The organism is Acinetobacter sp. 802_lipA (assembly GCF_058242885.1).
The window spans coordinates 57,672-115,342 of the sequence record NZ_JBZAYP010000001.1; the positions used below are offsets into that span (position 1 = coordinate 57,672).

At 40.5% G+C, this 57,671-nt stretch carries 57 protein-coding genes and 1 pseudogene (2 of these 58 cut by a window edge); 27 read left to right on the forward strand and 31 right to left on the reverse strand.

Annotated elements, in window-relative coordinates; translation table 11 throughout:
- The 5 genes from AC4CU3_RS00290 to AC4CU3_RS00310 form a co-directional block, all read right to left on the reverse strand.
- Positions 1–259: the 5' portion of a YcgL domain-containing protein gene (locus AC4CU3_RS00290; RefSeq protein ID WP_336000662.1), read on the reverse strand. The gene continues 50 nt to the left of window position 1, outside the view; the window shows 259 of its 309 coding nt (coding positions 1–259); the start codon lies at positions 257–259; the stop codon falls past the left edge of the window.
- 129 nt (positions 260–388) lie between these two features.
- Positions 389–1,531 carry a ribonuclease D gene (locus AC4CU3_RS00295; protein WP_336956973.1) on the reverse strand — a complete coding sequence of 381 codons (1,143 nt, stop codon included), beginning with the start codon at positions 1,529–1,531 and terminating at the stop codon, positions 389–391.
- Between the two features lie 207 nt (positions 1,532–1,738).
- Entirely contained in the window at positions 1,739–2,335 is a 597-nt protein-coding gene (gene recR / locus AC4CU3_RS00300; protein ID WP_005401228.1) for a recombination mediator RecR, read from the reverse strand.
- Between the two features lie 16 nt (positions 2,336–2,351).
- Positions 2,352–2,681 carry a YbaB/EbfC family nucleoid-associated protein gene (locus tag AC4CU3_RS00305; protein ID WP_004984648.1) on the reverse strand — a complete coding sequence of 110 codons (330 nt, stop codon included), beginning with the start codon at positions 2,679–2,681 and terminating at the stop codon, positions 2,352–2,354.
- A gap of 28 nt (positions 2,682–2,709) precedes the next feature.
- Positions 2,710–3,897, reverse strand: a complete 1,188-nt coding sequence (locus AC4CU3_RS00310) for an O-succinylhomoserine sulfhydrylase (RefSeq protein ID WP_004697048.1) — start codon at positions 3,895–3,897, stop codon at positions 2,710–2,712.
- A gap of 142 nt (positions 3,898–4,039) precedes the next feature.
- On the opposite strand from AC4CU3_RS00310, the gene AC4CU3_RS00315 reads away from it, so the two are divergent.
- Together AC4CU3_RS00315 and AC4CU3_RS00320 are read left to right on the forward strand one after the other, a co-directional pair.
- Positions 4,040–5,131: an alpha/beta fold hydrolase gene (locus AC4CU3_RS00315; RefSeq protein ID WP_490737889.1), complete on the forward strand. Its 1,092-nt coding sequence runs from the start codon at positions 4,040–4,042 to the stop codon at positions 5,129–5,131.
- Positions 5,132–5,146: 15 nt separating this feature from the next.
- On the forward strand, positions 5,147–6,019 hold the full coding sequence (locus AC4CU3_RS00320) for an NAD(P)-dependent oxidoreductase (protein WP_490737890.1): 873 nt from the start codon (positions 5,147–5,149) through the stop codon (positions 6,017–6,019).
- Positions 6,020–6,084: 65 nt separating this feature from the next.
- Here AC4CU3_RS00320 and AC4CU3_RS00325 read toward each other — a convergent pair whose 3' ends face one another.
- Positions 6,085–6,798, reverse strand: coding sequence for a transglutaminase-like domain-containing protein (locus tag AC4CU3_RS00325; protein WP_490737891.1), 714 nt, complete (start codon positions 6,796–6,798; stop codon positions 6,085–6,087).
- 378 nt (positions 6,799–7,176) lie between these two features.
- On the opposite strand from AC4CU3_RS00325, the gene AC4CU3_RS00330 reads away from it, so the two are divergent.
- From AC4CU3_RS00330 to AC4CU3_RS00340, 3 genes are all read left to right on the forward strand, one after another.
- Positions 7,177–7,446, forward strand: coding sequence for a YARHG domain-containing protein (locus AC4CU3_RS00330; RefSeq protein WP_004697032.1), 270 nt, complete (start codon positions 7,177–7,179; stop codon positions 7,444–7,446).
- Positions 7,447–7,476: 30 nt separating this feature from the next.
- Positions 7,477–7,890, forward strand: coding sequence for an HIT family protein (locus AC4CU3_RS00335; RefSeq protein ID WP_348960036.1), 414 nt, complete (start codon positions 7,477–7,479; stop codon positions 7,888–7,890).
- Positions 7,891–8,261: 371 nt separating this feature from the next.
- On the forward strand, positions 8,262–9,353 hold the full coding sequence (locus tag AC4CU3_RS00340; protein ID WP_490737892.1) for a porin: 1,092 nt from the start codon (positions 8,262–8,264) through the stop codon (positions 9,351–9,353).
- 60 nt (positions 9,354–9,413) lie between these two features.
- Here AC4CU3_RS00340 and AC4CU3_RS00345 read toward each other — a convergent pair whose 3' ends face one another.
- Complete coding sequence (locus AC4CU3_RS00345; protein WP_279043759.1) at positions 9,414–10,034, reverse strand: YidB family protein; 621 nt, start codon at positions 10,032–10,034, stop codon at positions 9,414–9,416.
- 107 nt (positions 10,035–10,141) lie between these two features.
- Entirely contained in the window at positions 10,142–10,609 is a 468-nt protein-coding gene (locus AC4CU3_RS00350) for a DUF6231 family protein (protein ID WP_279043760.1), read from the reverse strand.
- A gap of 34 nt (positions 10,610–10,643) precedes the next feature.
- On the opposite strand from AC4CU3_RS00350, the gene AC4CU3_RS00355 reads away from it, so the two are divergent.
- Entirely contained in the window at positions 10,644–11,513 is an 870-nt protein-coding gene (locus AC4CU3_RS00355) for a DUF2797 domain-containing protein (protein ID WP_062032770.1), read from the forward strand.
- Between the two features lie 82 nt (positions 11,514–11,595).
- Here the strand turns inward: AC4CU3_RS00355 and AC4CU3_RS00360 are convergent, their stop codons facing one another.
- From AC4CU3_RS00360 to AC4CU3_RS00370, 3 genes are all read right to left on the reverse strand, one after another.
- Positions 11,596–13,461, reverse strand: a complete 1,866-nt coding sequence (locus AC4CU3_RS00360; RefSeq protein ID WP_490737893.1) for a SurA N-terminal domain-containing protein — start codon at positions 13,459–13,461, stop codon at positions 11,596–11,598.
- A gap of 131 nt (positions 13,462–13,592) precedes the next feature.
- Positions 13,593–13,865, reverse strand: a complete 273-nt coding sequence (locus AC4CU3_RS00365) for an HU family DNA-binding protein (RefSeq protein WP_004697018.1) — start codon at positions 13,863–13,865, stop codon at positions 13,593–13,595.
- A gap of 168 nt (positions 13,866–14,033) precedes the next feature.
- A complete protein-coding gene (locus AC4CU3_RS00370) occupies positions 14,034–14,501 on the reverse strand; it encodes a phasin family protein (protein ID WP_004984677.1) in 468 nt (155 codons plus the stop codon).
- A 193-nt stretch (positions 14,502–14,694) separates the two neighbouring features.
- On the opposite strand from AC4CU3_RS00370, the gene AC4CU3_RS00375 reads away from it, so the two are divergent.
- The 8 genes from AC4CU3_RS00375 to fdx all read left to right on the forward strand — a co-directional run bounded on the left by AC4CU3_RS00375 (position 14,695) and on the right by fdx (position 20,883).
- Positions 14,695–15,342: a hypothetical protein gene (locus AC4CU3_RS00375; RefSeq protein WP_005401216.1), complete on the forward strand. Its 648-nt coding sequence runs from the start codon at positions 14,695–14,697 to the stop codon at positions 15,340–15,342.
- Positions 15,343–15,455: 113 nt separating this feature from the next.
- On the forward strand, positions 15,456–15,929 hold the full coding sequence (locus AC4CU3_RS00380; RefSeq protein WP_004697011.1) for an Rrf2 family transcriptional regulator: 474 nt from the start codon (positions 15,456–15,458) through the stop codon (positions 15,927–15,929).
- A 1-nt stretch (position 15,930) separates the two neighbouring features.
- A complete protein-coding gene (locus AC4CU3_RS00385; protein ID WP_087013624.1) occupies positions 15,931–17,148 on the forward strand; it encodes an IscS subfamily cysteine desulfurase in 1,218 nt (405 codons plus the stop codon).
- A 104-nt stretch (positions 17,149–17,252) separates the two neighbouring features.
- Complete coding sequence (iscU, locus tag AC4CU3_RS00390; RefSeq protein ID WP_004697007.1) at positions 17,253–17,639, forward strand: Fe-S cluster assembly scaffold IscU; 387 nt, start codon at positions 17,253–17,255, stop codon at positions 17,637–17,639.
- A gap of 36 nt (positions 17,640–17,675) precedes the next feature.
- Entirely contained in the window at positions 17,676–17,996 is a 321-nt protein-coding gene (gene iscA, locus AC4CU3_RS00395; RefSeq protein ID WP_004697006.1) for an iron-sulfur cluster assembly protein IscA, read from the forward strand.
- Between the two features lie 119 nt (positions 17,997–18,115).
- The gene (hscB, locus tag AC4CU3_RS00400; protein ID WP_004697004.1) at positions 18,116–18,631 is read left to right on the forward strand and encodes a Fe-S protein assembly co-chaperone HscB; all 516 of its coding nucleotides are present in this window, start codon (positions 18,116–18,118) and stop codon (positions 18,629–18,631) included.
- Positions 18,632–18,668: 37 nt separating this feature from the next.
- Positions 18,669–20,528 carry a Fe-S protein assembly chaperone HscA gene (gene hscA / locus AC4CU3_RS00405; RefSeq protein ID WP_490737894.1) on the forward strand — a complete coding sequence of 620 codons (1,860 nt, stop codon included), beginning with the start codon at positions 18,669–18,671 and terminating at the stop codon, positions 20,526–20,528.
- A gap of 16 nt (positions 20,529–20,544) precedes the next feature.
- A complete protein-coding gene (gene fdx / locus AC4CU3_RS00410) occupies positions 20,545–20,883 on the forward strand; it encodes an ISC system 2Fe-2S type ferredoxin (protein ID WP_086209211.1) in 339 nt (112 codons plus the stop codon).
- Positions 20,884–20,959: 76 nt separating this feature from the next.
- On the opposite strand, the gene AC4CU3_RS00415 is transcribed toward fdx, so the two are convergent.
- The 5 genes and pseudogenes from AC4CU3_RS00415 to aspA form a co-directional block, all read right to left on the reverse strand.
- Positions 20,960–22,423 carry an adenylate/guanylate cyclase domain-containing protein gene (locus AC4CU3_RS00415; protein WP_234304991.1) on the reverse strand — a complete coding sequence of 488 codons (1,464 nt, stop codon included), beginning with the start codon at positions 22,421–22,423 and terminating at the stop codon, positions 20,960–20,962.
- A gap of 58 nt (positions 22,424–22,481) precedes the next feature.
- The gene (locus AC4CU3_RS00420; protein WP_004696995.1) at positions 22,482–22,916 is read right to left on the reverse strand and encodes an HIT domain-containing protein; all 435 of its coding nucleotides are present in this window, start codon (positions 22,914–22,916) and stop codon (positions 22,482–22,484) included.
- A gap of 231 nt (positions 22,917–23,147) precedes the next feature.
- Positions 23,148–26,606, reverse strand: coding sequence for a transcription-repair coupling factor (gene mfd / locus AC4CU3_RS00425; protein WP_490738452.1), 3,459 nt, complete (start codon positions 26,604–26,606; stop codon positions 23,148–23,150).
- A 140-nt stretch (positions 26,607–26,746) separates the two neighbouring features.
- Entirely contained in the window at positions 26,747–27,112 is a 366-nt protein-coding gene (locus tag AC4CU3_RS00430; RefSeq protein ID WP_078426553.1) for a hypothetical protein, read from the reverse strand.
- A 212-nt stretch (positions 27,113–27,324) separates the two neighbouring features.
- Positions 27,325–27,529, reverse strand: a pseudogene (aspA, locus tag AC4CU3_RS00435) (aspartate ammonia-lyase); the annotation flags it as partial.
- An 816-nt stretch (positions 27,530–28,345) separates the two neighbouring features.
- Here aspA and putP point away from each other — a divergent pair.
- Positions 28,346–29,869 (forward strand): sodium/proline symporter PutP, encoded by a 1,524-nt coding sequence (putP, locus tag AC4CU3_RS00440; protein ID WP_490737895.1) that lies wholly within the window; start codon positions 28,346–28,348, stop codon positions 29,867–29,869.
- 62 nt (positions 29,870–29,931) lie between these two features.
- Here putP and AC4CU3_RS00445 read toward each other — a convergent pair whose 3' ends face one another.
- Complete coding sequence (locus tag AC4CU3_RS00445) at positions 29,932–30,426, reverse strand: Lrp/AsnC ligand binding domain-containing protein (RefSeq protein ID WP_004696989.1); 495 nt, start codon at positions 30,424–30,426, stop codon at positions 29,932–29,934.
- Between the two features lie 117 nt (positions 30,427–30,543).
- On the opposite strand from AC4CU3_RS00445, the gene putA reads away from it, so the two are divergent.
- From putA to AC4CU3_RS00470, 5 genes are all read left to right on the forward strand, one after another.
- Positions 30,544–34,299: a trifunctional transcriptional regulator/proline dehydrogenase/L-glutamate gamma-semialdehyde dehydrogenase gene (gene putA / locus AC4CU3_RS00450; RefSeq protein WP_490737896.1), complete on the forward strand. Its 3,756-nt coding sequence runs from the start codon at positions 30,544–30,546 to the stop codon at positions 34,297–34,299.
- 267 nt (positions 34,300–34,566) lie between these two features.
- Positions 34,567–35,649 carry a tRNA (uridine(54)-C5)-methyltransferase TrmA gene (trmA, locus tag AC4CU3_RS00455; RefSeq protein ID WP_078426556.1) on the forward strand — a complete coding sequence of 361 codons (1,083 nt, stop codon included), beginning with the start codon at positions 34,567–34,569 and terminating at the stop codon, positions 35,647–35,649.
- 242 nt (positions 35,650–35,891) lie between these two features.
- Positions 35,892–36,116 (forward strand): hypothetical protein, encoded by a 225-nt coding sequence (locus AC4CU3_RS00460; RefSeq protein WP_004984703.1) that lies wholly within the window; start codon positions 35,892–35,894, stop codon positions 36,114–36,116.
- A gap of 207 nt (positions 36,117–36,323) precedes the next feature.
- Positions 36,324–36,572: a hypothetical protein gene (locus AC4CU3_RS00465; protein ID WP_004696981.1), complete on the forward strand. Its 249-nt coding sequence runs from the start codon at positions 36,324–36,326 to the stop codon at positions 36,570–36,572.
- A gap of 201 nt (positions 36,573–36,773) precedes the next feature.
- A complete protein-coding gene (locus AC4CU3_RS00470) occupies positions 36,774–37,313 on the forward strand; it encodes a lecithin retinol acyltransferase family protein (protein ID WP_005401206.1) in 540 nt (179 codons plus the stop codon).
- Here the strand turns inward: AC4CU3_RS00470 and AC4CU3_RS00475 are convergent.
- From AC4CU3_RS00475 to AC4CU3_RS00485, 3 genes are all read right to left on the reverse strand, one after another.
- Positions 37,307–37,768 carry an SRPBCC domain-containing protein gene (locus AC4CU3_RS00475; RefSeq protein ID WP_004696977.1) on the reverse strand — a complete coding sequence of 154 codons (462 nt, stop codon included), beginning with the start codon at positions 37,766–37,768 and terminating at the stop codon, positions 37,307–37,309. The two genes, AC4CU3_RS00470 and AC4CU3_RS00475, sit on opposite strands and share 7 nt — an antisense overlap.
- Positions 37,769–37,887: 119 nt before the next feature.
- Positions 37,888–38,799: a bestrophin family protein gene (locus tag AC4CU3_RS00480; protein WP_005401205.1), complete on the reverse strand. Its 912-nt coding sequence runs from the start codon at positions 38,797–38,799 to the stop codon at positions 37,888–37,890.
- An 80-nt stretch (positions 38,800–38,879) separates the two neighbouring features.
- Positions 38,880–40,598 (reverse strand): glutamine--tRNA ligase/YqeY domain fusion protein, encoded by a 1,719-nt coding sequence (locus AC4CU3_RS00485; RefSeq protein ID WP_490737897.1) that lies wholly within the window; start codon positions 40,596–40,598, stop codon positions 38,880–38,882.
- Positions 40,599–40,833: 235 nt separating this feature from the next.
- On the opposite strand from AC4CU3_RS00485, the gene AC4CU3_RS00490 reads away from it, so the two are divergent.
- Positions 40,834–41,343, forward strand: coding sequence for a peptidylprolyl isomerase (locus AC4CU3_RS00490; RefSeq protein ID WP_004696971.1), 510 nt, complete (start codon positions 40,834–40,836; stop codon positions 41,341–41,343).
- Between the two features lie 118 nt (positions 41,344–41,461).
- Positions 41,462–42,181: a UDP-2,3-diacylglucosamine diphosphatase gene (locus tag AC4CU3_RS00495; RefSeq protein ID WP_490737898.1), complete on the forward strand. Its 720-nt coding sequence runs from the start codon at positions 41,462–41,464 to the stop codon at positions 42,179–42,181.
- A 62-nt stretch (positions 42,182–42,243) separates the two neighbouring features.
- Here the strand turns inward: AC4CU3_RS00495 and AC4CU3_RS00500 are convergent, their stop codons facing one another.
- Positions 42,244–42,471 carry a hypothetical protein gene (locus tag AC4CU3_RS00500; RefSeq protein ID WP_004696967.1) on the reverse strand — a complete coding sequence of 76 codons (228 nt, stop codon included), beginning with the start codon at positions 42,469–42,471 and terminating at the stop codon, positions 42,244–42,246.
- A 605-nt stretch (positions 42,472–43,076) separates the two neighbouring features.
- Here AC4CU3_RS00500 and nfsB point away from each other — a divergent pair.
- The gene (nfsB, locus tag AC4CU3_RS00505; protein ID WP_005401202.1) at positions 43,077–43,730 is read left to right on the forward strand and encodes an oxygen-insensitive NAD(P)H nitroreductase; all 654 of its coding nucleotides are present in this window, start codon (positions 43,077–43,079) and stop codon (positions 43,728–43,730) included.
- Positions 43,731–44,023: 293 nt separating this feature from the next.
- On the opposite strand, the gene AC4CU3_RS00510 is transcribed toward nfsB, so the two are convergent.
- The 4 genes from AC4CU3_RS00510 to AC4CU3_RS00525 form a co-directional block, all read right to left on the reverse strand.
- Positions 44,024–44,881, reverse strand: coding sequence for a DMT family transporter (locus AC4CU3_RS00510; protein WP_005401200.1), 858 nt, complete (start codon positions 44,879–44,881; stop codon positions 44,024–44,026).
- Positions 44,882–44,974: 93 nt separating this feature from the next.
- The gene (fba, locus tag AC4CU3_RS00515) at positions 44,975–46,012 is read right to left on the reverse strand and encodes a class II fructose-bisphosphate aldolase (protein ID WP_004696956.1); all 1,038 of its coding nucleotides are present in this window, start codon (positions 46,010–46,012) and stop codon (positions 44,975–44,977) included.
- Between the two features lie 121 nt (positions 46,013–46,133).
- Positions 46,134–46,409 (reverse strand): hypothetical protein, encoded by a 276-nt coding sequence (locus tag AC4CU3_RS00520; RefSeq protein WP_004696954.1) that lies wholly within the window; start codon positions 46,407–46,409, stop codon positions 46,134–46,136.
- Between the two features lie 149 nt (positions 46,410–46,558).
- A complete protein-coding gene (locus AC4CU3_RS00525) occupies positions 46,559–47,749 on the reverse strand; it encodes a phosphoglycerate kinase (RefSeq protein WP_058869696.1) in 1,191 nt (396 codons plus the stop codon).
- 139 nt (positions 47,750–47,888) lie between these two features.
- On the opposite strand from AC4CU3_RS00525, the gene AC4CU3_RS00530 reads away from it, so the two are divergent.
- Together AC4CU3_RS00530 and AC4CU3_RS00535 are read left to right on the forward strand one after the other, a co-directional pair.
- Positions 47,889–48,275, forward strand: a complete 387-nt coding sequence (locus AC4CU3_RS00530; RefSeq protein ID WP_004984725.1) for a DUF2237 family protein — start codon at positions 47,889–47,891, stop codon at positions 48,273–48,275.
- Positions 48,272–48,865: a Maf family protein gene (locus tag AC4CU3_RS00535; protein WP_490737899.1), complete on the forward strand. Its 594-nt coding sequence runs from the start codon at positions 48,272–48,274 to the stop codon at positions 48,863–48,865. The genes AC4CU3_RS00530 and AC4CU3_RS00535 overlap by 4 nt, the downstream gene beginning before the upstream one ends.
- Before the next feature lie 116 nt (positions 48,866–48,981).
- On the opposite strand, the gene AC4CU3_RS00540 is transcribed toward AC4CU3_RS00535, so the two are convergent.
- Positions 48,982–49,404 (reverse strand): hypothetical protein, encoded by a 423-nt coding sequence (locus AC4CU3_RS00540; RefSeq protein ID WP_114837417.1) that lies wholly within the window; start codon positions 49,402–49,404, stop codon positions 48,982–48,984.
- 193 nt (positions 49,405–49,597) lie between these two features.
- Here AC4CU3_RS00540 and AC4CU3_RS00545 point away from each other — a divergent pair, with 193 nt between their 5' ends.
- The gene (locus AC4CU3_RS00545; RefSeq protein ID WP_490737900.1) at positions 49,598–50,764 is read left to right on the forward strand and encodes a ribosomal protein uL16 3-hydroxylase; all 1,167 of its coding nucleotides are present in this window, start codon (positions 49,598–49,600) and stop codon (positions 50,762–50,764) included.
- 26 nt (positions 50,765–50,790) lie between these two features.
- On the opposite strand, the gene AC4CU3_RS00550 is transcribed toward AC4CU3_RS00545, so the two are convergent.
- A complete protein-coding gene (locus AC4CU3_RS00550) occupies positions 50,791–52,689 on the reverse strand; it encodes a sensor histidine kinase (RefSeq protein ID WP_279691966.1) in 1,899 nt (632 codons plus the stop codon).
- Positions 52,686–53,372, reverse strand: coding sequence for a LuxR C-terminal-related transcriptional regulator (locus AC4CU3_RS00555; RefSeq protein WP_078388851.1), 687 nt, complete (start codon positions 53,370–53,372; stop codon positions 52,686–52,688). The genes AC4CU3_RS00550 and AC4CU3_RS00555 overlap by 4 nt, the downstream gene beginning before the upstream one ends.
- A gap of 298 nt (positions 53,373–53,670) precedes the next feature.
- On the opposite strand from AC4CU3_RS00555, the gene AC4CU3_RS00560 reads away from it, so the two are divergent.
- On the forward strand, positions 53,671–55,341 hold the full coding sequence (locus AC4CU3_RS00560) for an FMN-binding glutamate synthase family protein (protein ID WP_490737901.1): 1,671 nt from the start codon (positions 53,671–53,673) through the stop codon (positions 55,339–55,341).
- A gap of 58 nt (positions 55,342–55,399) precedes the next feature.
- Here the strand turns inward: AC4CU3_RS00560 and AC4CU3_RS00565 are convergent, their stop codons facing one another.
- The 3 genes in view from AC4CU3_RS00565 to murB are tightly spaced (at most 4 nt apart) and all read right to left on the reverse strand, a layout consistent with a single transcriptional unit that may run on beyond the window.
- Positions 55,400–56,431, reverse strand: a complete 1,032-nt coding sequence (locus tag AC4CU3_RS00565; RefSeq protein WP_078425053.1) for an alpha/beta hydrolase — start codon at positions 56,429–56,431, stop codon at positions 55,400–55,402.
- Positions 56,431–57,543, reverse strand: coding sequence for a YdcF family protein (locus AC4CU3_RS00570; RefSeq protein ID WP_490737902.1), 1,113 nt, complete (start codon positions 57,541–57,543; stop codon positions 56,431–56,433). The genes AC4CU3_RS00565 and AC4CU3_RS00570 overlap by 1 nt, the downstream gene beginning before the upstream one ends.
- A gap of 4 nt (positions 57,544–57,547) precedes the next feature.
- A protein-coding gene (gene murB, locus AC4CU3_RS00575; RefSeq protein WP_490737903.1) for a UDP-N-acetylmuramate dehydrogenase crosses the window boundary here: on the reverse strand, positions 57,548–57,671 show its 3' portion. It continues 914 nt past the right edge of the window; only the last 124 of its 1,038 coding nucleotides appear in the window; its start codon lies beyond the right edge, outside the window; the stop codon is at positions 57,548–57,550.

Below are 57,671 nucleotides of genomic sequence, written 5' to 3' on the forward strand. Positions count from 1 at the left end.
CTTCTGGCGGCATTTGTAGGAAGAAGCCCTGAGTTTGAATCGAATCAATGACATGCAATACATTTACACGGGCCAATTTACGCGCTTCACTCAGCTCTAATGACATCACAAAAGTCGCTCGACCAAATGCAACACGAACAGCTTCAGGTAAAACATTCAATGGGCTAAAATCTTCAGCGGCTTGATCAGCTTCAGTTGGGCAAGCAATATAAAGATACATTTCATCTTTTTTGCTTGATTTATAAATAGAACATTGCATATCTAAAACAGCACTCAAATAACTCAAGCCACAGGATACATCAAATAAAAGCAGCTGACATTAGTCATGATTAACGCATCAGTCGTGATTTTGTATAAATATTCAAACTTCAGACCAATTGACTAATTATTAATCCATCACTTTCATTTGCGTCGAAAGATAGCTTTCATCACGGCGTAGGAGTTGAATTAAAGGTTGGGTTAACAAATCATAGCGCCAACCTAATAAATAATCAGGCAAGTCTTGCTCATCATTATGAAAAACCACATGTTGATGCAGTGCGTTCATCCACTTTTTGCGCATCAACACTTCTTTAGGAATACTGGTTTCATTGACCACATTTTGAATTAAGTGATCAATCTTCTCCCCCACATCTTTTGAAGAATGACGGATGGGACGTGCCATACGTAGCGGCCAATCTGCTTGCTCAGGCAAGAACTTCACCAAATCTAAAATGGTTTTGCCGTGCTCGCGGACAACGTTTTGACGTATGTCTTTTACACCCGATAACTGAAAAGCATTTTTTGGATTTTTCTCAACCAAATCAATCATGCTTGAGTTTTTCAAAATGAAACTACGTGGTGTATTTAGAGCTTTCACCATGTGTTCACGCCATACAGCCAACTGCTGCAACTGCATTAACTGACGACGTGAATGTCGATAGTTACCAATATCTTGATAGAGTAAATGCAAAGGCGTTTCTGTCGCGATTTCTTGCGTCAGATGCTGACAGTCCTCAAGTGCAAAATGTAAGAGTGACTTTGAATCTAGTTCTTGTTTAACTTTTTCAGACAGATTCATCAAGTACAGCACATCGTTTGCCGCATAGCTGAGTTGTGCAGGGCTTAATGGACGCGCCAACCAGTTTGAGCGGGTTTCCCCTTTGTCGATATCGACATCCAACATTTGTTTCAGTGCATTTTGATAGCTGACTTGTAGACCATGTCCTAAAAAAGACATGCCCACTTGGGTATCAAATACATTGTTTAAGGTTTTATGCTGTGCATAGTGATAAATCAGGTCGATATCTTCACTACAAGCATGAAAGACATTTTGTTGTGCGCGAAAAAGTTTATTCCAAAATTCAGATAAATCGAGTGTCGTACCATCGAGTAAATAGACATTGTTTTCGACATTGATTTGAAATACGCCTAACTTCGGCCATAAGGTATCGACTTTGATGAATTCTGTATCGAGTCCATAGACTTCGTTACGATCCATTTTTTCTAAGACTGGTGTTAAGTCTTGTTGCTGCTGAATAAACTGAAACATATCCTACTGCGTCTAATGCTAGATGCTCTTTGGGCTATCTTACCTGAATAAGATCATTTAGCTATCAAGATTTCTAAGGGTTTTTTAATTATTTGCCGTTTTTTGTGATTTTTTTATACAACTAGATTCAAATTAATATTTTTTTTTATCTTACTCAAGATTTCAATCTTGTAGCTCAACTAAAAAATGAAACAAGTATCGAAATACTTATTTCATTCGCATTCTATTATGTACAGCTTGGCTTAAGGTATGGCTATCGACATATTCAAGTTCACCACCCTGTGGTACGCCTTGTGCAATACGCGTCATTTGGATCGGTAAATGTTTCGTTGCCTCAACCAAATAATGCGCTGTGGCCTGACCTTCTACCGTTGCATTGGTCGCCAAAATCACTTCTGTTACTTTACCATCGCCTAAACGCTGGATTAGATAAGGAATGCCGATCTCTTCAGGCCCAACACCATCAAGTGGGGATAAATGCCCACCCAATACATGATACTTACCACGGAAACTGCCACTTTGCTCAATCGCCATCACATCTGCTGGAGACTCAACCACACAAAGGAGTTGATCGTCACGTTCATGCGAGATGCAAATATCACAAACTTCGTTTTCAGTCAGTGAGTGACACAAACTGCATTCGTGAATATAGCTGGTGGCTTCGTTCAAAGCATGTGCAAGACCCACAGCCCCTTCACGATTTTTCATAATCAGATGAAGCGCCATGCGCTGAGCCGATTTTGGCCCAACACTTGGCAAAATACGTAAAGCTTGTACCAATTGATCAAAACGATCGCTAAACACTATACGTATTCCTTAATTAGAATAAACCAGCTAGACCTGGTGGTAAGCCTGCACCTGAGTTCGCAGCTTTCATGCGTTCTTCAGTGATTGCTTCTGCTTGACGTGCAGCATCATTCATTGCCGCAGCAATTAAGTCTTCAATCATATCTGCATCATCTTGCAATAATTCAGGATTGATTTCGATACGTTTTACCACATTGCGGCAAGTCATCGTCACTTTAACCAAACCACCACCAGCTTCAGCATGCACTTCAGTTTGCGCAAGCTCTTCTTTAGCTTTTTTAATGTTGCTTTCCATGTCTTTTTGCATGCGTTGAGCTTGCTGCATTAACATATTAATGTTCATTAAAATCTCCGAACATAAAATTAAAAAATTAGATTAAGTCTAAACCACGTGTGATATCGCGAATAATATCATCAATATCTTCTAAACCAACAGAAACACGAATTAAACCTTCACGAATTCCTGCGGCTTGTTTCGCTTCTGGTGAAAGTTTGCCATGGGTAGTCGTTGCAGGATGGGTAATGGTCGATTTGGCATCGCCCAAGTTGCCTGTAATTGAAATAAACTGAGTATTGTCAATAACAGTCCATGCCCCTTCGCGCTCGCCTTTCACTTCAAAAGAAACGATCCCACCAAAGCCTGTTTGTTGCTTCGCTGCAAGCTCATGCCCAATATGCTCTGGTAAACCTGCGTAATACACTTTTTCGACTTTCGGGTGTGTATTTAAGAATTCTGCCAGTTTCTGCGCACTTGCTGAATGCTCGCGCATACGTAAACGTAAAGTCTCTAAGCCTTTTAAGAATACCCATGCATTGAAAGGACTCATTGAAGGCCCTGTGGTACGTACATAACCAAACACTTCTTCGAGTAGTTTATGACTACCCACTACTGCTCCACCGAGAGCACGACCTTGACCATCCAAATACTTCGTCGCTGAATAAATCACCAAGTCCGCACCAAACTCAATTGGGCGCTGTAATACTGGCGTACAGAAACTATTATCAATTGCTAAAAGTGCGCCATTGGCATGTGCGATATCAGCAAGTGCTTGAACGTCTGCCACTTCAGCCAAAGGATTCGACGGAGACTCAACAAAGAGCAATTTAGTTTCAGGCTTAACGGCATTTTTCCATGCATCTAAATCTGTTAAATCGACAAAGTCGACAGTTACACCAAACTTAGCCACATATTTTTCAAACAAAGATACGGTCGAACCAAATACCGCACGTGAACAAATCACATGATCGCCCAGTTTTAAAAATGACATTGCCACGGCCATAATTGCGGCCATACCTGAACTGGTTGCCACTGCCCGCTCTGCACCTTCTAAAGCTGCAAGGCGTTTTTCAAACATTGCAACAGTTGGGTTGGTAAAACGCGAGTAGATGTTCCCTGGCTCTTGACCTGAAAATTTTGCTGCGGCCTCTGCTGCATTTTCATAGACAAATGATGAAGTTAGAAAGATAGGTTCGCCATGTTCTCCCTCGAAACTACGCGTATGCCCAGTACGAATGGCTAAGGTATCTAATTGGTATTCAAATTCGTCTTGTAGGCTCATGGCTCTGGTTCAGTCGACAGACTGCCTTTGTAAAGAATTGCCAACATTTTGAGCGTCTAGGCTATTTAAGGTCAAGGTAAAATACGCGAATATTGATTAAACTTCGATCAAACTTTCTGCTTATTTGAGATCTAAGACCTATATGCACGCTTTAAAAACTAAAATTTCAACGCATCAAAATAAATTAAAGAATCTTTCTACGCGCATTTTTAATGGAAAGTCACTCATTTTGTCACAAAGCACACCTTATGAAGTGATTGAAACATTTGATCTGACCCAAATTCGCTATTACGCACCTGAAGTGCGTAAGTATAAAGAACCCTTGGTTTTTGTGGTCCCGCTAGCCATCAATATGTCTATTTACGACCTTTACCCTTATCGCTCACTGGTGAAGTACTTCCAACAGCAAGGCTTTGCCGTATATGTGATTGATTGGGGGAAATTAAATATTCATAACCGTCATTTTAACTTTCTGACGTTTATTGATCATTATATTCCACTCTGTATACAAAGCATTTTAAAACATAGTGATAGCGAGCAAATTTCTCTGCATGGTTGGAGTATGGCTGGCATTTTCGTGACCTTGTATACCGCCCTGCATCAACCCAATTTTGTGAAAAATTTAATGGTTTTAGGGAGCCCAATTGACAGTTATAAATCTGGGCGAAATGGCCAGTTCTTTGCATATCTCAATCGAATCATTTCAAAAAGCAAAACATTACAACAGCAAATTTATCAGGGCAAAATACCGAAGCGTCTACTTCACACCCCAGGTGTTTTAAATACGATTGGTTTTAAAATGGTTGACCCTATAGGCTGGTTTCAAAGCCACAAAAACTTGTTACTCAATTTGGACGACAACGAAGCTTTATATGAACACGCCACCATTGGTAGTTTTCTTAACCGTATGATTGATTATCCCGGTGGCATCAACCAAGACATGTTGTTTAATGTTTGGCTACGTAATCCACTCAAAACAGGAGTAATCACATTAAATAAGAAAAGCATAGCTTTAAAAAATATACAGTGCTCATTGCTTGTTGCCGCAGGCACAACAGACCAATTAGTTACTACAGAAGCCGCTAAACCACTCACCCAATTGACAAGTAGCACCGATGTCACGTTTACTCTTATCCCAGGAGGACATTTAGGACTGATGTCGAGTAAGCGTAGTGCCGATGAATTTTGGCCACAACTGGCTCAGTGGTTAAGTGAACGTTCAAGTAAAATTTAAATACTAAGGTTTGACATGATTCAGACAGTTGCATTTATCGGTCTAGGCGCCATGGGTTATCGCATGGCATCACACTTACCGAAACACTTTGAACACGTGTGGGTATGGAATCGTAATTTTGATAAAGCAAAACAACATGCAGAAGCCTATGGCACACAGGCGGTGGAACTTGCGCAAGCCGTTCAGGCCGATGTGGTCTTCTCTTGCCTTCCAACCAGTCAAGATATTGAAGACTTACTTGCACAAGTTGAGCTTAAAGCAGGCAGTATTTGGGTCGATTGCACCAGCGGTGTACCGTCCTCTGCAAAAAAAGTAGCTGAACTGCTTAAACAGCAAGGTGTCGACTTTTTAGATGCACCTGTGAGTGGTCAAACCATTGGCGCTGATAATGCAACCCTTACGGTTATGATCGGTGGTGATGCCGCAGCTTTTGAACGCGCACTACCAGCTATTCAAGCGTTTGGTAAACTGATTAAACATGTAGGGGAATCAGGTGCTGGTTTTGCAGTTAAAGCCGTAAATAATATGCTTTTGGCGGTGAACCTCTGTGCTGTTGCCGAAGGTTTTACCACACTAAAGGCTCATGGCGTAAACTTAAACGAAGCATTAGATTGCATTAATGCATCGAGTGGTAAAAGTGGCGTAACTGAAACTGTTTTGCCTCAGCGCATCCTCAACCGCAGCTTCCCGCTTACGTTTGCACTCCCTCTATTGGCAAAAGATACGGGCATTGCCGTTGATTTAGTCCGCGAAGCAAAACTGTCTGCACCTGTGATTGGACTGGCTCAAAGTTTAATTCAAACTGCCAGTGACTTATCTGAAGTAGACAGCGATTTTTCTTCTGCGGTTAAACTGTATGAGTCATGGAGCAAAATTACTTTAGAGTAATGCTTATCATAGTCAGTCATACTTTAATCATAAGTTAAGCTATTCCGATGGCCGAACAAAAAGCCTCATAAAGAGGCTTTTTGTATATTTCTAATTTTATTGACGTTTTGATTCATTAAGTGTCTGACTACATATTTAAAAGCCATACGCTGTATCGGACTAAGTTCTTGTTGATACATATTATAAAAATCATCTGGGCTATCAAATAAACCGAAATCTTGATTAATCCCCTTGTCTTGAATAAAAGTATCATTCAAATTCCAATCAATAGCTGGATTTTCAAAATTCTCGGTAAATACCCCAAAACCACAAAAGGTTGTTGTTTGATGCTTATTTATACTTTGTAATTTTTCTAGATAGAGTCGATCAAGAATTACACCCTCCAAAATATACCATTGTCCATTCACATGAACTTCGACCCAACTATGTAAAATATTCTTGGGCGATAACTGATACCAAATGCCTTTGATTGCGCCTTTTTGTAGGGCTTTATCGATGGTAAACCCGTGTATCCGAGTGGCTACCCCCACCGCTCGAAGTAACGCCATCAATAACGTTGCTTTGGTATTACACTGACCATAACCGTCGCTTAAGACTTGAGATGCCTGTATCATATCTCCCGTGTTATAGCCAAATTGAACCTCATCACGAACGAAGTTATAAATATTCCTCACCTTATTAACTTCATCAAGATCTCTCCATTTGCGTTGTTCAATCAAATTTTGAATCGATGGATGGTGATAATCTAAAATCGGTGTCTGTTCTAATAGCCTTTGCATACTCAGCTCTCCAATAATGAATAACTTAAAAAATTCATTGCTAATCGTATAAAAATGCCTGAAATAGCATTTGAAATGAGGCGAACATTAAAGGTTAAAAATGCTGACGTACCGAAGCACTGTGACCCTCTCAATGAAATTTAAAAGTGTTAGAGCCTAAAAAAGTTGTAGAAATAGGCTAAATTACATAAAAAACTGAAATATCCATTTCTATCTGGTATTTAAAAAGCTATTGATATATATAAATTTTATGTATTATATGCAGCAATTATGAAGTAAAATTACAATTGAGTAAGAACTCACCATTGAATAAACAGAACAAACCCCTATAAAGTAATAGCGTGACTACATACAATGTTACAAACTGAGGAAATTCTCATGAAAAAGTTGACTGTAGCTGTTTTTGCCAGTCTTGCAACATTAATCGGGGCGCAAAGTTTTGCGGCATCACCTGAGCAAGAGTGTCAAAAATTAAAAGATGATCATGATGTCATTTATGCATCTAAAGGTTTCTGTTTTAAGGACCCTGAAGCGAAAGCAAAATTTGGCAATGATAATTGCTACACCACTAAACCGAAATTCTCTGAAAAAGAGCAACAACGTCTTGACGCGATTAAAGAACGTCAAAAAGAATTAAACTGTAAGTAAATCAGTTTAAGCGAAACTTAAGGAATAGACATGGCTTACGATGAGCAAAACATTTTTGCACGGATTTTACGTGGTGAACTTCCAGCCATAAAAGTATATGAAGATGACCAAGTTCTTGCATTCATGGATATTATGCCTCAAGCAGACGGTCATACTTTAGTCATACCCAAAACACCTGCGGTAACTTTACTCGATCTCCCTGCCGATGCTGCTGCCTACACCATTCAAGTGGTACAAAAAGTAGCAAAAGCCATTGAAGTCGGTTTGGATGCCAAAGGGATTGTTCTCATGCAACTGTCTGGAGCGGCTGCTGGGCAAACCGTTCCCCATGTACATTTCCATTTAATTCCAACCTCGGTTCATCAACTTGGGAAACATGCTGCACAAATGGGCGATCAAGAAAAAATTAAAGCCCAAGCGGAAAAAATTAAAGCAGCACTTTAAATATTTCAAAAGTGTCATACAAAATGAATGGAGCAGCTGCTCCATTTTTTATTTAAATAAAATTCAAATACTTAAAAATAAATCACAATTATTAGACCTCTTGCGAAAATATAGTTTTATCTAATTTTTGAATTGACTAAAACCTCATAAAATATAGCTTTCGGGTGATTAAAATGTCACTAACGCAAGAAGTCTATTTATTACATTTTATTACCTGTCATCAAATTGTAATTTTTTCTTCACTTCAATGTCACAAAGTTTACAGATACTGCTTAGCAAGTTGGTGAGCTTGTGTAACTTTTTGTACACAAGCTAACTAAATAAGAAAGCAAGGCGAATGCCATTTTTAAAAGTGTTCTGGAGAAATCTCAATGAAAAAATTGCTTCTTGCTGCTACTGTAGCAACTTTAGCCATGAATGCAGCGCAAGCAGCACCAACATTGTATGGTAAGCTCAGTGTGACTTTGGACAATATTGACAACAACGGCTTTAAAGATGAAAGCGTAACAAAAGTAAATTCAAATGCTTCACGTATTGGTGTTAAGGGCGAAGAAAAATTAACTGACAATTTATCAGCAGTTTATTTAGCCGAATGGGAAATTTGGGCAGATGGCGATGATGTTTTTAAAAACCGTAACCGTTTTGTCGGTATTAAATCTAACGGCGTTGCAACTTTAAAAGTTGGTCAATACGATTCTTACTTCAAAACTGCAGCTGGTAATAACCAAGATATTTTTAACGATCACAATGAACTTGACATGACTAAAGTTCTTGTTGGTGAAGATCGCTTAACTAACGTAATTGGTTTTGAGACTGATAAAAAATTACTGGGTGGCTTAGCATTTAACATCATGTTCCAACAAGGTGAAGAATCAGAAGCTGCAGACAGCACTGCTAAAGGTAAAGAAGGCAGCCGTGATGGTTTCGGTGATGGTGTTTCAGCATCTCTTACGTATGAAAACAAAGATATGGGCTTAGCTGCTGCAGTTGCTGCAAACCGTGCGATCGCTTCAAAATTCAATGCTTACTCAGATTTAACTGGTATTTATACCGATGCTGTGCGTGTAACAGGTTCTTTAGACTTGGGCGCAATGGGTGCTAGTGGTTTAGTATTGGGTGCTTTATGGCAAACTGCCCAACCAACTGATGATACTGTTACTGTAACGAAAGGTACTCCTGCTGTTGTAACTTCTTATAAAGGCTTACAAGAAGATGCGTTTGGTGTAACAGCGGCATACAAAATTGGTGCTACCCCTGTGAAGTTAAAAGCACAATATATTTCTGCAACAACTGAATCAGACGGTCGTGATGATCGTAAACAAGATCTTTACGGTGTAGGTGCTGACTACCAAATCAACAAACAAGCTCGTTTCTACGGTATTGTTGCTCAGCAAAAACGTGACTGGTTAACTAAAGATGATAAGAAAACCAATATTGGTTTAGGTATGGAATATAACTTCTAATTTGAAGTTCAGTTCTAAATAATAAACAAAAGGGCGATATGCCCTTTTGTTTTATCCATTTTATTTCTTTAAGAAACCACTGAGCAAGTTTAAAACCTGTTGAATATCATTATTGGCTTCCTGTGGATTAGTGTTTCCACCTTGTGGAGTTAAGGAATCAATCACTTGGGGCAAGACTGAAGCAATTGCGCCATAAATTGCTGACTTTGGTGTTTGGGTTTGCTGGGCAACCTGTTCTACATCGGCATCATCAAATAAGCTTTGTACTTGATCAGGCTGAACTTGCGCATTTTCACCCGGGCCTGTAGACACCCAATCATCCACCTGACTGGTTAAGCCCTGTCCTTTAAGTTTATCCAAAGCGCCTTGTAAACCGCCTTGCTTTTGAATCCATGCCAACACCAAAGGCAAAACTGCAATCAATAAACTTTTTCCACCGCCTGCGAATCCTGAGTTCTGCGAGTTTGGCGCCTGCTGCGACTGCCCACCAGTCAAACCACCCAACACCGAGCCTAAAATATCACCCAGACCACCCTGTTGTGTTTGGCCCGTACTACCCGCTCCGAGTTGCCCAAGCACCGAACCCAAAATCCCACCCAAACCACTTTGCTGATTTGACTGTTGCTGACCGCCCATGGCCTGCTTTGCCAAAATTTCTATAATATTATTAAGGTTCGTCATCACTTTATCCTTTCTAGGTTTTTAAACAGCATACGGTGTTTAAAAAAACCCTATAGAGATAAATTGTTAATTTTTGCTATGAATGGAAAAATACAGTCGCAGTCGAATCACCAACGGAATTTATTCCAGTTTTCAGGATTCGCCCAAAACTTTGAATTAAACCAGTCAGGCACATGCTTATAGGTCAAAATATTAAATTGCCATAAAGCAAAGTCTTTACCATGCGTCGTTTTATCGATTAGTTGAGTAAAACCTAAAGCACGAAGTAGTTGTTCATCCTGCAATTGACTCACCACCACAATACGCTTTGCCATCAAATCTCTTAAACGCACCAATAGTTGTGATTTTTGTTGTGAGCTTATATTTTGCATTTCTGCCGTGTCAAAAAGCACAAAACCTAAATCATAGCGCTGGGTAAAAGGCAGACTTAAAAAGTCAGATACGCTAAAATATTGCCATTGAATAGATTGATGATGATTTGGGCTGAGATCCTGCCCAATGCACAATGCAGTTGAAATAGGCTGTTCTTTAGATAAATCGTCTAGCATAGAAGTAATGACGTTCAGTTCAGCCATAACCGCATCCTTAATATTGAGTGAGTAATTCTGTATGGAACTTCAAGGCATTTGCCATAAAATGCATGCAGGTCTTAAGGACCTTAGTGTAACTGATCAACATACACACAAGGCAAATGTTGAATATAAATTTATCCTAGATCGTTCAGAAGTTGACCTTCCTTTTAACTTGGGTCAAGAAATCGAGATTGAATGGACTGGTAAAATCTTCTGTGTTTCATGTGGTACGAAGACTTCTAAATCGTTTTCACAAGGCCATTGCTTCAAGTGCTTTAAAACCAAAGCCTCTTGTGACATGTGTATTATGAAACCTGAAACCTGTCACTACCACTTAGGCACCTGCCGAGAAGACAGCTTCGCGCATGAAGTTTGTTTCCAGCCACATATTGTTTATTTAGCCAACTCAAGTGCCCTAAAAGTTGGGATTACACGGATTAGCCAAATGCCAACCCGTTGGCTCGATCAAGGTGCAACCCAAGCCCTTCCAATTATGAAAGTCGGTTCGCGTCGTCTTTCAGGCCAGCTCGAAATTATGTTTGGTACACAAGTGGCAGACAAAACCGATTGGCGCAAATTACTCAAAGGCGAAGCTGAACCACTCGACTTGATTGAAGTTCGCGAACAACTCATCGAAGAGTTTGCACCTAAAATCCAAACCATTCGTGAGGAATTTAGTCAAAATCTTGAATTCAATGAAACGGTTGAGCTTTTGGAAACTGAACTGCCACGCGAGTTTGTTTATCCAGTTGAGCAATATCCTGAGAAAATCAAATCCCACAATTTAGATAAAACTCCCGTGATTCGCGGCAAGTTACAAGGGATTAAAGGTCAGTATCTGATTTTAGATACAGGCGTGATTAATATTCGTAAATATTCAGGTTATGAGCTCAAAATTCGTGCCTAAGCTTGTTTATCCTTAAATAAAATTTGTTTATCTACACACATAAAAAAACCTGCACGAATGCAGGTTTTTTTATGTCATGCGATTATTTAATTTTTGCATGTGCTTTTAAGTATTGTACATAATCTTCAGCTTCTTGCTGACCACGAAGTTGTTGATACAGCTTCGAAAGCTCGGCTAACTGCTCATCCGTCAATGCACTAGACGTCGTCTTGTTTACGTTTGATACCGCGACCACCACCATTTCTGTTGGCAATAATGCTGTTGTTACAGACCATTGTCCCGCTTTTGGTGCCGCTTGGCTAAACGCCGCACGCTCAACTGCACGTGGTAAGCCTTGTGAACGAATAAACACTTGCGGCGCAGTAAAGGTCAAACCGCTCTTGGCAACAACTGATGCTGCTGGTTGAGTTTTAAAGTCTTTTAAACTTTGAGCAATTTTGGCTTTAGCAGCATCATAAGCTTTTTGTTCAACCAATTTTGCTTTCACACGTGGTGTTGCTTCTTGAAGCGTTTGGACACCTGCCGCATGATAATCACGTACTTTTGCCCAAACCACATCCCCATTTGGAAGTTGAATGCTACTGGTCGCGTTACGATCACCATTTTTAACGTCATCGTTAAACAGTTTCACTTTTACCGCAGCATTACTTAATACATGATGCTGTGTAGATAAGGTCATGCCTTTTACAGTTTGAACTTGTACACCTTTAACTTCTTGAGACACCACGTCTAAAGCATCTGAGTCTACAACCAGTTCATTTAAACTGTTTACAGTATCAGAGAATGCATTGGCTGTTTTATTCTTCTGAACTTCCGCAGTCAAACGTGCTTTTTCATTTTCAAAAGATGGCAACTTCACAGCTGGCGCATCAGTTTCAATGACATGGTAACCAAATTCAGTTTTGATAGGCGCTGACACTTGACCTGATTTAAGCGATGCTACAGCTTGGTCAAAAGCATCACCAAAAGTGCCTTTGTTATAAACTGCTAAAGTACCACCATTCGCTTTAGATGCAGTATCTTCAGAATATTGAGCCGCAGCTGCTGCAAAGCTTGTTCCTGCTTTAATTTTTGCCACAACCTCTTCTGCACGTTTTTTCGCTTCAGCATCTGTCCGTGCATCCGTCGTAATCAGAATATGTTTAACCAAAGGCGCAACATTATCTTTTTGTGCTTCAACAAACTGTGTATAGGCTTGCTGCAACTCCGCATCTGTAACAGGTGAAGCAGCAGCAGGAACATTGGCTGGTGTTAACAACACATAGTCAACATCTACACTTGCCACTTGTTTAAACATAGCTGGGTGTTGTTTGTAATAGTTTTCAATCTCTTGTGCTGAAACCTTGACGTTCTTTTTATATTCATCAAGATTTACATTGGCAAACTGCACAGTACGCTGTTCTGTTTGTAAGTTAGCAATTTGTTGAATATCTAGTTTACTCACCAATGCATAATCAACAAAAGTCGAACGCATCATTTTTAATGCATGGTCTTGACGTAAGTTTGCAACGAGCGCATCACTACTCATACCCACAGACTGCAAATAGCTTGAATAACGTGTTTCTGAAAATTTTCCATTTTCTTGAAAACTTGGCTGTTGAGCAATCATCTGTTCAATTTGAGTATCACTGAGTGAAATGCCCAGCTTTTCAGCCTGTTGCAATAACAAAGTATTAGCAATCAGTTGGTCCATCGCTTTATCTTTAATAAAGCTTTGGTTGAGTAAAGTTTCATCCCCATTGGCATAAGCTAAGAATTGTTCTTTAAAGGAAGCGGTTAAGGTCTCTAATTCCTTTTCAGAAATATCTTGGCCATTGACTGATTTCACAGCGTCTTTTGATCCGCTACTAAAATATCCTTCAATACCTACAAGTGCTAAAGGGGTCAAAAACAAAATGAGCAAAGCCTTGCCCAACCAACCCTTAATAACTTTACGAAAAGATTCCATAAGTATTCCAATATTTTATTTGCCCGAGATTTTAACTGAAAAGCAGCAATGAATGAATGTGTTATCGACACATTTTCTAATGTTTAATAAAAAACGCGCCGAAAAGGCGCGTTTAGTATTTATTTAAAAGATTAAGCAACAGAATCTTTTAAACCTTTACCAGCTTTGAAGCTTGGTACTTTGCTTGCTTTAATTTCTAAAGTAGCACCAGTTTGTGGGTTACGGCCAGTACGTGCAGCACGTTCTTTCACGTTGAAAGTACCAAAACCAACAAGTGTAACTGTATCACCAGACTTAAGCGCTTCAGTGATTGAAGCAATTGTAGCGTCTAAGGCCTTACCAGCATCAGTCTTAGACAATCCCCCTTTCTCTGCAATTGCATCAATTAATTCTGATTTATTCATGTGGATCGCGTCCTCTTAATATCGTTTATTTAAGGTCCAAAAATTTAGTATAAATTACCGTAACGCCTTTATAGCAATGCTTTAGGTGAAAACGCAATACTCTGTATATGCTTTTTTGGAAAATAAATCACAAAAAAACGTTGAAAAAGGTACAAAAGCACAACCAGATCACTTTTTATTCACTTTTTCGTTTAACTTCTTATTTTCTTCAATCAAAACATCGATTTTATCATTCAGTTGAAGAATCAGGTTTTCTAAGTACTGAATGTCTTTAACCGTGACCAATCCAATCCTGTTTAAGGAGTGATTTACCCCGCGATCTACAATCTTCTCAACCTTGTCTTTAGTATCCGTCACCGATTCACGCGCTTTTTCAGATACCTTTTCAACCGTTTGGTCAGCAATCTCAGTGGTTTTAGATTCTAACTCTTCGCCGACTTGGACCAAGGAGTCAAATAATTTATTCCCCTCTTCCTCTGCACGTGAAAAAGCACCCAAACCAGCTAACCAGATTTGCTTGGTATACTTTCTAAAATCCAAACTATTTTTACGGTGAAAATGATGCTTAGTTTTTGTTTTTTTTAGTGTTTCATCTTCTTGCGAAATATCATCTAACTCTATATCTGCTTTTTCCATTAGCACCATCTCCTGCATGATTTATGTGCAAAAACATCCAAAAAATCTTATAGATTGCACTATACTAGCAAATATTAGACTTGATCGATTTGTAAAACTGTTCTACAAAGCATCTTTATTACATTTTTATTTTTAAGTCTGAAGTTTTTGCGAGCAGGATGCTCATTTCAGGTCAGGATTTAGGTTACTACTTATGAGTGATTCTCAAAAAGAATACAATCAAACACATATGCTACTCACTATGGTGATGATTGTTCTTGAGACGATCTTTTCTCTTATTTTAAAACACGACCGCGTGGTTGCACTTCACTGTAAAAAGTTTGTTGAGCAAAATATTGCGATTAAAATAAATAGCTACCTGCCTTATTTTGACTTCTATATCACCTTTACCACTCAAGGTGTTTTATTTGATGCCAAAGCACCTGAAAAACCGGTCGACCTAGATGTACGCACCACATTGATGGATTTAATTAAAATTTTCGTCTTTGGAAACCGTCGTAGTATTAAAACCATGCGTATTGATGGTGACATCACCTTAAAAGATGAGTTCCGAGATTTAATTTTACATTTTAGTGCACCTAAAGTTCTTGCCGATTGGAAAAACTGGTTAACTGAACCAACTGATCCGCAAAATGTGGTTGCATCTAAAAAGCGCATTGCACCACTTTTAGAGAAAATTGAAGAACAACGTTCTAAAATCAACACTCTACAGGTTGAAGTGAAACAATACAAAAATCGTATCCGCCGTATCGAGCAACGTCAAAAACGTATAAATGTCACATTTTTTGTGTTTTCTATACTTTTGATTAGCTTATTGGTATATAATATTTGGCTTGCATAACTACATAATATTTCAAGCAAATTAAATACGCACAATCCCTATTAAAAAAACTTGACTATTTTAGTCAGGATTCTTAAAATCGGCACATCTAGTCTAATCATGTGTATCGAATCATGCGCTTAACAACTCGCGGACGCTACGCAGTGACTGCTCTACTTGATTTAGCTTTGCAGCCAACTGAACAAACGATCACGCTTGCAGAAATTGCAGCTCGTCAAACTATCTCTGTTGCTTACCTTGAGCAGTTATTTGCGAAATTAAAGCGCCACGGCTTAGTTTCTAGTATTCGTGGTGCCAACGGTGGTTACCACTTAGCTCGTCGCGCTGATGAAATCACGGTATTAGCAGTTATTGAAGCTGTAAACGAAACAGTTGATGCCACTCGCTGTGACCATAAAGGCAACTGCCAAAATGGCGCAATGTGCTTAACTCACGATTTATGGCAAGAACTCTCCCATCACATTGCCGACTATCTCGCTAAAATCACTCTTGCTGACCTTGTAGCACGTGACAACGTTCAAAAAGTTGCCATTCGCCAAAATACAGCACCTTCAGATTCAGCCCTTTTATCGGTAACAGGTATTTGACATGAAACGTCCAATTTATCTTGATTATGCAGCAACAACTCCTGTAGACCCGCAAGTCGCTGAACGCATGATGGAATGTCTGACATTTGACGGCACATTTGGCAACCCAGCATCTCGTTCTCATGCTTACGGTTGGCAGGCAGAAGAAAAAGTAGAATATGCACGTGAACAAGTTGCGAACTTGATCAAAGCAGATCCACGCGAAATCGTTTGGACTTCAGGTGCAACTGAATCAGACAACTTAGCTCTTAAAGGCGTAGCACAATTCTATGCGTCTAAAGGCAAGCACATTATTACAAGTAAAATTGAACACAAAGCTATTTTAGACACTTGCCGTGAGCTTGAGTCTGAAGGTTTTGAAATCACTTACCTTGAGCCACTTCCAAACACGGGTTTAATTACCCCTGAAATGGTTGAAGCAGCTATTCGTCCAGACACTATTCTTGTTTCACTTATGATGGTAAACAACGAAATTGGTTCTGTGACTGATGTTGCGGCAATTGGTGAAATTACTCGTGCACACAAGATCTTCTTCCATGTCGATGCGGCGCAAGCTGCAGGTAAAGTTGAAATTGACCTTTCAACTATGAAAGTTGACCTTATGAGCTTCTCTGCTCATAAAATTTATGGCCCTAAAGGTATTGGCGCACTCTATGTACGTCGTACTCCACGTGTTCGTTTAAAAGCGCAAATGCATGGTGGCGGTCATGAACGCGGTATGCGTTCTGGTACACTTGCAACACACCAAATCGTTGGTATGGGTGAAGCATTTGAACTTGCAGGTAAAAACTTAGCTTCTGAACAAGCACGCATTCGCGTACTTCGTGACAAGCTTTGGAATGGCTTACAAGACTTAGAACAAATTTTCTTAAACGGCCACCCAACACAAAACGTTGCGAACTACTTAAACGTAAGTTTCAACTTTGTTGAAGGTGAATCGTTAATGATGTCGCTGAAAGACGCTGCTGTATCTTCGGGTTCAGCTTGTACTTCAGCAACATTAGAACCTTCTTATGTATTACGTGCACTAGGTTTGTCTGACGAACTTGCGCACAGTTCAATTCGTTTCAGTTTTGGTAAATACACCACTGAAGCAGACATTGACCATGTACTTACAGTGACGCGTACTGCGGTCGAGAAACTTCGTGAACTTTCTCCACTTTGGGACATGTACAAAGACGGTATCGACCTTTCTACAGTTGAGTGGGCTGAACACTAATTTTTACCATTGAAGTCATTCACATACTGGATGGCTTCATTGAAAAATCAAGTTTTGACCCCATATTTAATATTAACGCTGACCCCGAGGTTTGGAGACGCATCATGGCTTATAGCGAAAAAGTAATTGACCATTACGAAAACCCTCGTAATGTAGGTGTATTAGACAAAAATGCTGAAAACGTAGGTACAGGTATGGTCGGAGCACCTGCATGTGGCGACGTTATGCGTTTACAGATTCAAGTAGATGACAACGGTGTGATTGAAGAAGCACGTTTCAAAACTTATGGTTGTGGCTCTGCTATTGCATCAAGCTCTTTAGTGACTGAATGGCTAAAAGGCAAAACTTTAGATCAAGCTCAAGCGATCAAAAACATTGATATCGCAACTGAACTTGCTCTTCCTCCAGTAAAAGTACACTGTTCTGTACTGGCTGAAGATGCTATTAAAGCTGCTGTTGAAGACTACCGCAGCAAAAAATCTAAAGCTTAATTGCTTCGCATTTTAAAGAAAGATTAGGGAGTTTTCATGATCAACTTAACTGAAAATGCTGCAACTCATATCAGCAATTATTTAAAAAATCGCGGTAAGGGTGAAGGTATTCGCGTTGGCGTGAAAACTTCAGGCTGTTCTGGTTTGGCTTATGTGCTTGAATTTGTCGATTCAATTGATGCACATGACACCACCTTTGAGCAGTTTGGGGTGAAAGTATTTGTAGACCCAAAAAGCTTGGTTTATCTCGATGGTATGGAGATGGACTACGTAAAAAATGGTTTAAACGAAGGCTTTGAGTTTAACAACCCAAACAAAAAAGGCGAATGTGGCTGTGGTGAATCTTTCACCGTATAACAGTTCATTAACTTGCTTTTCAACATTAAAACAGTGTGTATCACACTGTTTTAATTGTATTTACATAGAGTGTTTTTGCTTTCGCAATGACCCCCAATTTAGCGCGGAATCCCTCTCCTATGAATCATTTTGAGTTGTTTAACCTCCCAGTAGCACTCGATATTGATTTAGCAACCTTAAAATCAGAATTTTTAAAGTTGCAGCAACAATATCACCCAGATAAAGCTCTCGATAAAGATCAAGCCCTCATAAAATCAAGTGAGATCAATCAAGCATTCAAAGTTTTATCTCAGGTCGATAGCCGTGCAGGATATTTATTAGGATTAAAAAAACAAGATTATCATCTTGATCAATCCATCAATGATTTTGAATTTCTCCAGTCTGCCCTAGAAATCCGTGAACAACTTGATGAAGCTCGTTCAGCAGATGAATTACAATCACTCAAATTAGACGTTCAACAATGGATTGATGGTTTAGTCCGCGAATTCAAAATTGATTTTGAAGAGGAAGATTGGGCTGAGGCACGTGATGATGTCCGCAAACTTCGCTTCTTTGTAAAAGTCATGCATGACATAGATAAAGCTGAAGATCGTTTTGAAGATGACGATAGCTTTGATTTAGATGATGAATTTTAACTTATTTTTAATTTTTGACGCTCAAAGGATGTAACACATGGCTCTCTTGCAAATTGCAGAACCTGGACAATCAAGTGCGCCACATGAACACCGTATTGCCATTGGTATCGACTTAGGTACAACTCACTCTCTAGTTGCAACTGTACTTTCAGGCAAAGCAAAAGTTTTGCATGATGAACAAGGTCGTGTCTTACTCCCATCGATCGCGCATTATGGTGTAAGCCAAACCCAATATGGCGACGAAGCAAAACCATTTTTGACTGCTGATCCTAAAAACACCATCGTTTCAGTCAAACGCTTTATGGGACGCTCTAAAACTGACATTAAGTTTCAACACCCCTACACTTTAGTGGGGGAAGATAATCAAATGCCAGCTTTTGAAACCGCTCAGGGTCGCAAAACCCCTGTCGAAGTGTCCGCTGAAATTTTAAAGCAACTGAAAGATCGTGCTGAAGCGAGCTTAAAAAATGAAGTCAATGGTGCAGTGATTACCGTTCCTGCATACTTCGATGAAGCTCAGCGTCAAGCGACACGTGATGCTGCACAACTTGCGGGTTTAAACGTATTACGTCTTTTAAATGAGCCTACTGCTGCTGCAGTTGCCTATGGTCTCGACCAAGAAACCAATCTTGCGCATGATCACAACTATGTGATTTATGACTTGGGTGGCGGTACCTTTGACGTTTCAATTTTACGCTTTTCACAAGGCGTGTTTGAAGTGTTAGCAACGGGTGGCCATACCGCATTAGGTGGTGATGATCTTGACCGTTTAATCGTAAAATGGGCGAAAAAAGAACTCAATATCGACCAATTCGATGACACTGAATATGCACACGTTTTAGTTGCTGCACGTAAAGCCAAAGAAGCTTTAACCGATGCAGAAAGCGCTCATTTACAAGTCCTAGAGCACAGTTTGACTCTTGATCGCACGACATTTGAAAGCATTATCAAAGTTGCTTTAGATAAAACAATTAGTGTCTGCAAACGCGTCCTCCGTGATGCGAAGCTTGAACTCAGTGACATTCAGAATGTGGTTTTGGTCGGTGGCTCAACTCGCTCTTATGCTGTACAAAACGCTGTACGTGATGTATTTGCTCAAGAGCCATTGTGTACCATCAACCCAGACGAAGTTGTTGCTATTGGTGCATCGATTACAGCCAATCAGCTGATTGGAAACACAGCTGATGGCGCATTACTGCTTGATGTAACTCCGCTTTCTCTCGGTCTAGAAACCATGGGCGGCTTGGTTGAGCGTCTTATTTCACGTAATACCGCAATTCCAGTCGCACGTCGCCAAGAGTTCACCACCTACCAAGATGGCCAAACAGCGATGTTGATTCATGTGGTTCAAGGTGAGCGCGATTTGGTTGAGCATTGCCGTAGCTTAGGTCGTTTTGTCCTTCGCGGTATTCCACCAATGACTGCGGGCCAAGCTCGTATTGAAGTGACCTTCCAAGTGGATGCCGATGGCCTACTGACGGTTTCAGCTAAAGAAACAACCTCTGGCGTACATGCACAAATTGACATCAAACCATCATATGGTTTGGCTGATAGCGACATGGAACGCTTACTGCTCGATGGTTACAAGTTTGCTGAAGAAGATAAAAATCTTCGTCACTTACAAGAAACCAAAGTTGAAGCAAAACGCGAACTCGAAGCTTTAGAGCAAGCCCTAAAAGCAGATGCTCACCTGCTCACGAATGAACAACAAGTTGCATTAAATGCGGCCAAAACTTCATTAGAAGCAACACTTGAAACAACAGAAATCAAAGCAATTGAATCTGCTGTTGAACAGCTTAAAATACACAGTGATGCTTTTGCAGCAGCACGTATGAATCAGCATATCGATGCAGCGCTGAAAGGCACAAAACTCGACGACTGGTCAAACTCAAACTAATTTATAGGTAAAGACTATGCCACGTATTAAAGTTCTCCCACATGCGCAAATCTGCCCAGAAGGTGCTGAGTTTGAAGTTGAACAGAATGCGAATCTATGTGAAAGCTTACTGAAAAATGGAATCAAGATTGAACATGCGTGCGATATGTCCGCTGCATGTACAACCTGCCACGTTGTGGTACGTAAAGGCTTCGACAGCTTAGAAGAAATGAATGATATTGAAGCCGACCTTCTAGATCGTGCTTGGGGCTTAGAACCTGACTCTCGCTTGTCTTGCCAAGTGAAATTAGTGGATGAAGACTTGGAAGTTGAAATTCCCAAATACACGATTAACCACGCGTCTGAAAATCACTAATTTTCAAAGTGTAAAAAAGCCACTCATTGTAGTGGCTTTTTTTACGCCTCTCATTTTTATATCTCATACCATTAAATTAATGATACTCATTTTTCTGAACAGGCTCTATTACTTCATCTTCAAGATTGAGTTTGACGATACCTTGCGAGTTGGTCATCTTCTGTTGGGTTTGAATGCGTTGAATCATTTTTTCTAAGACTTGAATTAGCTGCGGATATTCAAAATTCTGTACTTCATCTAAGTTCAGCAGTAAATGAAATCCTTTATATTCATAATCAAACCAGCGTTGATAATCTGATTTTTGCGAAGTATATTTTTCAACGACTTGCCACGTCTTTACAGCACCTTTAATTCCCTTAAGGAAAATTGGCGCTTTCGGTGCACAAAGATAATCATTTTTTACTAAATTATGTGTATCGTCCGAAATTAAGATTTCATCCACTTGTGCTGCACTTTGTAAACGTGCAGCAAGGTTTGCATCACGACCAACAATGGTATAAGCCATACGGTGCGATGCACCATAGTTCCCTACGTGGCAATACCCTGTAGAAATCCCCATACGAATATGCAATGGCGGATACCCCATTTTCACCCAACGCTCGCGCAGAATTTTCATTTGCTGACGCATCGCCATAGCCATTTCCAAACAGTTTTGAGCATCACGCTCTACACCTTCAGAATTAGGGTCACCAAAGAACACTAAAATTGCATCCCCCATGAATTTATCCACAGTACCTTCATATTGCTTCGCAATCTCGGTCATGTGTTTTAAATAATCATTGAGTAGGAATGCTAAATCATCCGGAATTAAGCTTTCAGAAAGCTCTGTAAAGCCCTGAATATCTGAAAAGAAAACTGTCAGTTTCTTACGCTTGTATTCAATTTTCGCTTCAGACTCACCCTTCATAATCGATTGCCACAACTGAACTGGTGCATAGCGACTCAGTTGATTGGCAAACTCCATATAACGGTTCATCTGATCAAAATAGTGATTTTTGCGGCGGTATATGTCTTGCATTTGGTTGCGCTGATAATAGCTACCCACGCCAAAATAAGTGGTGAGGCACAAAAAGCCCAATACGATCAGTTCGGTACTAGTAGCCTCGAAATACTCACCAAAACCAAAGACAAAGATAATAGAGATATAAAAGACAACCACCCCAATCAGGCTGGCCAAAGACACCATCAAAAAAGAAATTTTATTGCTAATAGCCGTATAAAGCATAGCAAAAATGGTTAAAAATGTGAGTACGATACTGAGATGTACAGCGGCTAAAATGATCGCTGTAATGACAATATCTATAACAAACATCACACCGCGTTGCATCGTATTATTGAAGCGATAACCTAACCACCTAGAAAATGGCGGTGTGATCAATAACACAATGAGCAACAGCAGCGGCACGTAAATCTGATATTTGGTATCTGCCATCGTATAATGATAGACGATGGTTATTAAAGACAGCATGCCATATCCCATCGCACGATGGAAATACACAAATTGTTTAGGCTCTTTAGATAACCAATGATCTAATGGCACTGCTCGTTCCCCATTATGCACACGATCAAATCATCCCTGATTTGATTTCTCACGTGTATTAGTCCATACGCCAATCGAATGGCATATCACCTTGGCCACGTAGTGCAAGCATTAAAGTTTGACGCATATGCGCAAGCACTTCATTGCTATAAGGAACAGCGGGAGTACCCCAAACTGGTTTTGGCCATGCGACATCGTTTTGATAACGTACAACATGGTGAAAATGGAGCTGCGGAACCATATTACCTAAAGCAGCAACATTCATTTTGTCAGCACGGAATACACGAGCCAATTGGCTTGATAACCAGCTTGACTCACGTAAAAACTGTTCTTGGTCGGCTTGACTGAGCTCATATAACTCAGTGATGCCTGGCACGCGTGGAATTAAAATTAGCCACGGGAATTGCATATCATTCATTAAGCGACATGTTGAAAGTGGAAAGTCGCCTACAAAAAACGTATCTTGAGCAAGTTGTGGATGCAAACTAAACATATCTTTATAAATGATGCAAATTAGAATAATGGCTAATACTATCACATCCAATCAGAGGTGAATATTGTAAGCAATGTGTTTCAACACAAATAAACTACGTTTTACTTTGAACCACATCACATTTATTACTTTAATAAATTTCATCAAAAAATCAAGTCTTTCTTTTTATAGCGCAAGTGCGCAAGAAAGACCAGATATCTGTATGAAATCACAGCAAATTAAAACTAAATTTTAATGCAACTCTTTCAACAAACTTTCCAATAAGTCATTGATAAATTGAATCCGTTTTTCATATTCCTCTAGTATGACCATGACCTTTAAGCGCTGACCACCTTCCATCCTAAAAAAGGTCGGGTGTTTTTGCATCATCTGAATAATACTAATTGCCTGAACAGGAGTATCTGGTGAAAATTCAATCGTACCACCATTGGCAGCGATATCGATTTTGGTAATACCCAATATTTCTGCTTTCAAACGCATCTGATGCACAGCAAAAAGCTGTTTCACAGGTTGTGGTGGTATCCCAAAACGGTCAATCAACTCCATACGAATGTTATCAAGTTTTTCCTGACTGTCCGTATTACTAATGCGCTTATAAAACAATAAACGCTGATGGACATCTCCCAGATATTCATCTGGAATCAAAGCCGGCATATGTAAATTGATTTCTGCGGTCAGTGAGAGTGGCGCATCGAAGTTCGGGGTTTTGCCTTTTTGAATGGCTTTGGTCGCCTTTTCAAGCATCTCCATATACAAACTATAGCCAATGGCTTGCATGGATCCACTTTGTTGCTCGCCGAGTAGCTCACCCGCTCCGCGAATTTCCAAGTCCTCCGTAGCTAACATAAAGCCCGCACCTAATGTCGATGCCCGCTGAATCGCATCCAGACGTTTTTCAGCATCGCCTTTCAACCCTTTGATGGATGGCACCAACAGATAGGCATAGGCTTGGTGATGCGAGCGCCCTACACGCCCACGCAGTTGATGCAACTGCGCTAAACCCAGCTTATCTGCCCGTTCAATTAGAATGGTATTGGCATTCGGAACGTCAATCCCTGTTTCAATAATGGTTGAGCAGACCAGCACGTTATATTCTTTATGGTAGAACTGTTGCATCACTTGTTCTAACTCGCGTTCACGCATTTGACCATGTGCAACAGCTACACGTGCCTCAGGGACCAGCTCTCGAAGACTCTCCGCTGCACGCTCAATGGTTTCTACTTCATTATGCAGGAAATAAACTTGTCCACCACGCAGTAACTCACGCAATATGGCTTCTTTAACTGAATCACCCGTATGTTCTTGCACAAAAGTTTTTACCGCTAAACGTCGTGCAGGTGGTGTGGCAATAATGGATAGATCGCGCATACCACTAAAGGCCATGTTTAAAGTTCGTGGAATTGGAGTTGCGGTCAGAGTCAACATGTCCACATCTGCACGCATCGCTTTAATCCGCTCTTTATCGCGTACACCAAAGCGGTGCTCCTCATCCACAATCATCAAGCCTAAGTTTTTAAACTGGACACTTTCTTGTAGAATTTTATGCGTACCAATCACGATGTCGACTTTACCCTCAGCTAACTCTTCAATCGTTTTGGTATGTGATTTACTGCTGCCAAAACGTGATAAAACTTCGATACGAATAGGCCAGTCTGCAAAACGGTCTTTAAACGACTCATAATGCTGTTGGGCCAGCAACGTCGTCGGCACCAAAACGGCCACTTGTTTATTATTCTGTACCGCTAAAAATGCTGCGCGCATCGCAACTTCGGTTTTACCAAAGCCCACATCGCCACAGACCAAGCGATCCATCGGTTTAGCCAATTGCATATCATACAAAGTCGCTTCAATGGCATTGGCTTGATCGAGTGTTTCTTCATAGGCAAAGCCACTGGCAAACTGCATATATTGACCTTGATCCAACTCAAAACCAAAACCTGGTTTGGCTTGACGACGGGCTTGGATATGCAATAACTCCGCTGCTACATCATGGATTTGCTCTAATGCTTTACGTTTTGCTTTACTCCAAGCATCAGTACCCAACTTATGCAAGGGTGCCAAGTCTGGGTCACCGCCACTATAACGGCTAATCAAATGTAAATTGGTGACAGGAACATAGACTTTGGCCGCATCGGCATAATCGAGCTGCAAGAACTCATAGTCTTGATCATCAATACTTAAAGTGACTAAGCCCGCATAACGTCCCACACCATAGTCGATATGCACCACCGGCGCACCCATACTCAGTTCAGTCAAACTTCGAATGAGAAACTCTTCCGAAACCTCTTGCTGGCGTTTACGACGACGTTGTACAACCCGATGCTCATACAACTGATTTTCAGAAATGATGCTAATGCTGTCTTTTAATACCAAGCCACGCTCTAATGGTGCACTGGTAATTGCAATGGCATGCAAGGATTTTTGAAATTCAGCAAAATTCTCAACATTAGGAATCTCTCCCAATGTGGCACGCAATGCATCTTTTAAAGTTTCACGACGCCCCGCGCTTTCAGCAACCAGTAATACCGGATGGTTAGCAGCATCAATATACTGTTTAACCGCATGAAAAGGCTTTTCATTTTTAGGATCGACCGCTAAACGTGGTGGAAGTTCAGTGTTTAAATTGGTCACACCCGCTTTTAGATCAAAAGCCTCGACTGAAGCAATAATGCGGGGAAAGGTATTGAGCTGTTCTAAAACTTGATTGGTCGAAATAAAAAGATGGTTAGGGGCTAAAATTGGCTGATCAACATTATGGCGACGGTCTTCATAACGTCGATCGATTTCTTTCCAAAAACTATCTAAACCATCATCAACTTGTTTATCTGTAATGACAATGGAGTGACTTGGTAAATACGAAAGCAGTGTACTTTGGGTTTCCATCTGCGCTGCACTGAAAAAGAGCGGGAAATAGAACTCAATTCCTGGTGATGCAATCCCTTCTAACACATCCTGATAAATTGGATTTTTCTTTGGATTTGCCGTCGGAAACATTTCTGCATAGCGATCACGAAATATGCTGCGTGCCTCTTTCAGCGGAAACTCTTTAGCTGGTAATACGGAAAACTGTTTTAAGTTTTGCGTAGTGCGCTGTGTTTCAGGATCAAAAAATTTGAGGGTTTCAATTTCATCATCAAACAAATCTATGCGAATTGGTGCAGCTTGACCTGAGGCATATATATCCATAATGCTACCCCGAACCGCAAATTCACCATGGTCATATACTGTGTCGACCAAATGATAGCCTGCTTGAATCAAACGCTTCTTTTGCTGTTCCAATTCAAACTTTTGACCAACGTGAATATCAAAGTGTTCTCCCAACACCCACGAAGTCGGCGCTACACGCTGCGCCAAGGTCGAAGCAGAAATCAGTAAGACGCCTGTTTGCGGCATATTGGATAAAATTGCGAGACGCTCAGACACAATATCCTGATGAGGAGATAAACGATCATAAGGCAGAATTTCCCAGTCTGGGAAAATGGTCGGTCGAATACCGTAAAATTCAAATTCACTTTCGAGTTGTGCTAAGTGTTGATTATTTTTTGCCACAACCACAAAGAGCTTTTTATTTTGTGAACTTAACGTATGAATGAATAATGCAGCTGAAGAGCCGAGCAAATTTCCCAGCCAACGTTTTTCGCCTGCTTTTAGTTGTTGCACATTCAGTTGGGAGATTTCTTCTTGGAACATGGACATGGCTTTAGCGTTTAAAAACATGCGTCATATACTAGCATGATGTCCTCTCGCTGCATGTTATTTTTCACGACAAGAACAACATCAATCTAGCGCTAAGTCCTTTTTACAACTCAAATTTATGGCTTTCAAAAGACTTATTTTTTGTCACGTATAAACTGGTAGTAATAGTCATTAAGTAGCTTAATCATTTGCTTTAGCTCAGTTAAGTTTTCTAGATTATTACCTAAACGTGCGACAAATCGTTCATTGGCAATTTCTAAGTCGATTTTCTCATTGATTAGCATAGCACTATAAAAAAGTGCATTAAGATCATCAAACTCACTAATTCTACGATTTGAAAAATAGACCAAACGTTCAGCATGTATGGCATTTAGCACAATACCTTCAATGATAAAGCCTTTTTCATCATCATATTCAATCTGATGCTGCTGCAAAAAAAGTTGTTCTGGCGCATCTTTCTTTAATTTAAATAATTGGCTTAATTTACTCAGCATAGACATCTAATCATGGTTTTTCACTCAAGCTTATTGTAGTTCTAACTGCTACCTTTTGTTAGTTTGTATCGGCTAAAAAGTATAAAAGCAGCGCATTGACTACTTTTATACCTATATATAGTTATAAATGTTCTAGCTAAATTATGCTAAAGATACAACCTTAGGCGTCACCTCAGCAGCCAAGTTTCAAATGAGAAAATGTGATCTAAGGGTTATTAAGTCAACAACCCTTTATCCAATACCACTTGCTGAATTGTTTTGTTTTTCCGCAATGCATTGTTTACCCATTTCATCACATTTCGCATGACCTAAAATTGGATCAAACAAAGTCACCATACCAGCACTACGCATGACTGCATCAAAGCAAACGTTTTGATTAGCTTGAATACATTTGGTATTTAAGGCTGCAATACCATTAATAAGTGACTAAAACGCAGCGCCGTTGGATAGACATCATTGGTCGATTGAGATTGATTGACAAGGTCATTTGGTTGAATAACCTCGTATTTACCTTAAGAAAGGAATACATGCTTTAATGCAAGATTGGCCAGCACTTCGTTGCTATCCATTTAATTGAAGTGCCCACTCCACCTTTATAGGCATCTATGGTTAGATGCAAGGGAAAAGCGTGTAACCAACTTTCAGATGGTTGGCTCAATTGATCACATACCACCGCAATGGTCTGCACAATTTCAGGAGAGATTTTGCCAAATGTGCAGTTAATTTATACCGACTCTATTTTCACTTGTGCCAAAGCAAGCAGAAAATGCCATTGAATTCCTATTTTCTAATTAGAAATTTGAAAGTTTTCCAATGCTCTCAAAGCAAAAACGCCCTAACAGAATTAGGTTAATGGTGAAATATTCGTCTTTTTCACCTATTTCATGACTGTAAATACATTTCATAAATGAAACATTTTATATGGAAATGTGCCTACTCTGCAGGTAATGTAATTTTTCGTAAGCAATAAAAAATCATAAATTATAACTAGCTTGCTGATTTTACGAAATAAAAGCTTAGAATCTCATTTACCCTATAGAAAAGAATAATAATTGACCAATAAATAACATATTTTCAACAACTTATTGTTTAATTTTAAAAAACAATTAATAATTACACAAAATATACAAAAACACATCACAACTGTTACAGAGTGTAATTTTATTTTTATGCTTGAATCGCCGTCTCAAACAAAGCGATTAAAAAATCTCCCAAGTCGGATTTTGCCAAGGAATGCCTATGAGTCAAATTAACCCCACCCTCGTCACATTTTTAGTTTATATCATTGCCATGGTTGGCATCGGTTTGTATGCATACAAGTCCACAAACAACTTTGATGATTACATCTTAGGTGGTCGTAGCTTAGGAAGTGTAGTTACTGCGCTTTCTGCAGGTGCATCAGACATGAGTGGCTGGTTACTGATGGGCTTACCGGGTGCAATTTATTTGTCTGGTTTGTCTGAAGCGTGGATTGCCGTAGGCCTAATCATTGGTGCATGGCTCAACTGGCTATTGGTTGCAGGACGTTTACGTGTGCATACTGAAGTCCAAAACAATGCCCTCACCCTACCTGATTATTTCACAGGTCGTTTCGCAGATCACAAACGTATCTTACGTATGATCTCAGCTGTCGTTATTTTAGTATTCTTCGCGATTTACTGTGCTTCAGGCATGGTCGCAGGCGCGCGCCTATTTGAAAGTATCTTTGGTTGGAACTACACCACTGCACTGTGGATTAGCGCAATTGCAACCATCAGTTATGTGTGTATCGGCGGCTTCCTTGCAATTAGCTGGACAGACACCTTCCAAGCAGGTCTAATGATTTTTGCTCTGCTACTTACCCCAATCATGACTTACCTTGCGATTGATGGTAATGCTGCACAGTTCACAGTCTTACTTGAAACGGCTCGCCCACAAGCGATGCATATTGTTTCTGAACTCAGCACTGTTGCCATCCTGTCATCATTGGCATGGGGCTTAGGCTATTTTGGTCAGCCACACATTTTAGTGCGCTTCATGGCTGCGGATTCTGTGAAAACGATTCCTGCTGCGCGTCGCATTGGTATGACATGGATGATTTTATGTCTAGGTGGTGCGGTAGGTGCTGGTTTTATTGCCATCGCGTACTTCCAACAACACCCAGAACTGGCGGCTGTGGTTTCTCAAAACCCTGAAACTGTGTTCATGGAACTGACTAAACTCTTATTCAACCCTTGGATTGCGGGTATCATTTTAGCTGCAATTTTAGCTGCGGTGATGAGTACATTAAGCTGTCAGTTACTGGTTTGTTCTACAACATTGACAGAAGACATGTACAAAGCCTTCATCCATAAAACCGCTTCTCAAAAAGAATTGGTTTGGGTGGGTCGCTTCATGGTTATTGCTGTTGCTGTTCTTGCAATTTGTTTAGCAAGCAACCCTGACAGTAAAGTTCTAGGCCTTGTCGCTTATGCATGGGCAGGTTTTGGTGCGGCATTTGGTCCACTGATTATCTTGTCTTTGTTCTGGAAGCGCATGACCTTGAATGGTGCTATTGCAGGTATTATTGTTGGTGCAGTAACCGTGATTGTGTGGAAAAATGCATTAGGACACTTAGGTCTATATGAAATTATTCCAGGTTTCATCTTCTCTTGGATCAGCATTGTAGTGGTAAGCTTAATGGGTAAAGCCCCTGAAGCTGAAGTAGTACAACGCTTTGAACAAGCAGACAGTATGTACAAACAAGCGATGGCTGAAATGAAAGAAGAATCTACACAACGTTAATCGAACGTGTAGACCAAAAAAAGGGGCTTTTAAGCCCCTTTTTTTGCATCTCATGCACTCAATTATTTCGACAACGGTTTGTACTTAAGTTGAATACGTGAGCTTTCTTTGATGACTTCCATCACTGGATAACTGCGCGTTTCTTTAACACCCGGCAGTTGCCACAAGACTTGACCTGAGATTTTTCGGAACTCATCCATACTGGCACAGCGAATCTTCACCACAAAATCAAAGCCCCCACTGGTCATATGACATTCCACAATTTCATCATGCTGTAGCACGGCATGGCGAAAATCTTCCAAGACATGTGGCGTGGTTTTATCCAAAAGGATCTCCACAAAAACCACAAAACTGGCATTAAGCATGTTTGGATTTAAGCGTGCTTCATAACTCAGAATAAAACCCTCCTTGGTTAATTTCTGTACTCGAGCCAAAGCAGCCGTCGCTGATAAGTTCACCTCTTCGGCAAGTTTAATATTCGATATTTTTCCATCTCTTTGAAGAATATCCAATATTTTGATATCTGTTCGGTCCAAGCTAAAAATTGGGCTCGTCATCTGAATTAATCTCTAAATAGCATACAAATTATAGTGAGTTATTCGGCATTCTTTCTGTAATCATAAATTAATTACTATAGATCTCTCAACACATTATTGTATGCACAGGATGTAGGCATGAATATGATGGAAAGCAATACGCATTTCAACGACGCTCAAACTCAATTTGAATATATTACCGAATTCAAAGAAAAAAGTGAGCTTGAAGTTGAAATCAATACCGCTTGGCGACGTGCCGAAACTGACTGTGTTCAAAACTTATTAGACCACAGCAAAATCTCTGACGAGATGAATCAACGCATTCATGAACTTGCTTTTGATTTGGCTCATACTTTACGTGAACGTAAAAGCGGCAGCGGTAAAGCAGGTATTGTACAGGGTCTCTTACAAGAATTTGCACTGTCTTCTCAAGAAGGCATCGCGCTGATGTGTTTAGCTGAAGCATTGCTTCGTATTCCAGACATGGCGACACGTGACCTATTGATTAAAGACAAAATCAACCAAGGCAACTGGAAAGAACACGTTGGTCAAAGTAACCTGATGTTTGTCAATGCGGCTGCATGGGGCCTCATGTTGACTGGCAAACTGATGGAAACGCCAAAGCAAAATAGCTTATCAGGCACTTTAACAGGCTTATTGGCACGTAGTGGTCGTGGCATCATCCGTAAAGCAGTTGATGTAGCTATGCGTATGATGGGCGAACAGTTTGTGACTGGCGAAACCATTGGTGAAGCATTACAACACGCTGAACGTCTTGAAGAAAAAGGCTTCCGTTATTCATACGACATGTTGGGTGAAGCAGCACTGACCGATCATGATGCTGATCGTTATATGAAAGACTATACCGATGCCATTCATGCCATTGGTCAAGCGTCAAAAGACAAAGATGTTTACGACGGTCCGGGTATTTCAATTAAATTATCTGCTCTACACCCTCGCTACCAACGTGCGCAAGTTGCACGTATGCATGAAGAGTTGTACGGTAAAGTCTTTACGCTTGCTAAATTAGCACGCGGCTATAACATCGGTTTAAATATTGATGCTGAAGAATCTGAGCGTTTAGAAATTTCTTTAGAAATGCTTGAACGTCTATGCTTTGAACCAGAACTCAAAGACTGGAAAGGCATTGGTTTCGTTATCCAAGCGTATCAAAAACGTTGTTTCTACGTGGTAGACTACATCGTAGACTTGGCTAAACGTAGCGAAAAGCGCTTAATGATCCGTTTAGTGAAAGGCGCGTACTGGGACAGCGAAATTAAGAAAGCACAAATTGAAGGGATGACTGACTACCCTGTATTTACCCGTAAAGTACATACAGACTTGTCGTATATCGCTTGTGCGAAGAAATTATTGGCTGCACCAGAACAAATCTACCCACAGTTTGCAACACACAATGCGCAAACCTTGGCAACTATTTATGAAATGGCTAACCCAGAGAAATACTATGTGGGTCAGTATGAGTTCCAATGCTTACACGGCATGGGCGAGCCACTGTATGAACAAGTAGTCGGCGAAAAACTAGATAAAAAACTAGGTGTACCTTGCCGTATTTATGCACCTGTGGGCAACCATGAAACACTATTGGCTTATCTTGTACGTCGTTTACTTGAAAATGGTGCAAACACCTCTTTTGTAAACCGTATTGCAGACAAGTCACTCGCAATTGATGATTTGATTGAAAACCCAACTCAAACCATTTTAAGCAGTGCAAAACGTGAAAATATCGTGGGTCAAAAGCACCTTTCGATTCCACTTCCTGCTGAACTTTATGGCCAACTGCGTGCAAATTCTAAAGGTTTAGACCTTGCAAATGACTCTGCATTAGCTCAGTTGAACCAAACAGCTCAACAGTTTGCTAAGCATCAATGGTCTGCTGCCCCAATGGGTGAACACATTCAGACCAATGACGCCGTTGCTCCGCAAAGCATCATCAACCCAGCACGTCACTCAGATGTTGTCGGTTATGTACAAGAAGCAACAACTGAACAAGTTGAGCAAGCATTAAACAATGCCCAGGCTGTTCAAGACATTTGGGCACGTACGGCTAAAGACACCCGTGCGAGTTACCTACTTCGCGCTGCTGACTTAATGGAAGCTCGCTTAGAAGAACTGATGGTTTTACTTTGCCGTGAAAGTGGTAAAACGTATGCCAATGCCATTGCAGAAGTTCGTGAAGCTGTAGATTTCTTACGCTACTATGCAACGCAAATGATTGATCTAGATGCAAACGCAGAAGTTGAGCCTTTAGGCACGATGCTATGCATTAGTCCATGGAACTTCCCATTGGCCATCTTCACAGGTCAAGTCGCTGCTGCATTGGTTGCAGGTAATACAGTGATTGCTAAACCAGCTGAACAAACGCCATTGATCGCAGCGCAAGCAATTCAGATCTTATGGCAAGCCGGTGTGCCTCAAGCGGCTGTACAGCTGATGCCGGGTCGCGGTGAAACTGTGGGTGCACAACTCAGTGCATCCGAGCAAGTTCAAGGCATCATGTTCACAGGTTCAACTGAAGTTGCTAAGATTTTGCAAAAAACTGTGGCGAAGCGTCTAAGCAAAAATGGTGAAAGCATTCCATTGATTGCTGAAACAGGCGGTCAAAATGCCATGATCGTTGACTCATCAGCATTGACTGAACAAGTTGTACTTGATGTCGTCAGTTCAGCTTATGACAGCGCAGGTCAACGTTGTTCTGCTCTTCGCGTACTGTGTGTACAAGAAGACAATGCCGATGCTGTGATTCAAATGCTTAAAGGCGCAATGCAGCAACTTCAAGTGGGCAACCCATATCTACTTAAAACAGATATTGGTCCAGTCATTGATGCTGAAGCGCAAGAAAACATTCAAAAGCACATCGACAAAATGCGCCAAAAAGGTCATCGCGTACACCAGTTGATGCGTAATGATGCTCAAGACACTGAGATAAATGCAGGCACGTTCATTACACCAACACTAATTGAGTTGCCAAATCTAAATGATTTAGAGCGCGAAGTGTTTGGTCCTGTGCTGCACGTGATTCGCTTTAACCAAGGTTCACTCAAACAGTTACTTGAGCACATCAACAGCAAAGGCTATGGCCTGACGATGGGTCTACATACCCGTATTGATGAGACCATTCAAACTGTAATGACCCATGCTGAAGTAGGTAACCTCTACATCAACCGCAACATTGTGGGTGCAGTTGTCGGTGTACAACCTTTTGGTGGTGAAGGTTTATCAGGCACTGGCCCTAAAGCGGGTGGTCCAATTTATCTATATCGCCTAATGCAAAACTGTTCTGCGAAAAAGTTGAATAAACCTTTTGCTACAGGTGCTGATTTAAACCCTCAGGTTGAGTTCAGCAACTCTGCATTGTTCCTTGAGTGGGCAGCTAAAACCTTCCCAGCAGTGAAATTGGCAAAAATTGAGAACTTCTGTTCAGGCCATCATTACGAGCTACAAGGTCCGACTGGTGAAAGCAACCAATACATGGTGATTCCGCGTCATGCAGTGTTGTCATTAGCAGAACAAGAAGCGGATCAACTACAACAGTTGAATGCGATTTTTGCAGTTGGTAGCCGTCCAGCAGTGCTTGCAGATAACAGCTTTGTGTTAAAACACATGCCAAGTATGCCTAAAGCATTGGCTCAAGCCTTCCATGTTATCAAAGACATCAAAACTGATGTTTTTGATGCGGTATTGCACCATGGTACAACGGCGCAGCTTTTAGCGTTGCAACAGCAGATTGCTGAGCGTCAAGGTGCGATTGTGGGTATTACTCATCTTAGCCCATCACAAACAGCCATTCCTTTAGAACGTTTTGTGATTGAGCGCGCTATTAGTGTTAACACTGCAGCTGCTGGTGGTAATGCAAGTCTCATGACTTTGAACTAAGCCCAATTTAAACCTGTAGTCCTCATCGGGACTGCAGGTTTATTACTATGTTTCCTCTATTGCCAAGTCAACATCTCCTGGTCTGTTTACTTGGCATTTTTTATGCGACTCGGTTTGACTTAATCTACTCAAAAATTTCCGATATAGCAAAGTATCAAACCATCTGTAGCATGAATAAACCCCACGCTTTTGCTGAATATCTTTAGGCTAATTCAGCAAACTTTGTTACCATCTCTTTTTTCTATATGTTTGCGATTTTTACTGCATATGACTTCTTCTTATCAACAACAACTTGACGCCAAAATTGAACGAATTACAGCTCAATTTGCTGAATTCACTCCACCTTCGCTTGAAGTTTTTCAATCTCCTGAAAAAAACTTTCGCATGCGTGCAGAATTCCGTATTTGGCATACCGAAGATGATATGTTTTATGCCATGTTTGAACGCGATGAAGACAATCAGAAAAAAGTCATTCGTATTGATGACTTCCCAATCGCTGATGCCAGTATTAATCAACTCATGCCTGTTTTATTGGCAGAATTAAAAAGCAATGATCTCCTCTCAAAACGCTTATTTGAAGTGCATTTCTTAGCGACCTTAAAAGGTCAAATGCTGGTTTCACTGATTTATCGCTGTCCACTCGATGAACAATGGCAGGTTTTAGCCAAACAACTTTCAGAAAAATTAAATATTAAGTTGATTGGCCGTAGCCGTGGTCAAAAAGTGGTACTCACCGATGAATTTGTGGTGGAAGAACTACAAGTTTTTGAGCGTAAATATCAGTACAAACAAATTGAAAGCAGCTTTACGCAGCCCAATGCGCAAGTCTGCCAAAAAATGCTCAAATGGGCCTGCAATGCTGCACAGCAATCAAATAAAGATTTGTTAGAACTTTACTGTGGCAATGGTAACTTCACCCTACCGCTTTCCACCCGTTTTAACCGTGTTTTAGCCACTGAGCTGGCTAAGTCTTCAGTGTATGCAGCACAGTGGAACATCGAACAAAACCACATCGATAATATTCAAGTCGCGCGTTTATCGGCAGAAGACTTCACACAAGCCTATAACGGCGAACGCGAATTCCGTCGCTTACAAGAAGCAAATATTGATATGAGCAGCTATGAGTTCGATACCGTGTTTGTTGACCCACCGCGTGCGGGTATTGATGATGAAACCTTGAAATTGATTCAGCGTTTTGAACGGATCATCTATATTTCGTGTAATCCTGACACCTTGCATGACAACTTAAAAACACTCAGCCAAACCCATAAAATTTCACAGTTTGCGCTGTTTGACCAATTCCCCTATACCCACCATGTTGAATCTGGGGTTTTGCTGGAAAAAATTTAAACAATTTGTTGCAACTTAAACCGTATAAAAAAGAAGCTCGAATGAGCTTCTTTTTTAATTTTCATGAAAAAAGATAAGCTTATATAAAATGCAAGTATTTCAACTGTCATAATAACGTTAATACCTTGCGCTATAATCGGAATTTTTCGACATCGATCGCTGCTTTTATCTCTCACGCTGACTTGCATTATTTTACAGATTGGTTATATTTCACCCTATGTTAGGTTGTAAATGAAGTCTATATGAGTTTTTGGCAAAAGCTGTTTTCGAATGAACAGCAAAACGAGCATAAAAATCAAATTGCTTGTGTTGAAAATGACTGCTCTTGTAAAACCAATGAACAGCTCATCGAAAAGCTTAAAACAGCGACCGATGAAGACGTGATTGTTGGGATTAAAAAAGTATTAGCTTCTCGTGGCTATGGCCGTAAGGAGTTAAATGAACTTCAGCATCGACCTCTACAGTAGTAGAGTCACTGAATATTCATCAAAAAGGCATTTAGATTGATCTAAGTGCCTTTTTTAATGTCTGTAAATCATTCGCCTTATAAAAAACCAAGATATATGAAGCACAGCACACTTTGCACGTTTAAATATTATACAAAGCCTGAATTTTTTGTTACCTTACAGGCTCAATATAAAAATCAATAATTTTTGAAATTAAAAGGTTAAGTAATGAAAAAACTACTCATAATCAGCACATGTATTACCCTTTTATCTTTAACAGCATGTAGCAAGATGCCGAAAGCTTGTGTTGAGTCTTGGGAAAAAATGGAAAAACTTGCCGAGCAGATGGGTTTGCCTGAAGAACAACTCAAAGAACAAAAAAAGAAATTTGAAGAAGACGTGAAAGCGATGAACACTGAAGAAGCAACACGCATGTGCAGTACCCAAAATTCACTTTTAGGTCTAGTGGATCAATAAACACTACTTCATCTTAAAAGAAGATGCTTGCATCCTTTTTTAATGCGATCACAAAAGCTAGATACTCCTTTCCAATCGGTCTCTTTTATTTCTATCATCGTAAACTCAAATAACCGAAACCCACTAAACAGTCGCTAATTCCCAGCAGAAGCTTTAAAATACAGATAAAAGACAACTGTAATGAATTAGCACGTATTAGGCATGCAACAACAAAAAGTCCACTACCCCTTGGGGGCTCATCTTATAGTCAAACATTTTGGCTATACGCATCACGGCATATATGCTGGGCGTGGACGTGTGATTCATTATTCAGGTTTTGCGCATCTTTTTAAAAAGCATCCGATTGAAATCACCTCCATCGAGAACTTTAGCCACGGACGCAAAATTACAGTGAATCAGTACCAAGACCCCAAATATAAAGGCCGTAAAGTGGTTCGCCGTATGCGCTCACGCATGCATGAAAACAACTACCATCTTATTATCAATAACTGTGAACACTTGTGTACGTGGGCCATTACAGGCATTGAAAGTAGCCCCCAAGTCATCAAAATGATGAACCGGCTCACCACCATTGGCTATGTAAGCTCAATGATGAGTTTCATGAACAGCCTAATGTTAACGCTCACCACCACCTGTTTTGCCTTGGTGCTTTATATCAAAAAGAAATTACGTGATAAGGCCAAACAACAGCTTGGCAACTATTTTGAGTTTAAAGAGGAACGCTCTAAAAAAGATCACTGATGTGAACGTAACTGAAAAGGCGGGAATTTATCTTCCACCAAGTTGAGCTGGATATCGTATTCAAGCCATGCCTTGGCACCATCTAGCACTGTAGTAAAGCCACCTGTTGCATCCATCACATAATGAATCAACTCATTACCCTGTAACTCAATATCATAGTTTCGAATGATCACATAGGTATTCATGCTGTCGATTTTTTCAAATACAAAATCCACTTTAGTTTTAGGCGTGCCCCATTCGATGCAGATCAGCTCATTTTCAACGACTTGTAGGACATGCGTCGAGTGCGTAATTTGGTATTTATCCCATGTCCAATCGACCATTGCACCTTTTTCTAAATAGCCTGAAGACTGACTAAACCAAAACTTGGTGGTTATAAGTGGATCAACAAAAGCGTTAAACACAATATTGACAGAACGCCGAATCAACATCTGAGTTTCGATCACGGTAGTCATTGTTATATCCCTATCACTTTTAAACTTAGTGATAGCACATCTCAACAAACCAATCATATCGAAAATTTGTTATGGCTCAGGCAATCCACTCATTTTCTGTTATGGATTTGTTCACTGCTTTAACTTAAATTGGCTCTATGCGCACTCACTGGTTCTGGCAAGGACTCATTTAAAGAACTCAGCATTTCACGCTCTATGCCTCGCACAATAGCATCTAAAGGCAAGTCATTCTCCTGAAGCCCGAAGGGTTCTTCTAACTCTGCACTTAGCGCATCTAAACCCAATAAGAGATAGGCAATTAAGGCCACGATCACCGGTGACCAAAAACCAAGACTGGAACTTAAACTAAAAGGTAAAATGAGACAGAAAGAGTACACGGCACGGTGTAACAAAACCGAATAAGAAAATGGCAGAGGTGTAGATGAAATACGATCACAACCAGCGTGAATATCTCCCATTGCCACCATATGCTTAGTCAGCATACTGTAAATAATATCGCTAATCTCACCACGCTTATACAACACCGCCAGATCTTTCTGCGTAAGCTCTAATAGATATTGCGGTGGATTAATATGCGTAGCCAATACCTCCCACTGCTCTACTGTCAGTTGTACTTTGGCTTGATAGTGGTCATAGGTATGACTTTGCTGCCGTAAACGATCTCGAAGCAAATGACTAAATAACATCACGCGATACATCAAAACTGTACGCTCTGCATCATTTAAGACATAACTATCACGAATCATATGCCGTGCGTTGGCAATCATTGCGCCCCATAGCTTACGCCCTTCCCACCAGCGGTCATAACACGCTGTATTTCGAAAGCTTAAGAAAATCGAAAGAATCACACCAAATACAGTAAACCCAATGACAGGCACTGCAGGAGCTGTCACGTAATGTTGAGTCGCTAGATAAACCAAAAGAGTTGAAATTAAAACACCGACCATCAGTGCCGGAAACACTTTCGGCAAAATGGTGCCACGCCAAGCAAAGAGTAATGCAAAGCTATTGGTTTTATCTCGAACGATCACAGTATATTCCTATTGGTTTCGCTACGAAAAGGCTCAACCGAAGTTGAGCCTTATATCTATCCAAATCAAGCAAACAGCGCTTATTTAGGCTTAAAGCTGTCTTTTAAGTCTAAAATACGGTTAAACACAGGTTTCTCTGCTGTATGGTCGTATTGATCTGCAACAAAATAACCTTCACGCTCAAATTGGAAACGGTCTTCAGGCTGTGCTTGCGCCAATGCAGGCTCAATCACCGCGTTTACAATTTTCAATGAATCAGGATTCAAGTTCGCTAAGAAATCATCGCCCACTTCAGGGTCCGACTCTGTAAACAGGCGATCATAAATACGCACTTCAGCAGGAATGCCTTTAGTCGCAGATACCCAGTGAATCACCCCTTTAACTTTACGACCTTCTGGATTTTTGCCCAAAGTTTCAGGGTCGATTGAACATTTCAACTCAACCACTTTACCGTTTTCATCTTTAATCACTTCATCACACTTAATGACATAAGCATGACGTAGACGAACTTCACCACCCGGAATTAAACGCTTGAAGCCTTTTGGTGGTTCTTCTTCAAAGTCTTTACGGTCAATGTAAATTTCAGAGGTTAACGGAATTACACGCTCACCCATGTCTACATTTGGATGACGTGAATGAGTTAAATCTATATCGTTAGGCAAATTTGTGAGTGTGACTTTGAGTGGATTCAATACTGCCATACCACGAGCAGCTGTATTTTCCAAAGACTGACGGATGCAGTATTCAAGCATTGCAACATCAACAATACCATCTGACTTCGACACACCAACACGCTTACAGAAGTCACGTAGGCCTTCTGGGGTAAAACCACGACGACGCATACCTACAACGGTTGGCATACGTGGGTCATCCCATCCATTGACATAACCACCTTCAACCAATTTACGTAATTTACGCTTAGAGGTAATGGTGTAGTCAATATTTAAACGGCTAGACTCATACTGACGTGGTACTGCTTCCGAGTGAACTTTCTCAACCACCCAGTCATAAAACGGACGGTGGTCTTGGAATTCCAAAGTACATAATGAGTGAGTAATGCCTTCAATTGCATCGGATAATGGATGTGCATAGTCGTACATTGGGTACATTTTCCATTTATCACCTGTTTGGTGATGCTCTGAATGGAGTACACGGTACAAAATAGGGTCACGCATATGCACATTTGGAGATGCCATATCAATCTTGGCACGCAGAACAGCTTCACCTTCTGCAAACTCGCCATTGTTCATTTTTTCAAAACGTGCAAGGTTTTCTTCAACTGAAGTATCGCGGTAAGGCGAGTTTTTACCTGGCTCAATAAAGTTACCACGGTTCAAACGAATTTCTTCAGGCGACTGCAAATCAACATAAGCATCACCCTGTTTAATCAGTTGAATCGCCCATGCATGGAGTTGATCGAAATAGCTTGATGCATAGCGCGGTTCGCCATTCCACTCAAAACCTAACCATTTAACGTCATTGGCGATCCCATCTACATATTCTTGTTCTTCAGCATCTGGGTTGGTGTCATCAAAACGTAGGTTGCAAAAACCATCAAACTCGTTGGCAATACCAAAGTTTAAGCAAATCGCTTTCACGTGACCAATATGTAAATAACCATTCGGCTCTGGCGGGAAACGCGTGACTACTTTTTGCGTACGACCTTCAGCCAAATCATCGGTAATCACTTGGCGAATAAAGTCTAAGCCTGGCTGTTGTTCTTGCTGCGCTGCGACAGAGGCATTGTTACTTGGTGTCGGGTTATTTGGCAGTGTTGAAACAACATCATTCGGCTTCATAGTTTAAAAATCACTTTGATGAAAAAAATTAAGGAAAAATAGGGTCCTGCTATACGAGCATAATTCTAACTGATCTATCAGTCGATTTATGAATATTTTACAGCCCCTTAAACGATATTTGATCTATTTTACAAAGAAAATAACGTTTTTACTTGCCTTGTAGTTTACAGTTTGCTTATGCTTCTCACAACCAAAAAACCCATGGCTTTGATGTCCATGATTAGGAGATTACACAATGAGTTTTCCTCAAGTCGAATTAAACACCAATAAAGGTCGTATTGTTCTTGAACTTAACAACGAAAAAGCACCAATTACTGTTGCTAACTTCTTAGAATACGTACGTGACGGTTTCTATGACGGCGTAATTTTCCACCGCGTGATCGATGGCTTCATGATCCAAGGTGGTGGTATGGATGAAAACTTCAAAGAAAAAGCAACACGTGATGCAATTGAAAACGAAGCTGATAACGGCTTAACCAATGACCTTGGTACAATTGCAATGGCGCGTACACAAGCACCTCACTCTGCATCTGCGCAGTTCTTTATTAACGTGGGTAACAACTCTTTCCTTAACCACTCTGGCAAAAATGCACAAGGTTGGGGTTATGCAGTTTTCGGTAAAGTAACTGAAGGTCTAGACGTAGTAAACGAAATTAAAGGCGTTCGTACTGGCAACCGTGGCTACCACGCTGACGTTCCACTAGAAAACGTTGTGATTGAATCTGCTAAGATCATTTCTGAGTAATTTTTAAATCCTCCCCAGCCCTCCTTTGATAAAGGAGGGAGCTAGACTCTCATTCGAATATGAGATTACCCTCCCTTTTTAAAGGGAGGTCGGGAGGGATTTTTAAAAGGAAACTTCCGTGACCTATTTGTTTATCGCTGATTTACACTTGTCACCAGATCACCCTCGACTCGTTCGGGGGTTTTTAGATTTATTAGATGCTTATAAAAACAAGAATACCCAGCTCTATATTTTAGGCGACTGGTTCAATGCATGGATTGGTGATGACTACACAGTCCCTTGGCTAGATGAAATCATTCGCGCCTTAAAAAAGTTTTCAAATGCAGGCAATCACATCTATTTCTTAGCAGGTAACCGTGATTTTGCCCTAGGACAACAGTTCCTCGACCAATTTAATGGTCAACTGTTAGCCGAAGTATGCACACTCAATCTTTCAGATCACACCATTCGTATTGAACACGGTGATCTACTTTGCACGGACGACGTATCCTATCAGCGCTTTCGTAAAATTATTCGTAATCCACTTCTGCTGAAGTTTCTAAAAAGTACGCCGCTTGGCTTTAGACAAAAATTGGCCAATGGGTTTCGTAAAAAAAGCCGTCAAGCGCAACAGTTTAAAAGCTATGAAGTCATGGATGTGAATCAAGATGCTGTTCAAGCAGCATTAAGCAATGTTGATTTACTAGTTCACGGACATACCCACCGCGCAAATATTCATGATGTCGATGGGAAAAAGAGAATTGTACTTGGTGACTGGAAAGAAGATTCCGCTCAGATTTTAGAAATTAATGCGAATGATCATCTACAAAATTTGGTATTAAAAAAATGGCAGTATTAATGCCATTTTTTGACTATACCAATCAATATTACACATAATGCTTAACTCAAGTACTTATCGCCTTAGTTCAACTCATTTAGACGATACAATTGATTAACACCGGTATAAAAGCTCAAACCATCTAAGTTCATTGGAAGAGTTTCGCCAGATTCAAGTTGAATCATATGCCCCACTTCAACCCAAATTAAACCGTGATTTGTATTTTGTTGACGTTTAAGTGGCACCAATTTTACATTGATTTCACTACCATTTACGGCTGTAGCAACACGCCATGTATTTAAAGTTGTCAAAATTTTAACTCACTAAGTGAGCTTTTTGTGATGGAACAAAGAGATTAATAAAACGGGTTTTGAATAATAATTCTGTAGTTACAATGATGATATTCAAGTCATATGCTTGAACTCAGATAGATCACAATCAGCTATATCATAGAAAAGCAGGAACAATACCTACTCGTAGTCTGCATTATACTAGGTTGTCAAGATTTAAGCAAAAGTAGCCCATTTTTTAATAGTATGACTTTTTTATTATTTTATCTGTTTGAAATAAAAAACTTTTCATGTAAATACTTTATTCACCACCACCAAATACTAGGACTTGTTCTTCTATTTTGTGTTGAGCTATCCGCACTTTGAAAGCATGCATAGACATCCTGACCTATATACTAATTAAATACATCCTCACAAAAGTGCCAAAACCATGTCATGTCATGTCATGTCATGTCATCCTATTACTTAGGGCTAGATCTATTTATAGCTATCATCACAGGCGCTTAAATGCGTATTCCGCTGGTACACATATTCAACTAAAATCTAAGTCTGTTCGGATTGTAACGTGATCACAAGTCTCCTTTCATCGGTTAGAATGAGACATCAACAATAAATTGAGTGTGATTATGGATCTGCTAAATATTTCAAAAAGTCGTTATACCACCAAAGCTTATGACCCAAATAGAAAGATCCCTCATGAACAGTTTACTCGATTATTAGAAATTCTCCGCTTAACGCCATCGTCTATCAATATCCAGCCTTGGCACTTCTTCATTGCAGAAAACACAAACGCCAAAGAGCGGATTGCAAAAGCACTAGTAGGTAAATACTCATACAATGCACCCAAAGTGCTAGATTCATCACATACGATTTTATTTTGCACCAAAGCCGATATTTCTGAGCAACATTTGGAAAATTTATTGCATCAAGATGACCTACATGGTCGTTTTAAAGATGAGGCAACTAAGCAGGGCCAAAAAGACAGCCGTTCAGGTTATGTCAACTATTACCGCAATAAAAAAGGTGATGTGCAGCGTTGGGCTGAGAACCAAACCTTTATTGCTTTAGGTCAAATTCTATTGGCTGCTGGTATTGAAAAAATTGATGCGACACCAATTGGTGGTTTTGATGAATCCATTATTAGTGAAGAGCTGGGTTTAGCCGAACAAGGTCTAATCCCTTCTGTATTGCTTACACTAGGCTATCGTAGTGATGCCGACTTTAATGCAAAATTGCCAAAGTCTCGTTTAAGCAAAGAAGATATTTTCACGCAGCTGTAATGCTATTTGTATATAAAAGGGACTTTAGTCCCTTTTATATTTTGGGCCTGAAAATTGCATTATCATGTTTAATGTCAAAACAAAAATAGTGAGGTTGCTGATGTCTGTTAAGCCCAATATGCCGATGGAATTTGAATGTGCACACTGTAATAAAATCTATTTAGGTCAGTATCAACATATCATGCGCCCTCACTATCCCGATTGCCCCAGTTGTGAGCAACCAGGGCTGTTATTAGGAATTGCAGTAATTGAAGATCTGCTCAAACACCCTTTTTCCTTTGTGCAGAACTATTTTAAACAGACATTGCGTAAGCTAAACAAGCCACGCTTGTGATACCCAACACCAATCCGATGACTGTTGGGAGTTTGAGCTTCTCTTTAAAGAAAAGCAGCCCACTGAATACACCTAGCAGCACCACCATAATATTCATACCCGCAAAGACCATCGCAGGGCTGTCCTTAAGTAGCAGATGAGCTTTGACATACAGTGCGATATTGGCAAAGTTCAACACGCCAAGACATAAACCTGCCATGACGTTCTTGGTTAAGCCGATATTTTTCGTGGTCACAGCAACATAACCGACTGACAATAAAAACGCACAAATAAACATCAGGTTTAACGCAACGGAAAACTGCACACCCAGCCCTGTTGTATATTTGAGTAAGACATCAATCAGCGCATAACCAAACCAGATTAGTGCTAAATACCACACAGCCTGTTTTTGACCCTCTCCACCACCAGAGGCATTGGTAAATAAAATGCACATCACGGCGGCAAGCCCCAAGACTACCCCGACAATTTTGAGCTGATTAAACTGTTCTTGAAAAATAAAATAAGCCGCCAATAAAGATAAAATCACAGACAAACGCTGTGCGATTTCTGTTTTGACAATGCCTGCATATTGTAAAGATTTAGCTAAAAATAAAAATACACTCGGCAACAAGACACCAAGCGCGACAATCAGCCACCACGGAGTATTTGAAATAGAAACGTGGCTTAGATCAGGTTTAAACCAGAAGTAACACAGTAAACTGGCTGAAGCATAGTTCCAGCTAATCATCTGGATCGGATCAAATCCTTTGTTTTTACCCCATTTTAAAAGAATGGAGACCACCACACTACAACAGGCCGCAGCAAATATCAGTTCCATAGCACACTCTTATTATTGTCGCCTCGAATATAAACACACATAGAAAAGCCCACATCAGGGTGGGCTTTTCCAATATAAATTATTCAAAAAGAATTATTTATAACGATCAACCATTTTCTCTAAAGAAATTGGACGAATCTTGTCGGCATTGCCCGCTGTACCAAATGCTTCATAACGGTCAACACAAATTTGTTTCATTGCGTCTACAGTTTTCGCGAAGAATTTACGAGGGTCAAATTCACTTGGTTGTTCAGCCATCATACGACGCATTGCACCAGTCGATGCTAAACGCAAGTCTGTATCGATGTTGATTTTACGAACACCGTGCTTGATTGCTTCAACCAATTGCTCAACAGGAACACCATAAGTTTCTTTGATGTCGCCGCCGTACTGGTTAATGATCGCTAACCATTCTTGAGGAACAGAGCTTGAACCGTGCATCACAAGGTGGGTATTTGGAAGCGCCGCATGAATTTCTTTAATACGATCAATCGCCAAAATATCGCCTGTAGGTGGACGCGTAAATTTGTACGCACCGTGAGAAGTACCCACTGCAATTGCAAGTGCATCCACATTGGTATCTGCAACAAACTGGCGCGCTTCTTCAACTGACGTGAGAAGCTGAGAGTGGTCAAGTACGCCTTCTGCGCCCACACCATCTTCTTCACCCGCCAGACCAGTTTCAAGGCTACCTAAACAACCGATTTCACCTTCAACTGAAACACCGCATGCATGCGCCATTTGTACTGTACGACGTGTTACATCAACGTTGTATTCATACGTTGTTGGTGTTTTACCGTCTGCACCCAATGAACCATCCATCATCACAGATGAGAAGCCCAATTGAATTGAACGTTGGCAAACGTCTGGATCTGTACCATGGTCTTGATGCATTACCACTGGAATGTGTGGCCATTCTTCAATTGCAGCCAAAATAAGATGACGTAAGAATGGAGCACCTGCATATTTACGCGCACCCGCTGATGCTTGTACGATAACAGGTGAATTTGTCGCATCTGCTGCAAGCATGATTGCGCGCATTTGTTCTAAGTTGTTTACGTTGAATGCTGGTACGCCGTAAGCATGTTCGCCGGCGTGATCCAAGAGCTGGCGCAATGAAATAAGAGCCATAATGTCCTCCCAGTTGATGCGACATATTCTACATGCTCAAAGGTTTCAATTCAGCAACAAATAACACTATTTAAAAAAAATCCCCGCAATTGCAGGGACTTTTTACAAAATTCGTGTGTATTTAGTGTGCTGTAGCCGCCGAAGCCTCTACCGCAGGATCCGCTGTTGCAGCATCTGCTGGTGCATTTGCAACTTCAGCTGGAATGTCTTTGTTCTTTTCATCCAACTCTGGCTGATCAATCGCATCAATTGCCGCTTGTTGTTCAGCCGTTACAGCTTCTTCAACTGCTGCTGTTTCAGATGCCGCAGCGGTTTGCTCTGGTGCTTCATTTTTCTTACAAGCAGTCAGTGCCAATGGTGCTAACAAAAGTGCAGCAAGGGTCATTTTTAAATTCATAATGTTTTCCTAGAACAGATGATTTAATGCCCTATAGTTTATTTCAGCATTATTTCATTTTCATGACTGAATGATGAATAGATTTGTTAAGCCCATAAAAAAAGGTTGACCGAAGTCAACCTTTTTACAACAGCATGAGCACACAATAATTATTGTGCACGCTCTATGAGCGCTGCAACTGCTGGAAGTGTTTTACCTTCGACAAACTCAAGGAAAGCACCACCACCAGTTGAGATATAACCGATTTTGTCAGCAACTTCGTATTTATCTATAGCAGCTAAAGTGTCACCACCACCTGCAATAGAGAAGCCAGCAGATTCAGCAATTGCTAAAGATAATGTTTTAGTGCCTTCGCCAAATTGATCAACCTCAAATACGCCCACTGGGCCATTCCAAAGAATCGTTTTTGACGTTTTTAAAATGTCTGCAAATGCTTTTGCTGTTTCTGGACCTACATCCAAAATCATGTCATTGTCAGTCACATCTTCAACTTTTTTCACGACTGCTTTAGCAGCAGCCAATGAACCCAAGAAATCTGCAAAATCGATTTCAGAAGCATCAGCTACTACAACATCCGTTGGAAGCGGTACAGAAACTTTTGCCGCAATTGCTTTTGCTGTATCAATCAAATCATTTTCACACAATGATTTACCAACATTGAAGCCTGCTGCTGCCAAGAACGTATTGGCAATACCTCCACCCACGATCAATTGATCACAAATATCAGAAAGTGATGTCAACACATCTAACTTAGTCGATACTTTAGAGCCTGCAACAATCGCAACCATTGGTTTTTCAGGTGTTTGTAATGCACGACCAAGTGCATCTAACTCAGCCGCCAATAAAGGACCAGCAGCTGCAACTTTCGCTAAACGTGCCACGCCTTCAGTTGATGCTTCTGCACGGTGTGCTGTGCCGAATGCATCCATCACAAATACATCACAAAGTGCTGCGTATTTTGCAGCAAGTTCTGGGTTATTTTTCTTTTCACCTGCGTTAAAACGACAGTTTTCAAGGAGTACCACTTGACCTGCTGCAACTTCAACACCGTCAAGGTAGTCCGTCACTAATTGAACGTCTTGACCCAATGCTTCAGTCAAATACGCAGCAACAGGTGCTAGTGATTGTTCTGGTTTTGGCTCACCTTCAACTGGACGACCAAGGTGAGAATAAACCATTAGGGCTGCGCCTTGTGCTAACGCTGCTTTAATTGTTGGTAAAGCGGCACGTAAACGTGCATCGCTTGTAATCACACCATTTTTAACAGGAACGTTTAAATCTTCGCGAATAAGAACACGTTTACCCGTTAAATCGAGGTCAGTCATACGCTGAAAATTCATGTAGAGCTCTCTTTCTATATATAAAAATCGCGTCGATTTTAAATGATTATGCAGAAAAAGGTTAGCTTCTTTTGCAGAAAAGCAAACGAAAGGCAAAGTTTTGCTATCATAGTGAAAAGTCTCACTAGATTTAGCATTTATGTCTATTCATCCTGATCCAAATCTAAACCGTTTAAACGTTTTGGGTGAACCTTTAGCCAGCTGTTGTTATTCCCCGATCACGGGATATTTCCGTAATGGCTTTTGTCATACAGCACCTTCCGATTTGGGACAACACACGATCTGTGTCGAAATGACCTCTGAGTTTTTAAATTTTTCTCAGCGAGTGGGTAATGATCTTATTACCCCTGTGCCTGAAGTTGACTTTCCAGGTCTACAACCTGGTGATTTTTGGTGTATCTGTGTGACCCGTTGGGTAGAAGCTTATCAGGCCGGTTTTGCGCCTCCTGTTAAAGTTCAAGCTTGCCATCAAGCTGTACTGTCTTACGTACCCCTAAATGTGCTTATGGAATATGCTGTCGAATGAATACTTCAGAAATTATCTTGGCATCAAGCAGTCAAACTCGTAAAGACCTCATGAATCGTTTACGTCTAGACTACCGCTGCGTTGTCCCTGATATAGACGAATCGCCTCGTGGTGAAATCCATGCCGATGATTTAGCCAAACGATTGGCTTATGAAAAAGCGCACGTCATTGCGTCACAGAACCCTGAAGCAATCGTGATTGGCTCAGATCAAGTAGCATGGCGTGAAGGTGCACCCGATATTTTTATTGGTAAGCCATTGAGTACTGAAAAAGCCATTAAACAACTACAAGCCAATTCGGATAAAATTGTGTACTTTAGTACCGCACTCAGCGTGCAGCAACACTCAACTGGCTTTGAACGTAGTCTAGTTGAACACTATAAAGTCAAATTCCGTAAACTGGGCCTACATGAAATCCAGCGTTATGTTGAAGTTGAACAGCCACTGATGTGTGCAGGAAGCTTCAAGTGTGAAAGCCTTGGTATCAGCTTATTTGAACAAATGATGGGGCAAGATCAAACCACGTTGATGGGTATGCCTATGATTCAGTTATGCAATATTCTGCGTGAATTAAAAGTACTTGTGCCTTAATTCTGTAGAAGTATTCTTAGATGCTTCCCCAATAAATTGAACAGCAGCAGGTGTTGCTGTTCGTTTCTGAGCATTAAATTTAACAACAGCATAAATATTAATATATGACCAATCGCTCAAAGATTTTTAGACGAATTTACTGAGAGATAAGCTTGAATGAGTCGTTTAAAATACATTCGAATTAATAGACTACGGTACAGCGTAATCAGCATAAAAAGAATAAGAAATGAAAATAGACCAATATTATTAGGGTCAAAGCTACTCACACTTTCCCTCTGTCTAAAGAGATATTTGACAAATAACAATGCCAATACCAAATAGCCATACCACATTTTATTATATAGCGGATGATCTTCAGCGAGACTTTTGGCCTGTCTAAAAAGTAAGATATGCTGATATTGCGGCACCTTAGCCAAATCTTTTGTTTCGTATATCCTATCGATTGAGGATGATTTTTTCGCTAATTTGGACTGACTTTTCTCTCTTTCTTTTTGCAATATCTCATTCGCCATTTTCTCGGCATCTTCTTTACTTAACATTATTTTTCTTCACTATATTTTAGACCTATTATGCTGTAAAAATTTTGATGCCTACAATCATAGCGACTGAGACAAACTTAATTTATTTAAATCAACCAAGCGCATTTAAATAAATCTAACGATACTTGCACATAGACCTTCGATCATAAGACAATAGTCACAATATTGTTTTAAATTTGCTTAGGCTATTTTCATGTCCCAATCTCTTGATGTTCTTGGCGGTATTACAGCTGAACAATTCCTTGCCGAATATTGGCAAAAAAAGCCATTATTGGTCCGCAACGCGCTGCCTGAAATTATCAATATTTTAGAACCTAGCGATATTATGGAACTGGCTTTAGATGAAAATGTCACAGCTCGTCTCATCAAACAAAAAGACCGTGACCCAAATCAGTGGTCGGTCAAATCTTCACCGCTGTTAAAAGCTGATTTCCAAAAGATGCCAAAACTCTGGACTTTATTGGTTCAAGCCGTAGACCACTACTCTTTTGACTTAGCAGCACTGTGGAAAAAATTTCCTTTTATTCCGCAGTGGCGCCGTGATGACATCATGGTGTCTTATGCACCTAAGGGTGGCTCTGTCGGAAAGCATTTTGACTTTTACGATGTCTTTTTAGTTCAAGGTTATGGTCATCGTCGTTGGCAGTTGGGTCAAATGTGCGATGCTGAATCTGAGATTGTTGCAGGCCAACCTTTAAAATTACTGCCTGAAATTGACGTACATTTTGACGAAGTATTAGCACCAGGTGATCTACTTTATGTACCACCAGGTTTATCACATTTTGGTGTAGCCGAAGATGACTGCCTGACTTTCTCTTTTGGCTTCCGTATGCCAAACGTCACCGACATGGTAGACCGTGTAGGCGACAAACTGTCTGATAACGCGCTATTGCGTAATCCTTTGCTCGATATTGTTCGTGACCAAAAAAGCCCGATCGGCCAATTAACACAAAACGAATTGGATTATTTAAAAGCAGAAATTTTGGCGCAACTACAAAATTCAACTTTGCTTGAAGATGCCATTATGACCTTGATGTCAGAGCCAAAGTACCCTGAAAATATTCCTGATGCTGAAGAAATTGGCACAGGAGATTTAGAAGGTATTTTAGACCAAGGCTATCAGCTGATCTTAGAACCCGCTTCTCGCCTACTTTATACCAACAATGAAGATGAATTCTTATTTTGGGCAAACGGTGAAGGGCTATGCATTTCGGAGCAATTTGCACCATTACTCAAGAATTTAGCAGATGGTGAAGCACTGTTACTTGATGAAAGCTTATATGATGCCGATATTCTAGAAGACATTGCGATGCTGATGAACGAATCCGTCTTAATGCTACTCCCACCTGACGAAGCTTAAGCAAACCAAGTGCTGGGTAGTCTAATCTACTCAGCACTTTCTCCCTCACCAAACCTTAAACTGGCAATAATTTTGGTACAGCCTTTTTCAGATTCGATATTGAGCTCAGCACCAATTTTTTCTAAACGCATTTTCATACTGCGCATACCAATGCCCATCCCGTGGTTAAGCACACACTCCACATTAAAACCTACGCCATCATCCTGAATAATCATGACCAAGTGAGTTGTACTTGGATAATACATTTTTACATCAATATGCCGTGCTTGACTGTGCTTCATAATATTAGTCAAACTTTCTTCAAGAACACGAATTAAAGTCAAACATTGTAGTGCTGTCGGTTGTATTTCCCATGCCTCTGGAATGCTCCAAGTCGCCTCAATATCCAACTCATCCATGATCTGACTAAACCGATGCCGAACAGGAGCAATCCATAACACAGGATTATCTGGCGTTTTGTTATTGGTTAAAGAACCACTATCAATAATTTGTCTTAAATCATCTCGAAGCAATTTGAGGATGGATAAAAATTGTTGATTCGACATGGTGCTGGAGCTCTGATCCACTAAAATCATGGAACGAACCAAAGATGCACCCAAACCATCGTGCAAATCATGCGCTAAATGAATACGCTCTTGTAGGCGGACATTTTCAAGCTCTAATTGATGTCGAGCATATAAACTAGAGGACAGATTACTGGTCACAAAGCTCACTCGTTGCTCAAGTTCACTATTAAATCTTTGTATTTTTTTAATATTTTTATCTAATCGTGTTGCGAGAATAATCACAATAAAAAAAGTGATCACCGGTGAGGTATACGGCGACAAAGGCTGATGGTCATTAATATGTCCATCAAAAAGTAGTGAAATATCGTAAAGCATGACGATAAGAATCACACTTAAACAAACCGCCAACAAAATAAAATCACGGCGCTTGGTTTTATAAGCGCGATAAATCACAAAGCAGAATGATGCGATAAATAATGCAATACATAACAAGAAAATCACAGCAAATACGATATTGACCATCAAACTTGGGATAAACAAGATGGTGACAATACACACTGCAGCAACTAAAAATAAGGTTTTCTCTAATTCAGCAAACTTTGTTTTCACAAAGCGCAGTAAGTAAATGGAAAAGCAAACATTGTATAAAACAAAAAAAGTCAGGTTAGTTTTCATGACCCACAAGGAGTTTGGATATGGAAACACTTCTCGGTTGATGACATTCCAAATAAACAATACCCAAAACAAACAGCTAACAGAAAACCACAGAAATGTCGTTTCATTGCGTCTAAAAAACCAAATGACAAAGCACACCAAGCCTAAGGTGGTGGAAATGACTAAGTTGACTTGAAACAGCGCCCTTTTATTCCAAATTCGTTTTTGTTGTTTATCATATGCTGTTGTGATGTCAGAAAATTCTAAATTACCTAAACCCGGACTTTCATAACTATTACCAACCACATAGACCCAAATGTCATTGTTTTTTTGTTTTAAGCTTTCGACAGGAAGGATCCAAAAACGCGGAGTATTCCAACTTTTTGATAGGGGTTCAACTAAATGCTTATCTTTCCAAAGCAGGTTTCGATTAAAAAAAACAGCGCCTGCGCTACTCATGCCTTCCACAGAAAATGCTAAAGGCTGCTTCAGTTCATTACTGTCGTTACAACTCCAATGCCAATTAAAATGGTACCAAACGCCACCATCGTAATGTGGCCAGCGTTCTGTCCACACGTCAGGGTTTTTGACCTCTACCCATCCAGTCTTCGGAACAACATCGACAGAACTAGTTTTCACCGCAGAAATTTTATCGACATTCACTTTACAAGTTGGACTAACAGCAAAGTTGGTTTGCGCATAACTGGCAAAACTAAGCACACACAAACACAGTGTGACAAAAATGCTCAGCCAGCCATTTCTCATAAAATACCTAAAGAACGCGCAGTGCTGACAGCTTTGGTTCTTTTTGAAACAGAAAGCTTGCGGTAAATATGCTTAATATGGCTTTCAACGGTATAGCGCGAAACAAATAATTGCTCAGCAATTTCGCGGTTACTCAGGCCTTGTGCCACCAAGTTGAGAATTTCAGTTTCTCGATTGGTCAGTTGGTCATAGTCCTGACCATCCAACTGCTCTACACGCTCAGTTTGGGGGGTATTTGAGGTTGAGATTTGATTTAAAATTTCGCGAGCAATAAAGGGATCAATCGGCGCTCCGCCGCGCAAAATACTCCGTATCGACATCAATACTTCAGCATCATCACGTTCTTTCAGTACATAGCCATTCGCTCCTGCCTTAATCGAGGCAAATAAACTTTGCTGTGTACTCCATGCCGAAATCACCAAAATTAAGGCGCTTTCGTCTATCTCTCTAAGTTTTTCAATTAAGGTAATACCATTTCCATCGGGCAACCCTAAATCAACTAAGGCTAAAGAAATCGGCTGTGATGCAATGATTTGCATGGATTCAGCTAAATTTTTAGCAAAAATCAGCATATCTTGACTATAGCCTAGCTCCGACAGGATCAGATCTAGGCGCGAGCGAATCATGGCTTCATCTTCCACGATTAAAACAGGTGCAGGCAAAACAGTTTCCTTATTTTTCACTGAAGCTTCCCCTTTTTCTTATCATTCTTCAACCACACTATACCGATGCAAGCTTGGCCTAACCTATCCCTAGAAGTAAGTAATTTATAATTTTTTCTTTTGAACAATAAGTGCTTATTCATATTCATTTTATATACTTTAAATTCTGAAAGATATCAATCTGTATAAAATATATCCATAATTTTCATATTGGATTGCTCCTGCGAATAATAACGGGCTTAACAACAATTTATTACTTGTAGATGAAATAGAGACTTGGCACATTAGGTCTAAACAATCAGGAAGGATGCCCAGCCATATGTCTAGCCCTGCTCAATCCATACGTCATAAATTACTCAATACTTTTTTTTCACGGCACTCCATTTGGCTACTGTGTATTTTTATTTTCTTGAGCATTTCTTTTTTTCATTATAGCCACCCCCCTATCTATATTAATTATTTTATTTCGGACACTTTACTGAACAGTATTTGGCTGATAACTGGTTTACTGAGTCTTGTTGGCTTGCATGATGTTTTACAAAATAAACATTCGATCTTAAAGAACTACCCGATTATGGGGCACTTTCGTTTTATTTTTGAAGATTTTCGCCCTGAAATTCGCCAGTATTTTATTGAGGCCGATCAAGACGCACTGCCTTTTTCACGGATGCAACGCAGTTTGGTCTATCAACGTGCAAAAAACCAAAATGCAGATAAACCATTCGGTTCCATTATCGATGTCTATGCAGACAACTACCGCTTCATGACTCATTCACTAAGCCCATGCACACCTGCTGACCCTAAAACCTTCCGTATTCTGGTGGGCAATTCGCAATGTTCACAACCTTATAGTGCTTCTATTTTCAATATTTCAGCCATGAGTTTTGGCAGCCTGAGTGCCAATGCCATTCGCGCTTTAAACAAAGGAGCGCAAATGGGCGGTTTTTACCATGATACTGGCGAAGGCAGTTTAAGTCCGTACCATCTTGAATATGGAGGCGATATTGTTTGGGAGTTAGGCAGTGGGTATTTTGGCTGCCGTACTCTAGATGGGCAATTTGACCCTGAAAAATTTGCCGTTCAAGCCAAACGACCTCAAGTCAAAATGATCGAAATCAAGCTCTCTCAGGGAGCAAAACCAGGCCATGGCGGGATTCTACCGAAAGATAAAATTTCTGAAGAGATTGCCGAAATACGGGGCGTCAGTCGTGATCATGACTGTGTTTCTCCTTCAAGTCACTCTGCCTTCAAAACACCTATTCAGATGATGCATTTTATTCAAAAACTGCGTGAGCTATCTGAAGGTAAACCAGTCGGATTTAAGCTGTGTATTGGCCAGCCTTGGCAGTTTATGAGCATTGTCAAAGCCATGCTACATACTCAAATTATTCCCGATTTTATTGTGGTAGATGGTTCCGAGGGCGGGACTGGTGCAGCACCTATCGAACTGATAGACAATATGGGCGTACCACTACGTGAAGGCTTACTTTTTGTACACAATACACTGGTCGGTGCTGGTTTACGTGACCAGATCAAAATTGGTGCCAGTGGCAAATTGGTTAGTGCCTTTGATATTGCCAGTACCATGGCAATTGGTGCAGATTGGGTCAATTCTGCACGAGGGTTTATGTTCGCGGTGGGCTGCATTCAAGCGCAAAGTTGTCATACCAACCAATGCCCTGTCGGTGTTGCGACACAAGACAAAGAGCGTCAAAAAGCAATCCATGTGCCCACCAAAGCCGAACGTGTACTTCATTTTCATGACAACACATTAAAGGCACTTTCAGAAATGATTGCTTCAGCGGGCTTAAAACATCCAGCAGAAATTAAAGCACGCCATTTAGCACAGCGTATTAATGACCGAGAAATTCGAAACTATGCGCAGCTGCATTTTTGGTTAAAAGATGGTGAACTGCTGTCTTGTGAAAATAAAGATGAAGAGAACTTCTATTTCCGTATGTGGAATATGTCCAAATTAGAACATTTCTAAATAAAAAGGAGGCTCTATCAGCCTCCTTTTTATTTTCGATAAGAGAAATCACAGAATGTTAGTAATATCCACTCGATGAACCCTGCGCATGTAAAAAAGCTGGAATTAGACCTGTTAATGCCGCACGAATATCTGAACGTTCATTGATCAATTGATGTGAACCTTCCTCCAACATCAATAAAGTCTGTAAGCGAAACTTTTCACGAATAAACTCAATGTTATAACGCCAGTCTACCGTCTGATCCAGCGCACCTTGGGCTAACCAGACAGGAATGCGACAGGCTGGGCGCTGCTCCATTTCCAACATCCATTTGGACATAGCCAAAATCCAATCCATACCCATCATACGAGGTTGTAGCGGATCTTTTAAACGAACAAAGCGTAAGAACTCAGGGTTATGGTTATTCCGCCTAAAATGACGCGGCACTTGACGTTTAATCCGTCGAATAATGCCTAATCCAACCGAGTTATGCCACCAAGCGGATTTTGCAGGTCGAATGAGTGGCGACAACAACAAAACACGTTGCACATAAGGGTTTTCACGGCGTTCGGCAAACTCAAGCAAATGATGCATCAAAATTGCACCACCAGTGCTCTGCCCTATGCCTAGCCACGGTTGCGGTAGCTGTTCTGCATGTTTGACATAGCGCACCACAGCATGTAACACATCTTGATAATGATCAAAATTTTGAATATTCGCAGGTGATCCATCACTGAGTCCATGCCCCGGAAGATCATAGGTCAGTACACTAAAGCCTTGGTCAAGCAACTCTTTAATAATGGGTTGATAAATTCCGCTATGCTCTAAATAACCATGCAACAGGCAGACTGAACCTTTAATTTTTTCAATTTTAGGTGCAAAAACTTGGACATGCAGCTTAAACAAAGGCATTTGAACATAACCTTGCCAGTGATCACAGTCCAATGCGTCTAAACCGTATAAACGACGATAAGACACCATCTCTACCGATGCCTCATACGGCTGGTTTAGATTCAAAGGCATTAATAGCTGTGGTGTCGTCTCACGACTCGGCACAGGAAGTTCAAGCTGTTTGAGTACAGAAGGATTTAAAAAAGGAAGTTCAGGCATTATGGAATCTCCCTACAGTCACTCGAACCAAACAGTACATCGCGTATCGTTGCGAGCATTTCATAATTGGCACGGCGACTATGATCATAATTTTGTTCACTTGGACGCCATTGGGTTAATTGGGTCGGCATAGGTGCCTCTATCGGCTGTGTTTCGATACCATTTAAAGCAAATAAACGGCGTGTACGTGGCATATGATATTGATCTGTAATTAAAATCACTCTAGGTGCACCACCTTTTTTCTGCAACAGCAAAGAGCTAAAGCGCGAGTTTTCGCAGGTGTTCATACTACGATCTTCCAATAGTTTCGCATCGACTCCACGTGCCTTTAACCATTTTTGCATATACGGGGCTTCGACACCGCTAAGCACAATGGGCAACTTAAACTGCTGTTCGACCTGCAATGTGGTTTCAAGACGTAATCGCGTATATTCATTCACCACAATATCTTTACGATTTTTGTCTAAAGTTAATCCACCACCCAAAACAACTATGGCATTCGGCATGTTTAATGCCGCTTTTCTCTCTTCATTTTGTGCATGTATTTGTGCGATGTCCTGATAGATTTGTTCATCTATCGGCTCTTCCTCTACAGTCTCAACTTTATGTGTTTTTAAAAAGTCGAGATAATGTTCCATCAAGGCTTTATTTTCTTTGCTATTCAGCTCTAGCAGTTCTTTGACATTTTCAGTCGGGTCAACCTCAGAACTTGCCGTCTCAACCACCAAAGGAATTTGAGGCTTTTGCTCTTTTTCTTGCTCTTCACGCTGTTCAGACATAATTAACTGTTGTAGTGCTTTATAACGTACCTGAATCGTGGTTAGGTTTTGCGAATTATGTTCTTTGATTTGCTCTTCCATCAACTGTAAGTACGCTTGGCGGGCAATCCACAAATCAGAACCCGGTTCTAAGCTTTCTTGCTCACTGAGTGCTGCCATTTTTTGACTTTGTGCTGCAACTTCATTGACATCTACAGGGACAAAGGCATTCAATGTCGCCACAATCAGCTTAGAATAAAAAGGTGTATAAATAAAAATCATTAAACAGCCGAAAAATGCAAACAGCACCGAAGTGATTTGCATTAAACGCACCATTTTATGGGTTTTACTCATACTTTTAACGATCCTCATGAGATTGGATGAGACCCGCCGAATTAAATAGCACAGGCTCAGGTTCCAACAAAACTTTAAATTTATTATACACATCCTGCTGTACTGCACGGTATGTGCTCTGTACATCG

Coding starts and splice junctions, on each gene's coding strand:
- AC4CU3_RS00305 (WP_004984648.1), bottom strand. CDS start 2,681: ATGAACATTAATATGTTAATGCAGCAAGCTCAACGCATGCAAAAAGAC.
- AC4CU3_RS00325 (WP_490737891.1), bottom strand. CDS start 6,798: ATGCAAAGGCTATTAGAACAGACACCGATTTTAGATTATCACCATCCA.
- AC4CU3_RS00485 (WP_490737897.1), bottom strand. CDS start 40,598: ATGAAGCCGAATGATGTTGTTTCAACACTGCCAAATAACCCGACACCA.
- AC4CU3_RS00520 (WP_004696954.1), bottom strand. CDS start 46,409: ATGAATTTAAAAATGACCCTTGCTGCACTTTTGTTAGCACCATTGGCA.
- AC4CU3_RS00560 (WP_490737901.1), top strand. CDS start 53,671: ATGTCTAGCCCTGCTCAATCCATACGTCATAAATTACTCAATACTTTT.
- putP (WP_490737895.1), top strand. CDS start 28,346: ATGAGTCAAATTAACCCCACCCTCGTCACATTTTTAGTTTATATCATT.
- AC4CU3_RS00310 (WP_004697048.1), bottom strand. CDS start 3,897: ATGAGCCTACAAGACGAATTTGAATACCAATTAGATACCTTAGCCATT.
- AC4CU3_RS00295 (WP_336956973.1), bottom strand. CDS start 1,531: ATGTTTCAGTTTATTCAGCAGCAACAAGACTTAACACCAGTCTTAGAA.
- AC4CU3_RS00335 (WP_348960036.1), top strand. CDS start 7,477: ATGGCTTACGATGAGCAAAACATTTTTGCACGGATTTTACGTGGTGAA.
- AC4CU3_RS00465 (WP_004696981.1), top strand. CDS start 36,324: ATGAAAAAACTACTCATAATCAGCACATGTATTACCCTTTTATCTTTA.
- hscB (WP_004697004.1), top strand. CDS start 18,116: ATGAATCATTTTGAGTTGTTTAACCTCCCAGTAGCACTCGATATTGAT.
- putA (WP_490737896.1), top strand. CDS start 30,544: ATGAATATGATGGAAAGCAATACGCATTTCAACGACGCTCAAACTCAA.
- AC4CU3_RS00360 (WP_490737893.1), bottom strand. CDS start 13,461: ATGGAATCTTTTCGTAAAGTTATTAAGGGTTGGTTGGGCAAGGCTTTG.
- iscU (WP_004697007.1), top strand. CDS start 17,253: ATGGCTTATAGCGAAAAAGTAATTGACCATTACGAAAACCCTCGTAAT.
- AC4CU3_RS00420 (WP_004696995.1), bottom strand. CDS start 22,916: ATGTTTAGTTTGCATCCACAACTTGCTCAAGATACGTTTTTTGTAGGC.
- AC4CU3_RS00315 (WP_490737889.1), top strand. CDS start 4,040: ATGCACGCTTTAAAAACTAAAATTTCAACGCATCAAAATAAATTAAAG.
- AC4CU3_RS00545 (WP_490737900.1), top strand. CDS start 49,598: ATGTCCCAATCTCTTGATGTTCTTGGCGGTATTACAGCTGAACAATTC.
- AC4CU3_RS00430 (WP_078426553.1), bottom strand. CDS start 27,112: ATGTCTATGCTGAGTAAATTAAGCCAATTATTTAAATTAAAGAAAGAT.
- AC4CU3_RS00535 (WP_490737899.1), top strand. CDS start 48,272: ATGAATACTTCAGAAATTATCTTGGCATCAAGCAGTCAAACTCGTAAA.
- mfd (WP_490738452.1), bottom strand. CDS start 26,606: ATGTTCCAAGAAGAAATCTCCCAACTGAATGTGCAACAACTAAAAGCA.
- AC4CU3_RS00510 (WP_005401200.1), bottom strand. CDS start 44,881: ATGGAACTGATATTTGCTGCGGCCTGTTGTAGTGTGGTGGTCTCCATT.
- fdx (WP_086209211.1), top strand. CDS start 20,545: ATGCCACGTATTAAAGTTCTCCCACATGCGCAAATCTGCCCAGAAGGT.
- AC4CU3_RS00475 (WP_004696977.1), bottom strand. CDS start 37,768: ATGACTACCGTGATCGAAACTCAGATGTTGATTCGGCGTTCTGTCAAT.
- AC4CU3_RS00330 (WP_004697032.1), top strand. CDS start 7,177: ATGAAAAAGTTGACTGTAGCTGTTTTTGCCAGTCTTGCAACATTAATC.
- trmA (WP_078426556.1), top strand. CDS start 34,567: ATGACTTCTTCTTATCAACAACAACTTGACGCCAAAATTGAACGAATT.
- AC4CU3_RS00320 (WP_490737890.1), top strand. CDS start 5,147: ATGATTCAGACAGTTGCATTTATCGGTCTAGGCGCCATGGGTTATCGC.
- nfsB (WP_005401202.1), top strand. CDS start 43,077: ATGGATCTGCTAAATATTTCAAAAAGTCGTTATACCACCAAAGCTTAT.
- AC4CU3_RS00460 (WP_004984703.1), top strand. CDS start 35,892: ATGAGTTTTTGGCAAAAGCTGTTTTCGAATGAACAGCAAAACGAGCAT.
- AC4CU3_RS00525 (WP_058869696.1), bottom strand. CDS start 47,749: ATGAATTTTCAGCGTATGACTGACCTCGATTTAACGGGTAAACGTGTT.
- AC4CU3_RS00470 (WP_005401206.1), top strand. CDS start 36,774: ATGCAACAACAAAAAGTCCACTACCCCTTGGGGGCTCATCTTATAGTC.
- AC4CU3_RS00380 (WP_004697011.1), top strand. CDS start 15,456: ATGCGCTTAACAACTCGCGGACGCTACGCAGTGACTGCTCTACTTGAT.
- AC4CU3_RS00340 (WP_490737892.1), top strand. CDS start 8,262: ATGAAAAAATTGCTTCTTGCTGCTACTGTAGCAACTTTAGCCATGAAT.
- AC4CU3_RS00370 (WP_004984677.1), bottom strand. CDS start 14,501: ATGGAAAAAGCAGATATAGAGTTAGATGATATTTCGCAAGAAGATGAA.
- hscA (WP_490737894.1), top strand. CDS start 18,669: ATGGCTCTCTTGCAAATTGCAGAACCTGGACAATCAAGTGCGCCACAT.
- iscA (WP_004697006.1), top strand. CDS start 17,676: ATGATCAACTTAACTGAAAATGCTGCAACTCATATCAGCAATTATTTA.
- AC4CU3_RS00530 (WP_004984725.1), top strand. CDS start 47,889: ATGTCTATTCATCCTGATCCAAATCTAAACCGTTTAAACGTTTTGGGT.
- AC4CU3_RS00350 (WP_279043760.1), bottom strand. CDS start 10,609: ATGGCTGAACTGAACGTCATTACTTCTATGCTAGACGATTTATCTAAA.
- AC4CU3_RS00540 (WP_114837417.1), bottom strand. CDS start 49,404: ATGTTAAGTAAAGAAGATGCCGAGAAAATGGCGAATGAGATATTGCAA.
- AC4CU3_RS00445 (WP_004696989.1), bottom strand. CDS start 30,426: ATGACGAGCCCAATTTTTAGCTTGGACCGAACAGATATCAAAATATTG.
- AC4CU3_RS00570 (WP_490737902.1), bottom strand. CDS start 57,543: ATGAGTAAAACCCATAAAATGGTGCGTTTAATGCAAATCACTTCGGTG.
- AC4CU3_RS00345 (WP_279043759.1), bottom strand. CDS start 10,034: ATGACGAACCTTAATAATATTATAGAAATTTTGGCAAAGCAGGCCATG.
- AC4CU3_RS00365 (WP_004697018.1), bottom strand. CDS start 13,865: ATGAATAAATCAGAATTAATTGATGCAATTGCAGAGAAAGGGGGATTG.
- AC4CU3_RS00490 (WP_004696971.1), top strand. CDS start 40,834: ATGAGTTTTCCTCAAGTCGAATTAAACACCAATAAAGGTCGTATTGTT.
- AC4CU3_RS00355 (WP_062032770.1), top strand. CDS start 10,644: ATGGAACTTCAAGGCATTTGCCATAAAATGCATGCAGGTCTTAAGGAC.
- AC4CU3_RS00565 (WP_078425053.1), bottom strand. CDS start 56,431: ATGCCTGAACTTCCTTTTTTAAATCCTTCTGTACTCAAACAGCTTGAA.
- fba (WP_004696956.1), bottom strand. CDS start 46,012: ATGGCTCTTATTTCATTGCGCCAGCTCTTGGATCACGCCGGCGAACAT.
- AC4CU3_RS00385 (WP_087013624.1), top strand. CDS start 15,931: ATGAAACGTCCAATTTATCTTGATTATGCAGCAACAACTCCTGTAGAC.
- AC4CU3_RS00550 (WP_279691966.1), bottom strand. CDS start 52,689: ATGAGAAATGGCTGGCTGAGCATTTTTGTCACACTGTGTTTGTGTGTG.
- AC4CU3_RS00375 (WP_005401216.1), top strand. CDS start 14,695: ATGAGTGATTCTCAAAAAGAATACAATCAAACACATATGCTACTCACT.